We start from the raw sequence: 57,671 nt of genomic DNA, 5'->3' as shown, positions 1-57,671 counted from the left end.
GACGAAGCACTCGCCTTGCCACAGGCTCTGCTCCGCTGGAACCTCCTCAAGGTATTTGAGGATGCCCCCCTTGAGGTGGAACACGTCCTCGAAGCCGAGTGACTTCACATAGGCGGTCGCCTTTTCGCAGCGAATGCCGCCGGTGCAGAACATCGCCACCTTGCGTCCTTCGAGATCCGCCCGATGCGCTTCCACCCAGGCCGGGAATTCGCGAAAGCTCGCCGTCGCCGGGTCGACGGCGCCCTTGAAGCTGCCGATCGAGACCTCATAGGCGTTGCGCGTATCGATGACGATCGTGTCGGCTTGCGAGATCAGCGCATTCCAGTCGCCCGCCTCCACATAGGTGCCCGCACTTGCCGCCGGGTCGATGGTCTCGACGCCCATGGTGACGATCTCGCGCTTCAGCCGCACCTTCATGCGGTGGAAAGGCATGGCCGCGGCACTGCTGTACTTGACCTCGAGACCCGACAGGCCGTCGATCGCTTCGATGTGTTCGATCAGCGCGGCGATCGCTTCGTCGCTGCCGGCGACGGTGCCGTTGATGCCCTCATGCGCCAGGAGCAGCGTGCCCTTGATGCCGCGCCCGCAGCAGAAGGCCGCAAGCGGAGCGCGCAACGCTTCGAAAGCATCGAGCCGGGCAAAACGGTAGAGCGCGGCGACGCGGGCTGGCTGGGATGGCGCGGGCAGTGTTGTCATTGCCAGAGCAACTAGACGCTAGTAGAAGCCGATTCAAGTGAAACGGGTTCGATCCGTCTGTCATGGCCCTGTCGGGAAAGAACCTTTAAGCTGAGCGGCAACGCGTGACATCGCGCCGCGATGGGTTCCGTGGACAGGGCAATACCTGTCTGCTAATCGGTTGAAATTCCCTTCGATACGCCCCCGACAAGGAGAGACCGAATGTCCAGCAAGACCGAGAACCTCCTGTCGCTCCTCAATGGCCAGCCGGTCATTCCGGTGTTGAAGATCGCCAACGTTGCCGATGCGGTGCCGCTGGCCCGTGCCCTGGCGCGTGGCGGTTTGCCGGCGATCGAGATCACGCTGAGGACCGCGGATGCGCTCGAAGCGATCCGTCGCGTGGCGGGCGAAGTCGAGGAAGCCATCGTCGGCGCCGGCACCATTCTGGATGCCAGCCAGTTCGACGAAGCGGCCGCGGCCGGTTCGCGCTTCATCGTCAGCCCCGGCATCACCCGCGAGCTTCTGGCTGCCGCCTCCGACAGCGAGGTTCCGCTGCTGCCCGGCGCCATCACGCCCGGCGAGATCATGGCCGCGCGCGAAGCCGGCCTGCGCTTCCTGAAATTCTTCCCGGCCGAACAGTCCGGCGGCATCGCTTCGCTCAAGGCTTTTGCCTCGCCGCTGGCGGACGTCAAGTTCTGCCCGACCGGCGGCATCACCGGCAAGAACGCGGCCGATTATCTCAGCCTGTCCAATGTCATCTGCGTCGGCGGCTCATGGGTGGCGCCCGACGACATGGTCAAGGCCGGCAAGTGGGACCAGATCGAAGCGCTCGCACGCGCTGCCAGCGAACTCGGGAAATAGCGTCTTTCCGCACGGCATGAAAAACCCGGCCGACGAGCGTCGACCGGGCCTTTTTGACTGGCTAGTCCAGACTGCGATCAGTTGCAGACCTTGACCGTCTCCGTCACCTTGTGATGGTGCCGCCAGTGCGTCACCACCCTGGTGCGGCAGTGCTTCTTCATCATGTGCATATGATTGTCGGTCTTGACGACAACGGTCTCCGCCTGTGATGGCGCGATCGCGGCCGATGCTGCCGCCAGCGCCATAACTGATGCCAGTAGAATCTTTTTCATGAATATCCTCGGGTTGGAGCGTACCCACACTAAACCGGAAATGAGCGGGCCGTTCCCGCTTCACGAGAAGTTCAGCCGCGCGTGATCCTCAGGGGTCGGAGGCCGCATGCATCGCACGCTGGGACAGCAAAAAGCCGCGCGGGTCGCCCGGCGCGGCCTCATACTGCGGCCTGTTCGTTACTTCGTCTGGAAGCGGGCGACAGACAGGAACTTGACGGCGTTGCCGGTAAAGCGATTGGCGTCGGCCACCTGATTGTCCTGCTGGAAGCCGGCCGTATAGACCTCGCTCGGCGGCGTATGCACGATGTTGTAGGCGTAACCCGGCGCGGTCGTCGCACTCGAAACGGTGGCGACGTTCTCGCCGCTGGTCAGTGCCCAGCGGGCGGCCTGCGGCGCTGCGGCAACCACTACGGCCTTGGGGCCAGGCTTCTGATCGCGGGCGGTGGCCCTGGCTTCCTTGCGGGTCGTCTTCACACCGGCGCCGATTGCCGCGGCCGGATCCGAACCGGCCGGCCGGCCGGCAACAGCCTGGCGCGGCGACGCCGCATCGACACCGGACGGATCGTTGAAGGCCGAACGCGGTTCTACGGACAGCGAGGCGAGCTGATATTCGTCGGCGGCGCCGGCCTTGGCATTGGCCTCGTCGAGCACGGCCTTGACGGCATCCGGCTTGGCCGGCTCGGGACGCGCCGTCGGCAGCACGGAGAACGCATCCGTCGCGGTCTTGCCCTGGTCAGCCGTTTCGGCCAGCGCCATCAGCACATCCTTGCTGGGCGGCGGCGCGAGATCCGCCGGCAGCGTGCGTTCGGGACGCCATGTCGGCAAGGGGATATTGTTGACGGCGACCTGCGCCGGATCGGCCGCCGCTGCCGCTGCCAGCGCCGGATCGGCCTTGCCGAAAGGCATGTTCGCCGGCGCCTGCGCGGTCGCCACGGCCTGTTCCGTGGTGGTCGTCGCATCCGCCGTGGCGAAGGGAACGTTTTCAGGCGTCTGTGCGCCAACATCGGCCTTCGGCCGAGGCGCGAAATCGGGCAGTGGGATTTCCTTGGCCGGCAGCGCCGCGATGATTGTCTCCGGCGTGTCCTTCTCCGGTTCCGGAGCCTGCTCGTCGGCAATCTGCGGAATGTCGGCGCGCTGGGCATTCTCGGGGGCCACGATGGCGATGCCAGGCAGGTTGCCGCTCTTGGCTGTCGCGGCCGGCTTCAGATTTCTAGCCTTGGGCGCGGGTGCGGCCGAAGCGGTCTCGACGTCTGCGCTGTCGTCGGCCTCGTCATCGCCACCGCCGCCGAAGAAGGCAGCGAGGAACCCGCCGGATTTCTTGCCGCTGCCGCCGGCGCTGGCCACTTCGATATTCGGTGTGCCCGAACCCTTGCGCGACTTGTAGGAGGCCAGCGCCTGTTCATAGCCGGGCAGCGGCCGGCCATCGCTCGGCACATGCAGCGTCCTGCCATTGGGGAACAGGCTGACCAGTTCCTGGCGGCTGATGCCGGGCCAGTGGCGCACATTGCCAACATCCATGTGGACGAATGGCGAACCGGAGGTCGGGTAATAGCCGACGCCACCGCCCTGCATCTTGAGGCCGATGTTGCGCAGCTTCTTTAGCGGTACGCCGGGAATGTAGAAATCCATCGCCTTGCCAAGCATATGCTGGCTCTTCTCGGCGACACCGCGGCTGCGGCTGCGCAGCATCGAATTGGTGGACGGCGAACGGTAGCCGCAGACGACCTGGATATAATCGGTGGCGCCACTTTCCCGATACGCCTCCCAGACCAGATCCAGCAGACGCGGGTCCATCTTGGTCGGCTCGTTGCGACGCCAGTCGCGCAAAATGATGTTGATCTTCCTCAGGCCTTCGGGAACGTAGCGGCCATTGCGCTTGTAGACGATCTCCGCCTTCTCATGCGTGTGAAGATGGTAGAGCTTCAGCGAACGAACTTCGGCCTGGGCGCCCGTGGCGGCCGCGGCAACAAAACCAAATGCGACAATCACCGCCGCCAACCATCTCGGCCAGACGCTCAAATGATAGTGCCGCCCGTTTGTGAGTCGTTCGATTCTGTTCAAATCAAAAGGCCTTGCAGGCTGCCGTTTGTCCCCGGATTTGCCCAAACGGACGTGTCGTTTTCACATCCGAATATCGATCCTAATGGTTAATCATCGCTTATTGAAGCCAAAATGCGGTAAGACCATGGCGATATCCCGTCAAAAATTGTCCGCAAGGTTTCTTGGTAAACCGCTGGTTTAGATCAGGATTCCGGCTTGGGCCGAACACGATCTGTTACCGCCGGCCTCAATGCGTGAACAATACCCCGTCGAGCGCCGCCATTATCCGGCGACGGCGCTCTGTCGAACCATATAATGACGAGGGAAACTGGTGCCTGCCTTGCGGCTCAGGAAGCAAGCCTGTCGACGCGGCCGGTTTCCGGGTCGATGCCATATTCCTTGAGCTTGCGGTAAAGCGTCGAGCGACCGATGCCGAGCCGGCGGGCGACCTCGCTCATCTGGCCATTGTAGTGATCGATGGCGAGCTTGATCATTTCGAGCTCGACATCGGCCAGCGCACGCACATTGCCGCGCTCGTCGAGCGCCCGCAGCGTGCCGAAGCGGGCCTGGACCCCGGCCGGCAGCACAGCCGCCGGAGCGGTCTCGTCGGGCACAACGTCCTCGTCGCGCGGCTCCAGCGACGGCGGCGGCGCAACGCTGCTTGCTTCCAACGTGTCGTCCGCGTCGAGATTGAGGGTGCCTTCCACCTGCGCGCGGATCTGCGGGAAGTCATCGGCGGTCAACACATCGCCTTCGCACAGCACCGAGGCGCGGAAGACGGCGTTTTCGAGCTGCCGGATGTTGCCGGGCCAGTCATAAGCCTGCAGCACCGCAAGTGCTGCCGCCGAAATGCCTTTCAGCCGATGGCGCGGGTCGGCCGGCGCCACCTTCTCCATGAAATGCGTGACCAGATGGGGAATGTCGTCGCGGCGGTCGCGCAGCGGCGGCACGAAGATTGGGTAGACGTTCAGCCGGTAGAACAGATCCTCGCGGAACTTGCCGTCCTTGACCTGTTGCAGGAGGTTGCGGTGCGTCGCCGAAATCAGCCGGATGTCGACCTTGACGGTCGAGCGGCCGCCGACCGGATCGACCTCGCCTTCCTGGACGGCGCGCAGCAGCTTGACCTGGACGTCGAGCGGCAGGTCGCCGATCTCGTCGAGGAACAGCGTGCCGGAATGCGCCTCGACGAATTTGCCGGTGTGCTTGTCGGTGGCGCCGGTGAACGAGCCTTTCTCATGGCCGAACAGGATGGATTCCACCAGATTGTCGGGAATGGCGCCGCAATTGACGGTGACGAAGGGTTTCGAGCGGCGGTCGCCGCTGCCCTGGATGGCGCGCGCCACCAATTCCTTGCCGACGCCCGACTCGCCCTCGATCAGGATCGGGATGTGAGAGGCCGCCGCTTTCTGGCCGAGACGTATCACCCGGTCCATGGCCGGACTGTGGGTGATCATGTCTCTGAAGGTCAGCAGCCCGCCGCGTTTGCGCGACGTGCGCTTGACCTCGCCCTCCACCGCCTCGACCTTGAGCGCATTGGAGATCGAGGCCTGCAGCCTGTCGGGCGAAGCCGGCTTGACGACGAAATCGAAAGCGCCGTGGCGCATCGCCGAAACCACGGTCTCGATGCCGCCCTGCGCGGTCTGCACGATGACCGGCACGCTGATGTCGCGCTCGCGCATCGCCTTCAGCACGCCGATGCCGTCGAGACCGGGCATGACCAGGTCGAGGATCACGACCGAGACATCGCGGGCGCCAGGCCCGTCGAGAACTTCGAGGCCGGCGGTACCGCCATCCACAACGATCGCGGTATGGCCGAACCGCGTCACCGCGGCCTCGAGCAGCCGGCGCTGCACGGGATCGTCATCGACTATGAGTATGGAACCTGTCATGACTGTCTTGCTTCGCCCGCGCCCGAAAACCCCATGGATCATCTTGGCACAGGGTTCTAAATAAGGTTTCAAAAAACCCGGTGAACGAATTCCTTAGGATTTGACCGGCTTCTCCATTCCCGTTGAGTCCGGCTCCGTGATTGCGGCCACGTGATTCAACCCAGGCCATTTGATTCAAAGAAGGTATCTCGATGCGCATGATGTTTGATCGGCGGATTGCAGCGCCAGCGTCCGGTCAGGGCGCTGCCGGGCTTGGCGATCTGCCGGAATGGAACCTCGCCGACCTTTATGCCGGCATGGACGCGCCGGAACTGAAGCGTGACATTGCCAAGGCGGCGGCCGACGCCGTCGCATTCGAGGCCCGCTGGAAAGGCACGCTCGCCGCCGAGGCCGGGCGCGGCAGTACCGGCAGGCTGGGCGAGGCACTGGCCGCATACGAGGCGCTCGAGGAACTGATCGGCCGTATCGTCTCCTATGCTGGCCTCGTCTATGCCGGCAATACCGCCGATCCGCAGCGCGCCAAGCTCTATGGCGACATCCAGGAGAAGATGACCGACGCCAGCGCGCATCTGTTGTTCTTCGCGCTCGAGCTGAACCTGATCGACGATGCGGCGATCGAGGGCGCGCTGGCCGCCGATCCCGCCTTCGGGCATTACCGCCCGTGGGTGCTCGATCTCAGAATGGACAAGCCCTATCAGCTCGAGGACCGTGTCGAGCAGCTTTTCCACGAGAAATCGATAACCGGGCGCGGCGCCTGGAACCGCCTGTTCGACGAGACGATGACCGATCTTCGCTTCGATATCGACGGCGAGGAACTGACGCTGGAGCCGGCCCTCAATCGCTTGCAGGATGCCGACGGCGAGGTCCGCCGCCGCGCCTCGGAGGCGTTGGCCACGACCTTCCGCAAGAACCTGCGCACCTTTACGCTGATCACCAACACGCTTGCCAAGGACAAGGAAATTTCGGACCGCTGGCGCGGCTTCGAGGACATTGCCGATTCACGCCACCTCGCCAACCGCGTCGAACGCGGCGTGGTCGATGCGCTCGCCACCGCCGTGCGCGAGGCCTATCCGCGCCTGTCGCACCGCTATTATGCGATGAAGGCGCGCTGGCTCGGCATGAAGGTGATGAACCACTGGGACCGCAACGCGCCCTTGCCGGAGACGCCGCAGGCGGTGATCGGCTGGGATGAGGCCAGGAACACGGTCCTGTCGGCCTATCACCGCTTCTCGCCCGAGATGGCCGAGATCGCGCGCACCTTCTTCGACCGCAACTGGATCGACGCGCCGGTGCGTCCGGGCAAGTCGCCGGGCGCCTTCGCACATCCGACCGTACCCTCGGCTCACCCCTATGTGCTGCTCAACTACATGGGCAAGCCGCGCGACGTGATGACGCTGGCGCATGAACTTGGGCACGGCGTGCATCAGGTGCTGGCCGCCGGCCAGGGCGCGCTGATGGCCTCGACGCCGCTGACGCTGGCCGAGACGGCATCCGTCTTCGGCGAGATGCTGACCTTCCGCTCGCTGCTCGAGCGGACCACCGACCGGCGCGAGCGCAAGGCCATGCTCGCCCAGAAGGTCGAGGACATGATCAACACCGTGGTGCGCCAGGTCGCCTTCTATGAATTCGAGCGCAAGGTGCATGCCGAGCGTCGCAACGGCGAATTGACATCCGACAGGCTGGGCGAGTTCTGGCTGGAGGTGCAGGCCGAAAGCCTCGGACCGGCGATCAAGTTGCGCGAGGGCTACGAGGTGTTCTGGACCTACATTCCGCACTTCATCCACTCGCCCTTCTACGTCTATGCCTATGCGTTCGGCGACTGCCTGGTGAACTCGCTCTATGCCGTCTACCAGAATGCCGAACGCGGCTTTCAGGACAAATATTTCGAGATGCTGCGTGCCGGCGGCACCAAGCATCATTCGCAGCTTCTGGCGCCCTTCGGCCTCGACGCCACCGATCCGGCCTTCTGGCAGATCGGGCTCGGCGTCATCGGCGGCCTGATTGACGAACTGGAAACGCTCGACGATTGAGACGCCTCTCGCCCGGCAAGAACAGTTTAGCCGGAATGCATGTTCGGGCCGCACTTTTCTTGCCCTAAATATTTGTTCTTGAAGAACTCTACATCGACGTTTTCCCATAGCTTTCCGCAAGCTCTATGGTAGCTTTCCGTTTAAGCTCAGCCGGAGCGCATGCGGATCGGCGAGGGAAATCTCAGCCGGCCGTGGCGATCAGGCGAACGCGACAACGGCCGTTGGCCATGGGCAGGCAAAGCCGATCGCCGACAGCTTGACCGAAGCCGGCTGTTCCGCGAACCGCGGAACCATCATCGAGTAGTCCTGGGCCGAAGGCCATGACCCACGGCAGACGGATCTGACTGGAGAGAGACAATGGGCACTTTTTTCTACGTGGTCCTGGCGTTGTTGGTAGGCGTGTTGGTCGGCTGGTTCATCTGGGGGCGCCTGCGCAGTGAGCTCGACAGTCTTCGCGGCGACCTCGATCGCACCCGCAGCGAGCGCGACAAGCTGCGCGCCGACAGCGACCGCCTGACCGGCGAACTCAGTGCATGCGGCAAGAGCCGCTCCGACCTCGAGCGTCAGCTGCGCGAGGCCCAGGCCTCGTCGGGCACCGGCGGAGCAAAGGCGTCAAGTCAGCCACCGGCAGCCCTGATGTCGACGCCAGCCGTTGCAAAATCCGGTGCGGCGGCAGCCAAGCCAGCCGCCGCAAAGGCGGCCCCGGCAAAGGCAGCACCGAAGCCCGCGGCCGCCAAACTCGCAACTGCTTCGGCACCGGCAGCCATGGCTTCGCAGAGCAAGGCTCCGACGACCAAGGCTCTGGCGAAGACTTCGACCGTGCCCAAGGCAGCACCCGCTGCAAAGAAGACCGCACCGGCAGCGGCCAAGCCGGCGTCGGGCAAGCCCGACAATCTGCGCCGGTTGATCGGCATCGGCCCAGTCAACGAAAAGCTGCTCAAGGCGCAAGGCGTCACCACATACGCCCAGATCGCCGGCTGGACACCAGCCGACATCAAGCGGATCGAGGAGGTGATGAACTTCGACGGCCGCATCGCGCGCGAACGCTGGATCGAGCAGGCCAAGCTGCTCGCCGCTGGCAACGAGGCCGAATTCGCCAAGCAGTTTCCGACGGCCGGAACCGCCAGCAATACCTGAACGACGGATACAGAGGCCATGCGACCGGCGGCGCCAAGGGCGCCGCCGCTTTCTTTTGTCGGCAAGGTTCGATCCGGCAAAGGTCGGCTTTGAGGGACAGGGTGCCGTTCCCTCGATTGCGCGCGCCCGGCCCCCTATATAGAGCGATCGTCAGCTCCATCGATCCCGGTTCCCATGTCCCTGCCCGCAGCAATTTTCCGCAACGACGAAAGCGCGCGCCAGCTCGTTTTCAAGCGGCCGGCCGATGTCATCGTTGCGCATGAGGCCAAAGACTTCCCGGCGGCGTTGCAAGCGGCGCAGGCCGCGCACGATGCCGGCAAATGGCTGGCCGGCTATTTCTCCTACGAGGCCGGTTACCTGCTCGAACCGAAACTCGTTCCCTTGCTGCCGGGTCGGCGCCGGGCCCCGCTGGTCTGCCTCGGGGTCTTCGATGCTCCTGATGAAGAAGCGGTGCCGCCGCCAGGCACGCCGACCAACGGCCCGATCTTCGACGCAAGGGCAACGTGGTCGTTCGAGGACTACGAGAAGCGGTTCTCGCGGTTGCATCGGCACATCAGGCAAGGCGATTGCTACCAGGGCAACCTGACCTTTCCGGTGCACGCGCAATGGTCCGGCGATCCGCTCGCCGCCTTCGACGCACTGACCGAACGCCAGCCCGTGAAATATGGCGCCCTGATCGCGCTGGGCGACCCGATCGTCCTGTCGCGCTCGCCCGAACTGTTCTTCGAGATCGATGCGGCGGGGATGATCGAGACGCATCCGATGAAGGGTACCGCACCGCGCGGCGCAACCGCGGACGAGGACGAGCGGCAGAAGAATTTCCTGCGCAATGACGAGAAGAACCAGGCCGAGAACCGGATGATCGTCGACCTCCTGCGCAACGACATATCGCTGATCAGCGAGGTCGGCACGCTGGAGGTGCCGGAACTGTTCCGCATCGAGACCTACCCGACCGTGCACCAGATGGTGAGCGACGTCAGGGCCAAGCTGCTGCCCGGCCTCTCGATACGACAGGTGTTCGCGGCGCTGTTTCCCTGCGGCTCGATCACCGGCGCGCCGAAGATTCGCGCCATGGAGATCCTGCACGATCTGGAGGCCACGCCGCGCGATGTCTATTGCGGCGCCATTGGCTGGATCGCGCCCGGCGGCACGATGCGCTTTTCCGTGGCGATCCGCACCATCTCGCTCTTTGCCAGCGGCGAGGCCGTCTACAATGTCGGCGGCGGCATCGTCTTCGATTCGGTCGCGGAAGAGGAGTATCAGGAGTGTTTGCTCAAAGCCCGTTTCGCGACGGGGACACCGCCGGTTTCGAGCTGATCGAGACCATGCGCTGGGAGCCCGCCTCGGGCTTCCTGCGCCTCGATCGCCATCTTGCGCGCCTTTATGGCTCGGCGGCGGAACTGGGCTTCAGCTATGATCCGCAAAGGGTTGGCGAGGCCCTGAGCGACGCGGTCGATCGATCGCCCGTCGCCATGCGCACGCGGCTCGCCCTGTCGCGCAATGGCCAGGCCAACGCCTCGGCGCAGCCCTATGAACCGCTTGCCGCCGACAAGGTGTGGGCACTGCGGCTGGCGCGGACGAGGCTCGATTCGAGCAACATGCTGCTGCGCCACAAGACCAGCCGGCGGCAGCCCTACACCCATGCCCGCTCCGAATACCTCGTCACCCAGGCCGATGAGGTGCTGCTGGCCAATGAGCGCGGCGAGATCTGCGAAGGCACGATCACCAATGTCTTCGCCGATTTCGGCGACGGCGTGCTGGCAACGCCCCGGCTCGATTGCGGCCTGCTGCCTGGCGTACTGCGCGGCGCGCTTCTGGATGAAGGCCGCGCCAGTGAAGCGATCTACAGCTTGAATGACCTGAAATCCGCCAAGGCGCTGTTCGTCGGCAATTCGCTGCGCGGGCTGATCCCGGCCAAACTAATCTGAAGTCAAACTGATCTGAGGCATGACGTCCCTACCCGCCCACACGCCGTATGACGGCTCGTCGAAACTCTTCACCATCGGGCTGAAGCCGCTCGACCCCGCGAACTGGATCGAGGTAGACGGCCATTTGCTGCCCTACCTCGCTAAAAAGCGCCGGCTCTATGCCGAAATCCCTGAACGCGTCTTCGTCGAGCAGGACGGTACGCGTGACGCCCAGCAGGAAGTGCTCGAACTGCTCGGCGCTTACCTGCCGGAAAGATTTCCCGACACCCACCGGCGCAGCGATGCGGGCGTTGCGGTCGTGGGTGCGACGAGCCGTCCCACGATCCCCTCCAGCCTCGCCGGCGCCCCCCTCGTCGTGGCCTCGCTGCTGGTCCAGGAGGACCTGATCCTCATGCGGCGGGGCGAAGATGGCTGGCGGCTCGCGGCGGGTTCGCTGTGCTTTCCCTCGTCCTGGTCGCTTGTCGAAAAATTCGGCAAGCCGCTGCAGCAGATCCACGAGCCGGTGCCGGGCTTCGGCCCAGGCACAAGGCCGGCCGATCTGATCAACCGGATGTTCGATGGCCTGCAGGGCCAGGCCGTCGAACGTTACAATTGGTCGATCCAATCAGGCGATGCACTCTACCATCCGCTGTCCAATATCGAGCGCATCGACCGCGCCACCAGCCGGCCGACGCGTTTCCCCGACGGTGACGTGAAGACGCACGCCTTCATCCGGGTCGAGCGCCAGACGCTGCGCAAACTGCCCGCCTCACGCGACATCCTGTTCACCATCCGCATCCATCTCGACCCGCTCGCCGTGCTAGCGCGGCACCCGGACCGGGCGACGCTGGCAGCGTCCTTTGCCGCGCAGCTCGAAGCGCTCGATGTCGCCCAGCTCGACTACAAGGGCCTGACATCGGATCGCGATCGGCTGATCGCTGTCCTTAACCAAATGGCCAAGGACGCGTAGTCGCTGGTTGGCGCTTTTCGCTGGTTTATGACAATGATCTGTGATGTAGCGCATGGCCGTTGCGCGAAAATGCCGGGCTTTTGCACGCAGTTGCCCAGCTTTTGAACGCAGTTGCCCGGCTTTTGAACGCAGTTGAAGGAGTGCCCGATAAAATGGCGAATGAAAACTGGCCCGTTTACGGTGAGATCACCGGCCCCGTGGTGATGATCGGCTTCGGCTCGATCGGACGCGGAACGCTGCCGCTCATCGAGCGCCATTTCAAGTTCGACAAGTCGCGCATGACAGTCCTCGACCCGCGCGATACCGATCGCAAGCTGCTCGACGAGCGCGGCATCGCCTTCGTCCAGGAAGCGGTGACCGAGAAGAACTACAAGAAGCTTTTGACGCCGCTTCTGACCAATGGCGGTGGCCAGGGCTTCTGCGTCAACCTGTCGGTCGATACCGGCTCGGTGGACCTGATGCGGCTCTGCCGCAAGCTCGGCGTGCTCTATATCGACACCGTCGTCGAGCCTTGGCTTGGCTTCTATTTCGACGCCAAGGCCGACAACGCCAGCCGCACCAACTATGCGTTGCGCGAGGCGCTGATCAAGGAAAAGCACGACAAGCCGGGCGGCGCCACCGCGATATCCACCTGCGGTGCCAATCCCGGCATGGTGTCGTGGTTCGTCAAGCAGGCGCTGGTCAACCTCGCCACCGATCTTGGCATGGAATTCTCCGAGCCATCGCAGGACGACCGCGAGGGCTGGGCCAAGCTGATGAAGAAGGCCGGCGTCAAGGGCATCCACATCGCCGAGCGCGACACCCAGCGGACCAAGAAGCCCAAGCCGATAGATGTGTTCTGGAACACCTGGTCGGTCGAGGGCTTCATCTCCGAGGGGTTGCAGCCAGCCGAGCTCGGCTGGGGCACGCATGAGACCTGGATGCCCAAGAACGGCAAGAAGCACAAGCATGGCTCCAAGGCCGCGATCTACCTGGAGCAGCCCGGCGCCAACACCCGCGTGCGCTCCTGGTGCCCGACGCCGGGACCGCAATATGGCCTGCTGGTAACGCACAACGAGGCGATCTCGATCGCCGATTTCTTCACCGTGCGCTCCAAGAAGGGCAAGGTTCAATACCGCCCGACCTGCCACTACGCCTACCATCCCTGCAACGATGCGATGCTGTCGCTGGACGAGATGTTCGGTGCCGCCGGCAAGCCGCAGCCGGTGCACCACGTGCTCGACGAGAACGAACTGGTCGACGGTGTCGACGAACTCGGCGTCCTGCTCTACGGCCATGACAAGAATGCCTACTGGTATGGTTCGCAGCTGTCACTCGCCGAAGCGCGCAAGCTGGCCCCCTACCAGAACGCCACCGGCATGCAGGTCACCTCGGCTGTCCTGGCCGGCATGGTCTGGGCACTGGAGAATCCCGCCGCCGGCATCGTCGAGGCCGACGAGATGGATTACAAACGCTGCCTGGACGTGCAGTCGCCCTATCTCGGGCCGGTCAAGGGCTATTATACCGACTGGACGCCGCTCGACAGACGCCCGGGTCTCTTCCCGGAGGACCTCGACCGCAGCGACCCGTGGCAATTCCGCAACATCCTCGTCCGATAGCACCACCCGGACTATGCGCCATTGCCTTGCAATCGCCCGGAAATCGGGCGATTGAAGGGAGGCGGCCTGGGGTGGCGATGTGCGTCCGTTGAACGCCTAAAGCATACCCCGGCACTTTGGACGTTCGCGTCAATTCCCAGAAATCGGCCCGATTTCTGGGACGACGCGTTTGGAGAGGATTTCATATGACGATTGCGCGCAAAGTTCTTTCGACGGGCCTGGCGGGCGCCCTTGCCTCGATGCTTGCTGCCTGTGCCACCAGCGGCCCAGATACGCCGCCCATGGCCGCCGCCCCGAAAGGGGTCGAAGGTTCCTGGATCGATGCCAAGGGCACCGGCCTGTCGACCTTCACCGGCGGCACCTTCACGACCGTCGCCACCGACACGGGACAGAAGCTTGCCGATGGCAGCTACACGATGACCGGCGCCACGTCGGTACAGATCAACGGCACCTCGCTGATCCGCCAAACCCCGGTAAGCTTCAATTGCCTGATGGTGTCGACCAGCCAGCTCAACTGCACCAGCTCCGCCGGCCAGAATTTCGTGCTGACACGGCGCACCTGAACTCGGCGAACATTCCAGTCACAAAGAACGACGGCGGCCCCTCGGCCGCCGTTTTTTTGTGCCGGCAAATACCCCAGGTTTCGCGCCTGGAGATACCGCCGCATTTCCGCTTGCGTCGGCCCGAACGCGATGGGAACATGATCGAAAGGCTGGCTGTAATACCCAGTCAAGCAAGGGCGCCAGACGCCTCTGATCAGCCTACCGGGAGACGAAGATGAAGAAGCTTGCCGCCATTGCCGCCCTTTCCGCTTCGACGCTTGGCCTGTCGGCCGGCGCATCCTTTGCCGACTACACACTGAACATCCTGCACATCAATGACTGGCACAGCCGCATCGAAGGCAACAACAAATACGAATCGACCTGCTCGGCCGAGGAGGAGACCAAGGGCGAATGCATCGGCGGCGCCGGCCGGCTGATCACCGCCATTGCCCAGGAACGCAAGAAGCTGGAAGGCCAGAACGTGTTGCTGCTCAGCGCCGGCGACAATTTCCAGGGTTCGCTGTTCTACACGACATACAAGGGCAAGGTCGAAGGCGAGTTCCTCAATGACATGAAGTTCGACGCCATGGCACTCGGCAACCATGAATTCGACGACGGCGAGGCGGCGCTGGCGCCGTTCCTCGACATGATCAAGTTCCCGGTGCTCGGCGCCAACGTCAAGGCCAACGCGCAGTCCAAGCTCGGCGACCGCGTCAAGTCGTCGATCGTCGTCGAGGTCGGCGGCCAAAAGATCGGCATCATCGGCGCCGTCACCAACGACACGCCCGAACTCGCCTCCCCCGGCCCCAACATCAAAATCGAGGACGACGTCAAGTCGATCACGGCCGAGATCGAGAAACTCAAGGGAGAAGGCGTCGACAAGATCATCGCCGTGACCCATATCGGCTACAACAGGGAGCGCGACGTCATCGCCAAGATCCCTGGCATCGACATCGTGGTCGGCGGCCACAGCCACACGCTTCTGTCCAATACCGATCCGAAGGCGGCTGGCCCCTACCCGACCATGGTCGACAACCCCGGCGGCTACAAGGTGCCGGTGGTGCAGGCGGCGTCCTATTCGAAATACCTCGGCGAGTTCAAGGTGGTGTTCGACGACAACGGCGTCGCCAAATCGGCAAGCGGCGACCCGATCTATCTCGACAAATCGATCACGCCGGACCCGGCCGTGCTCGCCCGCATCAAGGAGCTTGGCGCGCCGATCGAGGCCTTGAAGAACAAGGAAGTGGCCGAGACCACCGACGTCATCGACGGCAGCCGCGAAAGCTGCCGCGCCAAGGAATGCGCGATGGGCAATCTCGTGTCCGACGCCATCCTCGACCGCGTCAAGGGACAGGGCGTCGAGATCGTCATTTCCAACGGAGGCGGCCTGCGCGCTTCCATCGATAAAGGCACCGTCACCATGGGCGAGGTGCTGACCGTGCTGCCGTTTCAGAACACGCTGGCGACCTTCCAGATTTCCGGCAAGGACCTGGTCGCAGGCCTCGAAGGCGGGCTTAGCCAGATCGAGGACGGCGCCGGCCGCTTCCCGCAGGTGGCGGGCCTCAAATATTCCTTCGACAGATCGGTCGCACCCAATGCCGGCCGCGTCAAGTCGGTGGAGGTGATGGAAAATGGCGCCTGGACGCCGATAAATCCGACCAAGGACTATTTGGTCGCCACCAACAACTATGTCCGCCAGGGCGGCGACGGCTACAAGGTCTTCGCCGAAAAGGCCAAGAACGCTTATGACTACGGCCCTGGCCTCGAACAGGTCGTGGCCGACTATCTCGGCGCGCACCGACCCTATACGCCGAAGCTCGACGGCCGCATCACCGAGATCGCCGCGACGACAGCGGCAGCTCCCGCCGCCGAACCAGCAAAGCCGGCGGAGACCGCACCGGCAGCGCCGGCACCGGCCGAGGCTGCCAAACCGGCTGCACCGGCAATGCCGGAATTGCCTGCCAACTCAGGCGATATCGCCAACACGCCGCCAGCCATATCGACGGAAAACGCGCCTGCATCACCGGCCCCGCCGGCACCTGCCGAACCGGCGAAGCCTGCCGAGACCACTCCCGCGCCGGCCACTGCGCCGGCGACGCCCGCGCCCGCCGAGCCGGCAAAGCCCGCTGAAGCCACACCAGCCACCGGCAATCATGTCGTCGTGACCGGCGATACCTACTGGGATCTGGCGAAGAAGGCCTATGGCGATGCGACCGAGTGGAAGCTCATCTATGAGGCGAACAAGGGCCAAAGGCCGCATCGGCTTATGCCGGGCGCGACACTGACCATCCCGGCGAAGTAATTTCGTCCAGCTCCGCCACATCGCCCGCCCGGGGAACCGGGCGGGTTTATATCTCCATGGCCTGATGCATGTCGCCCGGAGGTGTCCTCGGTTATCAGAAGCTTACGGCAGGTCGGGCGAATCCTATCCTCCGCGACATGCTGCAAGGTGCGGCCAGACGCGGCATTGAAAGCTCCTGCAGGATGGTTAGGTTCACGTCTCGGAGACCCATATGCCGCTTTCCACTATTGTCGATCCCAAAGCCGCGAAAGCCCCTGGCCCACGACCGGTCGGGCATCCCCCCGTCAAGATCGGCAAGATAGGGGTCATGCTGGTCAACCTTGGAACACCCGACGGCACCGAGTTCAGGCCGATGTGGCGTTATCTCAGGGAGTTCCTGTCTGATCCACGCGTTATCGAACTCAACAAGGCGATCTGGTATCCCATCCTCTATGGACTGGTGCTGACCACGCGACCGAAGAAGTCGGGCGCCAACTACGCCAGGATCTGGAACCGGGAGAAGAACGAGTCGCCTTTGCGAACCTATACCCGCGCACAAGGTGAAAAACTGGCCGAGGCGCTACGCGATCTGCCCAACGTGGTCGTCGACTGGGCGATGCGCTACGGCAACCCTTCGACGTCGAGCGTCGCCGAAAGGCTGGTCGCACAAGGCTGCGATCGCATCCTGAGCTTTCCACTCTATCCGCAATATTCGGCGACGACGACCGCCACCGCAAACGACCAGCTGTTTCGCGCCTTGATGAAGATGCGGGCGGCACCTGCCGTCCGCAGCGTGCCGCCCTATTATGATGAGCCAGTCTACATCGAGGCGCTGGCCAGTTCGATCGAACGGCACCTGGCGACCCTGGATTTCCAGCCCGAGGTGGTCATCGCCTCCTATCACGGCATTCCAAAACCCTATTTTGAGAAGGGCGATCCCTATCATTGCCATTGCCTGAAGACGACGCGGCTGCTGCGCGACAGGCTCGGCTGGGACGAAAGAAAACTGATCACCACCTTCCAATCACGCTTCGGGGCGCAAGAATGGCTGCAGCCCTACACCGACAAGACTGTGGAGAAACTGGCCAAGGACGGCGTCAAGTCGATCGCCATCGTCAATCCGGGGTTTTCAGTCGACTGCATCGAGACGCTGGATGAGATTGGCCGCGAAGCGGCCGAGACCTTCCACCATGCCGGCGGCAAGAACTTCGCCCACATACCATGCCTGAATGACAGCCCTGAAGGCATGGCGGTGATCGAAGCGATGGTACGGCGCGAGCTGTCAGGCTGGGCTTGATGCCGGAACAACACCAGCTCCGGAGCGTTGAGCAGCGCCTCCGGAGAACTCAATGCTCCGCAAACTTGACCTCAGCACTGGCCGGCCCGTCTGGTCCGCCTATCGGGCGCCCGCGGTACCGACTGGCAGTCTGACCCGGGACGTCAAGACCGATGTGCTTATCGTCGGCATGGGCATCAGCGGCGCCATGATGGCCGAGGCGCTGACAGCCGGCGCTCACGCCGTGATCTGCATCGACCGGCGTGGGCCGCTGAAAGGATCGACGGCGGCAACAACCGCGCTTGTGCAATTCGAGATCGACCAGCCGCTTTCAACGCTCTCGAGGATGATCGGCAAGGGCCAGGCACGGCAGGCCTGGCGACGCTCCCGGCTAGCCGTTTCCAACCTTGCCGCCCGCATCGCCGAACTCGGCATCAACTGCAGCATAAGCCGCACCCAATCGCTTTATCTGGCTGGCACCGTGCTCGGCCCATCGGAACTCCGGGACGAAACCGAGGCGCGACAGATGGCCGGCATCGGCGCGACCTATCTTACATCGGCGCCATTGGCCGGAGCATTCGGCATCGATCGGGGTGGCGCCATCCTGAGCCATGGCAACATCGCGCTCGACCCTCGCAAGCTGACGGCAGGGCTGCTGCTCAAGGCGCTGGAGCGCAAGGCACGTTTATACGCTCCCGTCGAAGCGACGGCGATCGAGGACAGCGCCGATGAGGTGGTGGTGGCAACCACGGACGGCCCCACCATCACGGCACGGCATGTTGTCCTGGCCACCGGTTACGAGCTGATCGACATCGTGCCGGCGGCCGCTCACCGGGTCATCTCGACATGGGCGATTGCGACATGTCCGCAACCACGGAAGCTCTGGCCGGGCGCGGCGTTCATCTGGGAGGCGTCGGATCCCTACCTCTATGTCAGGGCAACCGCCGATGGCCGGGTCATCTGCGGCGGCGAGGACGAGGAATTCCTTGACGAGACGCGGCGCGATAAGCTGATAGCCGACAAAAGCGCCCGCATTGCCGCAAAACTCGACCTGATGTTTCCGCACCTCGACACCCGGCCCGACTTTGCCTGGACCGGCTCCTTCGGCACCACGACCACTGGCCTCCCCTACATCGGCGCCATTCCCTGGCACCCGCGCATCCATGCCGTGATGGGTTATGGCGGCAACGGCATTACCTTCTCGCGCATCGCCGCCGAGATCATCTCTGCTTCGATCGGCGGGCTTGAAGACACGGATGCAAGCCTGTTTGCCTTCAACCGCTGAGTGCATACCCACAAACAATCCCTCATCACCTGATTGTAACGTTCCTGAAACACACTTAAGTCTTTGGTGAAGCCGGTTGCGCGGGAATGGCTCGCGCGGCCTGCCCATGAGGGAGGGCCAAATGGATTTCAGTGGTTTCGATATTGCGGTCGTTGTTCTGGTGGCGCTTGTCGTACTGGTGCTGTTCAAGGGCATCAAGACAATCCCACAGGGATACAACTATACCGTCGAACGCTTTGGTCGTTACACCAAGACACTGAGCCCCGGCCTGAACCTCATCTTTCCGTTCGTCGACCGCATCGGCGCCAAGATGAACATGATGGAACAGGTGCTCGACGTTCCGAGCCAGGAGATCATCACCCGCGACAATGCCATCGTCGGTGTCGACGGCATCGCTTTCTACCAGATCCTCAATGCGGCACAGGCCGCCTATCAGGTTGCCGGCCTGCAGAACGCCATCCTCAACCTGACGATGACCAACATCCGTACCGTCATGGGTTCGATGGACCTCGATGAGCTGTTGTCGAACCGCGACGCCATCAACGAGCGCCTGCTGCGCGTCGTCGACGAGGCCGCGCATCCTTGGGGCATCAAGATCACCCGCGTCGAGATCAAGGATATCAACCCGCCCGCCAACCTGATCGAATCGATGGGCCGCCAGATGACCGCCGAGCGCAACAAGCGCGCGCAGATCCTGGCCGCCGAGGGCCTCAAGCAGTCGCAGATCCTCGAAGCGGAGGGCCGCAAGGAAGCCGCCTTCCGCGACGCCGAGGCGCGCGAACGCTCCGCCGAAGCGGAAGCCCGCGCCACCCAGGTGGTGTCGGAAGCGATCTCCAAGGGCGACGTCCAGGCACTGAACTACTTCGTCGCCCAGAAATACACCGAGGCGCTGGGCAAGATCGGCACCGCCACCAACAGCAAGATCGTGCTGATGCCTTTCGAGGCATCGTCGCTGATCGGCTCGCTCGGGGGTATCGGCGAAATCGCCAAGGAAGTCTTTCGCAGCGAAGGCACGACCGGCGCGCAAAGGCAGGCGGCACGTCCGCCTGTCGTCAGGCCCTCCGACAACTGAGATAGGCCACTCTCATGATCGACCGCATCGTTTCTGAACTCGGGCCGTGGAACTGGATGGTTCTGGGCTTCGTGCTGCTGGTGGTAGAGGTCATCGCACCGGGTTTCTTCATGCTTTGGATCGGCATCGCCGCTCTGATCGTCGGCGCGGTGTCGCTGCTGATCTGGGATGTCGCCATCTGGACATGGCAGGTCCAGGTGCTGCTATTCCTCGTGCTGTCGCTGGTTTCAGCCTTTGTCGGCAAGAAACTCATGGGCGGACACGAGCAGCCAACCGATCAGCCGCTGCTCAATCGCCGTGGCGCCCAGATGGTCGGCAGGATGGCGACGCTCGCCGAACCGATCCGCGACGGTCGTGGCCGCATCAAGCTCGGCGACACGCTGTGGCGTGTCTCCGGCCCCGATCTGCCCGCCGGCACTCAGGTTCGTGTGACAAGCGCCGCGGACACGGATCTGGAACTGACGGTGGAGCGGGTCTGAATTCCAGCGAGTGCCAACGCGCTAAAGTATTGAGATTCAGGTCAGGCCAAGTCGTGAACGATTGGTTTCGGGTCGCTCTTGCGACGAGCAGGGCGGACATTAAGTCCGTGCGCTCCGGCCTACGCCGGAAGCGCAGAAATCCTTCGCTCGCAGGCCGGCCTCACCTGAAGATCAATATCTTAGGCGGCGCCGATGCGCAGCAGGTCATGGAAATGCACCACGCCCAGCGGCATGTTGTTCCTGGTCACCACCAGCGCACCGACATTGTGCTCGTTGAGCAGCGCGATCGCAGTGCCTGCAAGCGTCTGCGGGTCGACCGTCTTGGGTGTGCGGGTCATCACCTCGTCGACGATGACGTCGGCCAGGTTGCGGTGCAGGTTGCGCGCGACATCGCCGTCGGTGATGATCCCGGCCAGCTCGCCATTGGCGTCGACGATCAGCACGCAGCCGACCTTCTTCTGCGACAGTGTCATCACCGCTTCCGGCATCTTGGTGCCGAGCGAAGCCAGCGGCATCTGCTCGCCGACCCGCATGATCTCGGAGACCATGGTCAGGTTGGCGCCGAGCTGGCCGCCGGGATGGAAGGTGCGGAAATGGTCCGGCGTGAAGCCGCGCGCCTCGAGCAGCGCGATCGCAAGTGCATCGCCGATGACCAGTTGCAGCAGCGTCGACGTCGTCGGAGCCAGGCCATGCGGGCAGGCTTCCGGGGTGCGCGGCAAAAGCAGCACGACGTCGGCCGCGCGCGCCAGCGCCGAGGTTTCTCCGGAGGTGATGGCGATGAGTGGAATGGAGAAGCGCCTGGAATAGGCGACGATGCCCATCATCTCCTTGCTCTCGCCCGACCACGAGATCGCGATGATGGCGTCGTCCCTGGCGATCATGCCGAGATCGCCATGATTGGCCTCGACGGGATGGACGAAGAAGGCCGGCGTGCCGGTCGAGGCCAGCGTCGCCGCGATCTTCGAACCGATATGGCCGCTTTTGCCGACACCGGTGACGATGAGCCGGCCCTCGATCTTCGAGATCGTCTCGACGGCCTGGGCAAAGGGTGCCGCCAGTCCGTTCTCAAGCGCCTCGGCAAGGGCCGCGATTCCCGCCTGTTCGGTTGTTACCGTTCTCAGCGCCGATTCGATCGACGCTTGCCTGTCCAGAGGCTTCTTATCGAGAGATCTCGCATGCATGGGTGATGCGATTAGCGCTTTGCCGCCCGCCTGTCCAACAGAAATGGCCTCTGCATGACGGCCGGATGTGTGCGGTCGTTGGGGACGACGACAAGGATCAAAATAGAAGGCACGAGGCGGACCCGCATTGGCGCCCGCGGAAATCCGCGTTTGGAGCCAGTCCTGCGCGCGCCCTCAACCCTCCGTTAACCATCCCCATTTACGGTTCGGTAAGTATGGCGCGCGTGCGCCGCGCAAGCAGTGGTGGCGATGTCCGGGGTCCAGCCAGAAAAATTGAGAGGACGACAGGGCAAGGCGATCTGCGCCTTGCTGCTGGCGACCAGCATCCTTGCCTTGCTGCGTTCCACGCCACTCCATGCCCAGGAAACGGAATTGCGCGGAGAAGTGTCGGAATCGGCGATTCTGTCCGACCAGCAGCGCAAGGCGAGAAACCTGGTTCTTGCACAGCAAGCGGCGGCCAACGCGGCCGCGCAGGACAATGCGCCGGCGCGAACCTATCTGCCGGCCAGCGCCGGCGCCGTGCCTGACGACGCGGACGCCGCGAACTCGACCACCAGCGTCTTCGACCCGCCCCAGGCCGGCGACGATGCCTCCGCCGACGCGCCCACGCCGCCCAAGCCACGCCGCGCTTCGACCGCCAGGCAGAATGCGGCCGACAAGGCAAAGGACAAGGTCGCCGACAAAAAGAAGAAGAAAAAGAACACCATGGCGGCTACGGATCCAACCACCACCGCCACGACGGCCGCGACCGACGACACCGCCGATATCGCGGCGGATCAGGAAGCGGCCAATCGCCGTGCACTCACCATCGACAGTGTGGACAGGCAGAAACTCGACCCTGGCGCCGAGCGCACCGCTGCAATCGAGGGCCAGAACAAGAAAGCCGAGGACGATCCGTTCGCCGCCACCGGCGTCAAATGGGGCTCCTTCATCATCCGGCCGACCATCGAACAGGGGCTGACGGCGACGACGAACGGCGATTCGAGCAGTGCCGGCACATCGGCGCTGCTGTCCGAGACGGCGCTGCGCTTTACCGCCGCTTCCGACTGGCGTGAAAACGCCGCGACCATCGACGGCTACGGAATTTTCCGTGAAACCGTGTCGGGCTACCCGGTTCACGATGCGCAGGGGCGCATCGAAGGCCAGCTCAATGTCGACCTCGACAATGACTTGCGTGCCATCGCCAAGCTCGGCTACGAAGCCGTGCCGGAATCCGCGTCCTCGCCCGATGCCATCGCTGGCGTCAGCACCCAGCCGCTGCGGCAGACCGTCGACGGCAGCATCGGCGTCGAAAAGGCCGTCGGCAAGATGCAGTATACGTTGACCGGGGCGGTCTCGCACGACTTCTATGGTGACGCCAAGCTCTCGGACGGCACCTCGCTGTCGCAGAAAGATCAGGACAATACGCTCTACACTGCAACCTTGCGCACCGGCTACGAGATCTCCCCCGCGCTCACGCCCTTCACCGAGATCGAGGTCGGCCGCCGGGCCTACGACCAGCGCATCGACAATGAAGGCTTCGAGCGCTCCTCGACGCGTCTTGGCGCCCGCGCCGGCTTGCAACTCGACATGGGCGAGAAGCTGTCGGGCGAATTCTCGGCCGGTTGGCTCAGAGAGGCGATCGACGACAACAGCCTGGAAGCGATTTCGGGGGCCACCCTCAATGCCGACCTCAAATGGTCGCCGCAGCGCGGCGCCACCATCGGCTTGACCGGCAAGACCACCGTCGAGACCACGACCACATCGGGCGAAAGCGGCGATATCCTCTACTCCGGACGCCTGACGGGCGAGCGCGTGATCCGATCCAATCTTACCGCGAATGCGGCCTTGGGCCTGGATTGGCGCGATTATGTCGGCATTGACGGCCATGACAGGATCTTGAGCGCCGAGGCCGGGCTGACCTGGTGGCTGAACCGCTATGCGGGCCTCACCAGCAGGGTAAGGACCGAAAAGCTGACCAGTAACCTGCCCGGCCGCGACTACACCGCCAACAGCATCTTCGTCGGCGTGAAGGTGCAGCGCTGAAGGCGTGTGCGCCAAGGCATGGCGAGAGTCAGGGTCGGGCCGAGTCGAGAATGGCTGATACCGAGAACCGCAGCGGAGCGTACTTTATGTACGTGAGCACAATTCTACTGCGACGCAGTAGAACTGGGAAGCGTAGGAGCGGCCATTCGCAGGCCGGCATCACCTGAATATCAGGCATACCCTAGAAGGCCGCCCCGCGCCGTTCTGATGGCTTCATCTCGTCGAGCAGCGTGCGGATAACGCCGGCCATGCTCTGGTTCATGTCGTTGCGCCACAGCGCGAAAGCGACATTGGCCTCGACGAAACCTTCCGGCGAGCCGCAATCGAAGGTGCGGCCCTTATAATGGTAGCCGTAGAAGGCCTGCTGCTTCTCCAGCTTCAGCATCGCGTCGGTCAGCTGGATCTCGTTCCCGGCGCCCTTTTCCTGGCCTTCCAGAATCCTAAAGATCTCGGGCTGCAGGATGTAGCGGCCGTTGATGTAGAGGTTGGACGGCGCGGTGCCCGACTTCGGCTTCTCGACCATCTCGGTGATGCGGAAGCCGTGATGCGTGTCTTCGCCGCGCCCGACGATGCCGTATTTATGAGCCTCCGCCGGGTCGCATTCCTGCACCGCGATGATGTTATTGCCGGTCTCCTCGTAGAGCTCGACCATCGCCTTCGTGCAGCTCTTTTCCGACTGCATGATCATGTCGGGCAACAGCAGGGCGAACGGCTCATCGCCGACCAGTTCGCGCGCACACCAGACGGCATGGCCAAGACCCATCGGCACCTGCTGGCGGGTGAAGCTGGTCTGCCCCGGTGCCGGCTGCAGCCGCTGCAGGCGGGCAAGCTGCTCGTCCTTGCCGCGTTGTGCCAGCGTGTCATAGAGTTCGAACTGGATATCGAAATGGTCCTCGATGACCGCCTTGTTGCGGCCCGTGACGAAGATGAAATGCTCGATGCCCGCCTCGCGCGCCTCATCGACGACATACTGGATGACTGGCCTGTCGACGACGGTCAGCATCTCCTTGGGAACAGCCTTGGTGGCCGGGAGAAACCGCGTGCCGAGACCGGCGACCGGGAAAACTGCCTTGCGAACTCTCTTCATAGTTTAAATTATCCGTTTGCTGGCCAGCTCCGCAATCCCCGTCCCACGACATTTTCGCGCCGGAATTGAAGATTAGTGGGGCGGCTGAGGGAAACTCCCGCCGGTTAAAGCATCGAGGTGTCTTTTCGTTCCAGGCGACGCCTATGGTAAACTAATTCCTAACCCGGTTCGGCGAAGAATGGTCTTTCCTGGGACAGAGAAGGAGGAAAAAATGTCCGTTCGCAATGCCGCAAAACGTTTCGCCAGCGTCATGACGGCGGCCAGCCTCTCGCTCGCTTTGCTTGTCCCCACCGGGCCGGCCTTCGCCGACGCCGGTTTCCGGCAATGGGTCGCCGGCTTCCGCGCCACCGCCGTGGCGGGTGGCGTTTCCGGCGCCGTTTACGACCAGGCTTTCCGGGGCATCAACGAGCCCGATCCGGTGGTGCTGGAAAAGGCCCGCACCCAGCCCGAATTCACCGCGCCCGCCTGGGATTATTTCGACAACCGCGTCCATGACCAGTCCGTCGCCGTCGGGCAGCAGATGGCGAAGAAATGGAAGCCTTGGCTGGACAGGATCGAGGCGAGATTCGGCGTCGACCGCTACGTTCTCCTGGCCATCTGGTCGATGGAATCGAACTATGGCGAAATTCTCAAGCGCGACGACATCATGCGCAACGTCATCCGTTCGCTGGCGACTTTGGGTTATGGCGACGCGAAACGGTCGAAATACGCCCGCACCCAGCTGGTAGCGGCGCTGAAGATCCTGCAGACCGGCGATATCGACGAAAGCCACCTGATGGGCTCCTGGGCGGGCGCCATGGGCCAGACCCAGTTCATCCCGACCAGTTACCAGCACTATGCCGTCGACATGGACGGCAATGGCAAGCGCGACATCTGGAATTCCATTCCCGATGCGCTGGCGACATCAGCCAATTTGCTCAAGAAGAATGGCTGGCAGGCCGGCAAGACCTGGGGCTACGAGGTCGCGTTGCCGGCCGGCAAACTTCCCGCCGGGTCGAAGACCCTGGCGCAATGGCAGGCGCTCGGCGTGGGCCGCGCCAGCGGCAAGCCGTTCAAGAACCTCACCGACAAGGCAACGCTGAAAGTGCCGGACGGCCGTGGCGGGCCGGCCTTCCTGATGGTCAGGAATTTTTCGGTCATCAAGGCCTACAACAATGCCGACAAATACGCGCTCGCCGTCGGTCTGCTTGCCGATGAGATCGCGGGTGGCAGCGGCCTGGTCCAGGATTGGAACCGGCCTTTTACCAAGCTCAGCTTCGAGGAACGGCAGGAGTTGCAGAAGCGACTTTCCCAGCACGGCCTTTACGACGGCAAATTCGACGGCAAGATCGGCGACGGCTCGAAGACGGCCATCATGGCTTATCAGGCCAAGGTTGGCTTGACCCAGGATGGCTATCCGAGCTTGGAAGTGCTGAAATGGCTCAGGCAGAAATAGAGCCTGACGAAGTTGAGTAGGGAGGGAGCGATTGGTTTGGCCTACGCGCATCGGGACGTTCGTCCGTCGCATGCCGGTGCTGATCCTGGCCTTCGCCGTGCTCGCCATTGCCGTGGCCGGAGCTGTCCATGCCCCAGCCATGGCGCAGGAACAGCCGCAGCAAAGCCGGGGCTGGTCATTGCGCGACCTTCTGTTTCCGCGCCGCAGCGAGCGGGTCGAGCCGCCGCAGGACATCCAGAAGGCGAGACCTAAGCCGAAGAAGAAACCGCGTGCGCCTCGCCCACCAGAGGAGCCGGCAACGCCCGTGGTCGAAAAAGCGCCGGACGCCCGCACCGTCCTGGTGGTCGGCGACTTCATGGCGGCCGGCCTCGCCGAGGGTCTGGACGAAGCCTTCGCCGAGAATACCGGCGTCAGGATCGTGGTCCGCAGCAATGGCTCGTCAGGCTTCGTGCGCGATGATTTCTACAACTGGCCCGAACAGATCAAATCGCTGATCGACACCGAAAAACCCGCCGCGGTGGTCGTCATGCTCGGGTCGAACGACCGCCAGCAGATGAAGGTCGGCGACGTACGCGAACAGCCCCGCTCCGAAAACTGGACGAAGGAATACGAGCGCCGCACCGATGAGCTCGGCAAGGCAATCGCCACCGCCAAGGTGCCTTTCCTGTGGGTCGGCATGCCTGCCTTCCGGGTGCCGAAGATGACCTCCGACATGCTGGCCTTCAACGACATCTACCACAAGGCCGCCGAAAGCCACGGCGGCGAATTCGTCGATGTCTGGGACGGCTTCGTCGACGAGAACGGCGCCTTCGTCACCTCTGGCCCCGACATGAACGGTCAGCCGGTGCGACTGCGCGCCGATGACGGCATCAACGTGTCCAAAGCCGGCAAGCGCAAGCTCGCCTTCTACACCGAAAAGCCGCTGCTTAAGATCCTTGGACTGGCCGCGCCGGGAAGCGTGGCACCGACGACGGCGCCGGCGGGCGCACCGGTCGAGACCCCCGCTCCGGCGGCCGCGCCTATCGTCATCGATCGCACCCAACCCATGCTGCTCAGCGATCCCGCGCTCGACGGCGGCACAGAATTGCTCGGCGCCGCCCCACCGCCGAAGGCCAATCCGGCTCTTCCTGGCGAAAGGCTGGTGATCGAGGGCAAGGCGCCGGAGGCTTCCCCAGGCCGCGCCGACGACTTTTCCCGGCCGCCGAAGGCAAGTCCGGCGACAGCGGCAGCGTCCGACACCACCACGGCGATCAGCCCTTAACGCGGCAGGACGGTCGTCCCCATCAGCGCCTCGTCGATCGAGCGTGCCGCCTGGCGGCCTTCGCGGATCGCCCAGACGACCAGCGACTGGCCACGGCGTACGTCGCCCGCCGCGTAGAGCCGGTCGACGCTCGTCCTGTAATCGCGGTCATTGGCCTCGACATTCCTGGAACGGCGGCTGTCGGTGGTGATCTTCATCTCCCCCTCGAGTTCCGCCGCAACGCCCGCCATCGCCGGGCCAGCAAAGCCGATGGCGATGAAGGCGAGATCGGCGCGGATGACGAATTCGGTGCCGGCGATCGGCTTGCGCTTGTCGTCGACCTCGCAGCACTTCACGCCTGTAAGCTGGCCTTCCTCGCCGATGAATTCGAGCGTCGCCACCTGGAATTCGCGTTCGGCGCCCTCGGCCTGCGAGGACGAGGTGCGCATCTTGGTCGCCCAGTAGGGCCAGACGGAGAGCTTGTCTTCCTTCTCGGGCGGCTGCGGACGGATGTCGAGCTGGGTGACGCGCACCGCACCCTGGCGGAAGGCGGTGCCGACGCAGTCGGACGCGGTGTCGCCGCCGCCGACGACGACGACGTGCTGGCCACCGGCGATGATTGGATGCGACGGCCATGCCACCGACTGGATCGGTTCGCCGCCGACGCGGCGGTTCTGCTGCACCAGATAGGGCATCGCGTCATGCACGCCGCCGAGATCGTCGCCGGGAATGCCGGCAGCGCGCGGCGTTTCCGAACCACCGCAATAGAGCACGGCGTCATGTTCGGCGAGGAGTTCAGCCACCGGCTTGTCGATGCCGACATTGACGCCGCAATGGAAGGTGACGCCCTCGCCCTGCATCTGTTCGATGCGCCGGTCGATATAATGCTTCTCGATCTTGAAGTCGGGGATGCCGTAGCGCATCAGCCCGCCAGGGCGGCTCTCGCGCTCATAGACATGCACGTCGTGACCGGCGCGGCCAAGCTGCTGGGCGGCCGCCATGCCGGCTGGGCCGGAGCCGATGATGGCGACCCGCTTGCCGGTCTTCTTCTCCGGCGGATAGGGCCTGATGTGGCCGGTCTCGTAAGCCTTGTCCGCGATCGCCTGCTCCACCGTCTTGATGGCGACCGGAATGTCTTCGAGGTTCAGCGTGCAGGCTTCCTCGCAAGGCGCGGGGCAGATGCGGCCGGTGAACTCCGGGAAATTGTTGGTCGAGTGCAGGTTGCGGATCGCGTTGTCCCAGTCTCTGTTGTAGACGAGGTCGTTCCAGTCGGGGATCTGGTTGTGGATCGGACAGCCCGTTGGCCCATGGCAGAACGGAATGCCGCAATCCATGCAGCGCGCGGCCTGTTTCTCGACTTCCTTGTCTGACATCGGCAGCGTGAATTCGCGGAAATGCCGGATGCGGTCGGAGGCCGGCTGGTACTTGTGCACCTGCCGGTCGATTTCGAGAAAGCCTGTTACCTTGCCCATAGTCCAGTTCCTGCTGTCCAGATGGTGCGGTTTCGCCGCACCCGTTAACCTCTTGAGGCAGCCGTGGCAACCTTGAGCCCGAGGTCAAACTGTCGATGAAGGGGCCGGGAAGCCTGGGCCCCCCGGCAATTATCAAATCTATTCGGCCGCGACGCCCATGCGCATGCGTTCCATCTCGATCAGCGCGCGGCGGTATTCGACCGGCATGATCTTGCGGAATTTCGGCCGGAAAATAGCCCAGTCGTCGAGTATCTCGCGGCCGCGCACCGAACCCGTATAGTGCACGTGGTTCGAGATCAGCTGGTAAAGCCGTTCTTCGTCATGACTGGTCATGTCGCCGGACACGTCGACGCGGCCCTTGTGGTCGAGATCGCCGCCATGGTGCAGCAGCTTTTCCATCAGATCGTCTTCTTCCGGCACCGGCTCCAGCTCGACCATGGCCATGTTGCAGCGCTCGGCGAAATCACCTGCTTCGTCCAGCACATAGGCGACACCGCCCGACATGCCGGCGGCAAAGTTGCGGCCGGTTTTGCCGATGACGACGACGACGCCGCCGGTCATGTATTCGCAGCCATGGTCGCCGACGCCCTCGACGACCGCGGCGACGCCCGAATTGCGCACCGCGAAGCGCTCGCCGGCGACGCCGGCGAAATAGGCCTCGCCCTCGGTCGCGCCATAGAGCACCGTATTGCCGACGATGATGGAGTCGGCCGCGACGATCCTTGCCTCTTCCGGTGGCCGGATGACGATGCGCCCGCCCGACAGGCCCTTGCCGACATAGTCATTGGCGGCGCCGACGAGTTCGAACGAGATGCCACGTGCCAGGAAGGCGGCGAAGGACTGGCCGGCCGTGCCGGTGAGTTTTACCTGGATCGTATCCTCGCGCAGGCCCTTGTGCTTGAAGCGCTTGGCGACCTCGCCCGACAGCATGGCGCCCGTCGAACGGTCGACATTGCGGATGTCGACCTCGATCTTGACCGGTTGCTTGGCCTCAAGCGCGGGCTTGGCCAATTCGATCAGCTTGCGGTCGAGCACATCGTCGATCGGATGCTTCTGCCGCTCGGTCCAGTGCACCGCTTCATGCGGCGCGTCGGGCTTGTAGAACATCTTCGAGAAATCGAGCCCGCGCGCCTTCCAGTGCTGGATCACGTCACGCTTTTCCAGAAGGTCGGCGTCACCGATGATCTGGTCGATATGGGTGAAGCCCATTTCGGCGAGCAGCGCCCGCACCTCTTCCGCCACGTAGAAGAAGAAGTTGATGACGTGCTCGGGCGTACCCTTGAAGCGCTTGCGCAGCACCGGATCCTGCGTCGCGACGCCGACCGGGCAGGTGTTGAGATGGCATTTGCGCATCATGATGCAGCCGGCCGCGATCAAAGGCGCGGTCGAGAAGCCGAACTCGTCGGCGCCGAGCAGCGCGCCGATGATGACGTCGCGCCCGGTGCGCAGGCCGCCGTCGACCTGCAGCGCCACGCGCGAGCGCAGGCCGTTCAGCACCAGCGTCTGGTGCGTTTCGGCAAGACCCATTTCCCACGGGCTGCCGGCATGCTTGAGCGAGGTCAGCGGCGACGCACCGGTGCCGCCATCATAGCCAGAGATGGTGATGTGGTCGGCGCGCGCCTTTGCAACGCCGGCCGCGACCGTGCCTACACCAACCTCCGACACCAGCTTGACCGAGACGTCGGCCGCCGGATTGACGTTCTTCAGATCGTAGATCAGCTGCGCCAGATCCTCGATTGAATAGATGTCGTGGTGCGGCGGCGGCGAGATCAGGCCGACGCCCGGCGTCGAATGCCGAACCTTGGCGATGGTTGCGTCGACCTTGTGGCCGGGCAACTGGCCGCCCTCGCCGGGCTTGGCGCCCTGCGCCACCTTGATCTGCATCATGTCGGAGTTGACGAGATATTCCGCCGTCACGCCGAAACGCCCCGACGCGACCTGCTTGATCGCCGAACGTTCGGGGTTCTTGCCGCCACCTGGCAGCGGCAGATAGCGATCGGCCTCTTCGCCACCCTCGCCGGTGTTCGACTTGCCGCCGATCTGGTTCATGGCACGCGCCAGCGTGGTGTGCGCTTCCCTGGAAATCGAGCCGAACGACATCGCCCCGGTCGAGAAGCGCTTGACGATGTCGGCCGCCGGCATGACATCGTCGAGGGCGACCTTCGTGCGGCCGGTCTCATCCGCCAGCTTGATCTTGAACAAGCCGCGTATGGTCTGGGCGCGGGCCGTCTCGCTGTCGATCTGCGCCGAATAGTTCTTGAACGTCTCCCACGATCCCTGGCGCACGGCGTGCTGCAAGGTGGCGACCGCGTCGGGCGACCACATATGCGCCTCGCCGCGCATGCGGAACAGGTATTCGCCACCGACCTCCAGGCTGTTGCGCAGCACCGGATCGCTGCCGAAACCGTCCGTGTGACGGCTGACGGTTTCACCCGCGACCTCATCCAGTCCGACGCCTTCGATCAGTGTCGCGGTACCGGTGAAGTATTGCTGCACGAAATCGGTCTTCAGCCCGATGGCATCGAAGATCTGCGCGCCGCAATAGGACTGATAGGTCGAGATGCCCATTTTGGACATCACCTTGAGGATGCCCTTGCCGATCGACTTGATGTAGCGCGACACCACTTCGTAGGCGTCGACCTCCTCGGGCAGTTCGCCGCGCTTGTGCATGTCGAGCAACGTGTCGAAGGCGAGATAGGGATTGATCGCTTCCGCGCCGTAGCCTGCAAGGCAGCAGAAATGATGCACCTCGCGCGGCTCGCCCGATTCGACGACCAGGCCGACCGCGGTGCGCAGCCCCTTGCGGATCAGATGGTGGTGCACGGCGGCCGTGGCCAGCAACGCCGGAATGGCGATGCGGTCCGGTCCGAGCTGGCGATCGGACAGGATGATGATGTTGTAGCCGCCGGCGACTGCCGCCTCCGCCCGCTCGCACAGCCGGTCGATGGCCCCCTGCATGCCGGCAGCACCCTCGCTCGACCCATAGGTGATGTCGATCGTCTTGGTGTCGAAACGGTCCTCGGTGTGGCCAATCGAGCGGATCTTCTCGAGATCGCCATTGGTCAGGATCGGCTGGCGCACTTCGAGCCGCTTGCGGCGCGAATTGCCGACCAGGTCGAAGATGTTCGGCCGCGGTCCGATGAACGACACCAGGCTCATCACCAGTTCCTCGCGGATCGGGTCGATCGGCGGGTTGGTGACCTGGGCAAAATTCTGCTTGAAGTAGGTGTAAAGCAGCTTCGACTTGTCCGACATCGCCGAGATCGGCGTGTCGGTGCCCATCGAGCCCACGGCTTCCTGGCCGGTGGTCGCCATCGGCGACATCAATAGCTTGGTGTCTTCCTGGGTGTAGCCGAACGCCTGCTGGCGATCGAGCAGGCTGACATCCTTGCGCAGCGCGCGTGGCTCGACCGGCTTTAAATCTTCCAGGATGAGCTGCGTATTGGCAAGCCAGGTCTTGTAGGGGTGTTTGGTCGCGATCTCCGACTTGATTTCCTCGTCGGGGACGATGCGGCCCTTGGCAAGGTCGATCAAAAGCATGCGGCCGGGCTGCAGCCGCCACTTCTGGACGATCTTCTCCTCCGGCACCGGCAGCACGCCGGCCTCGGAAGCCATGATGACGCGGTCGTCGTCGGTGACGATGTAGCGTGCCGGGCGCAAGCCGTTGCGGTCTAGCGTGGCGCCGATCTGGCGTCCGTCGGTGAAGGCGACCGCCGCCGGCCCGTCCCAAGGCTCCATCAACGCGGCGTGGTATTCGTAGAAGGCCTTGCGATCGGCATCCATGAGCTTGTTGCCGGCCCAGGCTTCCGGGATCAGCATCATCATGGCGTGGCTGAGGCTGTAGCCGCCCTGGAACAGAAACTCGAGCGCATTGTCGAAACAGGCGGTATCGGACTGGCCGTCATAGGAGATCGGCCAGAGCTTCGAGATGTTGTTGCCGAACAGTTCGGAATCGACCGACGCCTGGCGCGCCGCCATCCAGTTGTTGTTGCCGCGCACCGTGTTGATCTCGCCATTATGCGCGACCATGCGGTAGGGATGCGCCAGCTTCCACGACGGGAAGGTGTTGGTCGAGAAGCGCTGGTGGACGAGGATCAGCGCGGTCTCAAAACGCGGGTCCTTGAGGTCCTTGTAGTAGGCGCCGACCTGATAAGCCAGGAACATGCCCTTGTAGACGATGGTGCGCGCCGACAGCGACACGCAGTAGGCGCCGATGTCCTTGTTGTCGTTCTCGGCGTAGATGCGGCCCGATATGACCTTGCGCAGCAGGTAGAGCCTGGCCTCGTATTCCTCGTCGTCGGTGATGTCGGCCGTGCGGCCGATGAAGACTTGGCGGTGGAACGGCTCGGACGCGACGATGTCGGGCGCCTTCGATAGTGACGAATTGTCGACCGGCACGTCGCGGAACCCGAGCAGCGGCAGCCCTTCGGACTGCGCAGATTCGGCGATGATCTCCTCGATATGTGCACGAAGGGCAGCATCCTGCGGCATGAACCAGTGTCCGACGCCGTACTGGCCTACTGGTGGCAGTTCGATACCTTGGGCCGCCATCTCCTCGCGGAAGAAAAGATCCGGAAGCTGCACCAGCACTCCGGCGCCATCTCCGACCAGCGGATCGGCGCCGACGGCGCCGCGATGCGTCAGGTTCTCGAGCACGGCAAGCCCGTCCTTGACGACCTGATGCGACTTCACGTCCTTCATGTTGACGATGAAGCCGACGCCGCAGGCGTCATGCTCGTTGCGCGGATCGTAGAGGCCCTGGGCGGTCAAGCCGCCGGCAGTCGCGCGATTTTTGGTGGAGGTATTTTTGACGGCGGCCGCTTTCGTCTGCGCGGCCTGGCCGTTCGTCGCAGAGAGCGTCAATTCCGTCATTGTCCTGTCCTCCATTCCAGCCCTTCAGGCGCTGGTTTGCCTCGGCAAGCGCTTGGCTCACCCTGATCCTTGCGGCACGTCTTGCGAAATCCTTTTTCGAACCATGCGGCTTTTCGCATGCTTCGCATCTGGTATCGTACAGGCCAGCGTCCGGCCGTCCACCTGTCGCTCGCGGCAACAGCCGGAGAGGCCAATATGTTACGCCAATCCGGCCTGTTTTGTGCGACAAAATAAGACAGCACTACTGTCCTAAATTTTTATGGCAGAATTCCTAAACGCGCACAAGACCGATTCACAAAAAACTTGGAGCTTTCGCGACATAAAATTACGCGGGGTTGAGGAAAAACGTAAGCTTAAGTCGTCGACGCTTGCCGCCACGTTGGCTGGCTTCAACGGTTTTCCGGCGCCTGGCCCTTGCGGTCGGCGCGTTAAACCGGTCAACTCCGGCTGATTTCCCCAACACAGGCAGATACATGTTCTTCGCTTCCGACAATTGGGCAGGCGCCCATCCCAATATCGTTGCCGGCCTGTCGGCCGCGGCTGGCGGCTTTGCCACCGCCTATGGTGACAGCGCCCTCGACGAGGCGGTTTATCAGCGTTTCAGTGAAATTTTCGAACGCGAGGTCGCGGTGTTCTTCGTGGCAACCGGCACCGCCGCCAATTCGCTGTCGTTGACCACCTTCAACAAGCCGGGCGGCATTTCCTTCGCTCACCGAGAATCGCATGTCATCGAGGATGAATGTGGCGCGCCGGAGTATTTTTCCGGCGGCTCGCGGCTGCACGCCGTCGACGGTCCCCTAGGCAAGATCGACCCGCCCAATCTGGACAGGGCGATCGGTCGTTTCGCAAGCGAGGTCGTCCATTGGGGCCGGCCGATGGCCGTCTCGATCACCCAGTCGACCGAGGTCGGCACCGTCTATGGTCTCGACGACATTGACGCGATCTCGGCCATCGCCAAACAGCATTCCGTGCCACTGCACATGGATGGCGCCCGCTTTGCCAATGCGCTGGCCGCGCTCGACACCACGCCGGCCGAAATGACCTGGAAACGCGGGGTCGATGTCCTGTCCTTCGGCGGTACCAAGAACGGTTGCTGGTGCGCGGAGGCGATCGTGCTGTTCGACCTCGACCGTGCCAAGGAATTGGCCTTCCTGCGCAAGCGTGCCGCACAGCTGCTTTCGAAGTCGCGTTTCGTCGCGGCGCAGTTCGAAGCCTATTTCAAGGACGGGCTGTGGCTCGACACCGCCAGGCATGCCAATGCCATGGCCGCGCGCCTGGCGGCGGCGATCGAGGATTCGGCCACGGCAAAGCTCGCTTGGCTGCCGCAGGCTAATGAGGTGTTTGCGGTGATCGAGAAAACCGAAGCAGACAGGCTGCAGGCTGCAGGCGCGGCCTTCTATGACTGGCACAGGCCGCATGGTTTTGACGGCCATATCGGCGAGGACGAACTGCTCTATCGCTTCGTCACCAGCTTTGCCACGACGACTGAGGAAGTCGACCGCTTTGGCCAGCTGATCGCCGGATAACAGTCAATCTTCGGACAAAAAAGCGGCGCCTCGCGGCGCCGCTTCCGTCTCGGGAGGAGACTTTAGATTTTATGCGGTCGTCAGGCTGCCGTCTTGGCCTCGATCTGCTTGGCCTTGGCCGGAGCCGAGGTGATCGCGATCTTGCGCGGCTTCAGCTCTTCGGGAATGTTGCGCTTGAGGTCGACGAAGAGCAGGCCGTTCTTCAGCGCGGCGCCGACGACTTCAACATGATCGGCAAGCTGGAAGCGGCGCTCGAAGGCCCTGGAGGCAATGCCGCGATAGAGCAGTTCGGAACCCTCGCCGGTGCCCTCGTCCTTGCGCTCGCCCTTCACGGTCAGCACGTTACGGTGAGCTTCGATCGAGATTTCCTCGTCCGAGAAGCCGGCGACGGCCATCGAAATCCGATAAGAGTCCTCGCCGGTGCGCTCGATGTTATAGGGCGGATAGGTCTGCGCGCCGTCGGGCTGCGCAAGCGAATCCAACATGGTGAAGAGACGGTCGAAGCCGACGGTCGAACGGTAAAGCGGGGAAAAATCAACGTGACGCATGAGGTGTTCTCCTGTTGAGCAACATGGTTTGCGTATGGTCGGTGCGAAACCCGCGAGCGGCGTTTCGGGAGGACCAGCGGCCCCGATTGGCGACCGCAACCCACATCTGGGGAGCGCTCGAAAGCATTTCAAGTTTCGTTTGACGGCAAAAAAGAACGAAGCGGCCAACCTTTGATGAACGGCAGATGAACCAGCGCTTCGGCGCCCGTTCAGACAGCCAGCGCTAAAGTGGCTTTCAAGATCAAGGATTGGCGGCGCCGGATCTGCGAAGGTGCCGCAACGAGGCCGAACCGGGTGTTAACGTCCCTTCCTCCCGGATCGACAGGGGCCGGAAGCGCGCTCAAAGCCGCTTCCGGCCTTACCCGTAGCAGTCCTCCCTGACCCGGATTTGCTTTGCTTTTGATGTGTTGGCGTCTATCACCGTGACGAGGCCAGCCGCGACCGGCTGGCACGCAAGGACGCCGAGTACAAAGCGCCGAATAATGGATCTTTTCCACGACACTCCGCTCTTCCACGAAACCGAGGGCAATCCGCGACCGGAAAACGCCACCGGCGGCTTTTTCACCACGCGTGACGGCAAGAAAATACGTTATGGCCTGTTCGCCGCGGTGGCGCGGCCGATGCGGGGCACCGTGGTGCTGCTTGGCGGCCGCAACGAGTGCATTGAGAAATATTTCGAGACCATCCGTGACCTTGCCGCGCGTGGCTTTGGTGTCGCCATCCTGGACTGGCGCGGTCAGGGCGGTTCGGACAGGCTGATCCGCGATCGCCAGCGTGGCTATGTCAGGTCGTTCCGCGACTATACGGCTGACCTGGAGCAGTTCTTCGAAGAGATCGTGCTGCCGGACTGCCGCGGACCGTACTATATCCTCGCCCATTCGGCCGGCGCTGTGATCGCGCTGCTTGCCGCGCCGTCGATGGTAAACCGCGTGCGGCGCATGGTGCTGATCGCGCCGTTCCTGACATTGCCCGACCTGCCGGTCTCGATAGGGACGGTGCGCCGGATCTGTTCGTTTTTCTGCGCCCTGGGGCTCGGCTGGCTCTATGCCGCCTGGGGTCCAAGGCCGAGACACACGCTGCCCTTCGAAGCCAACAAGGTGACATCGGATCCGCAACGCTATCGCCGTAACACGCGCATTTATGAAGAATATCCGCAAATGGCGCTCGGCGGCCCGACGATCCGCTGGCTGCAGGCGGCGGCGAAGGCGTCGGCAGCCATCAGCGACCCCGACTTCATGGCCCGCATTCAGGTGCCGCTGCTGATCATCGCCGCCGGCGCCGACCAGGTCGTCTCGACCAGGGCGGTGGAGGCATATGCGAGAAATCTACGGCTGGGTTCGCTGTTGATGATCGACGGTGCCAAGCACGAAATCCTGCAGGAAGCCGATCTCTACCGCGAACAATTCCTCGCTGCCTTCGACGCCTTCGTCCCCGGCTCAGATGACCCGACAGCCTGACGGGCCGCGGCTCTTCCGCGAGAGGGTGTAGCTGACACTCCCTTTTTCAGGAAGGAGGCGCTGGCGGCGTTCAGGCAGACCTATGGGCGTACGCTGGCGGCATTCCAGCGGTCGAGAGCCGCCGACCGGAGGCGATGTCAGCCGCGCAGGGCAGCCATGGCGGCGGCATGAAGCTCCGGTGTCGCGGCCGCTAGAACGTCCCCGCCATTCTCCGCCGGCCCGCCGTCGAAAGTGGTGACGACCCCGCCTGCCTTCTCGATGATCGGGATCAGCGCCACGATGTCGTAGGGCTTCAATCCAGGATCGGCGACGATGTCGACGCTCCCCGAGGCGATCATGGCGAAGGCATAGCAATCGGCGCCATAACGGGCGAGCTGGATTTGCCGCTCGAACGCGTCATAGCGCGTGCGTGCCTCGCCTTTGAACAGGGCCGGCGTTGTGGTGAACAACGTGGCCTCGGCCAGCTTCGTCGTCTTGCGGGTCGTTAGCTTGCGGGGCCCTCCCGGCCCCTCATAATGTGATCCGGAGGCGTTGGCGTAGAACAGCTCGCCGGTGAAGGGCTGCGCCATCATGCCGGCGACCGCGTCACCATCGACCGTCAGCCCGACCAGCGTCCCCCACACCGGCAGGCCGGAGATGAAGGCGCGCGTGCCATCGATCGGATCGATCACCCAGACATGCCGGCTGGAGATGTTCTCGCTGCCGTGCTCTTCGCCCAGGATGCCGTGGTCGGGATACTCGGCCGATATCAGCGCCCGGATGGCGCGCTCGGCCTCGCGATCGGCCTCCGTGACCGGATCGAAACTGCCTTTTTCCTTGTTGGCGACCGCGCCCTGGGCGCGAAAGCGCGGCAAGGTCTCCGCCGCCGCCGCTTGCGCGATACGGCGCATGAAATCGATGCTGATGTCCAACTGATTCTCCCGCTTTGCAGCGCGCCCGAGCCGGGCCTGCCGCGACTTCCCCGCCAAGACAAGCTTGTTTATCGATTTATCCGCCGCGACAACTGTTGCCGGAATGTCACTCCAACGTCATCGAAACGCAATTTCCATATCACTCTGAATTAAAAAAGCCTAAACGTCGCTTGACATTTGTGCGCTGCACAATACCCTCAATCTCGGACAGGGTTTCCTGTCCATGCCCTCCTTGGGCGTTTCCTCCCTAGACTTCGACCGTATCGTGCAAACGATGCGGTCTTTTTTTCACGGCCGCTCCTGGAGCGGGCCGTCCAAAGAAGCACACAAAAATCTTGGGCAACGGCACGCACGGGACAAGGCGTGGTCTTCACTCCGCGGCCAGCGGCAGATCGATGAAATGATGGTCCGGCATCGCCATCAGGTCCGCTGAAAACCGCGCCAGATCGTCGGCCAGCGCGTCGAAGCCGGCGGCTTTCTCGAATGTCCGCTCATTCATGTAGAGCCCGCGATTGACCTCGATCTGCAGCGCATGCAAATGACGCGCCGGACGGCCGTAATGCTCGGTGATGAACCCGCCGGCGTAAGGCTTGTTGTGGGCAACCGTATAGCCCATCGCGGTCAACAGGCCGATCGCGGTTTCGGTCAGGGCCGCGGTGGCCGAGATGCCGAAACGGTCGCCGATGATGAAATCCGGCCGCAGCCCGTTGTCCCCGACACGGATGCTCGCCGGCATCGAATGGCAATCGATCAGCACGGCAAAGCCGAACCGGGCGTGGGTCCTGGTCAAAAGCCGCTTCAGCGTTTCGTGATAGGGCTTGTAGACGGCCTCGATGCGGGCAACCGCCTCGGCGAGCGGCAAGCGGCCCGAATAGATGTCGAGCCCCTCGCCCACCAGCTTCGGCACGGTGCCGAGCCCGCCGGCCACGCGCGCGGAGCGGATGTTGCAGAAGGACGGCACCGGCTCGGCGAACATGCGCGGGTCGAGTTCCCAGGGCTCGCGGTTGACGTCGAGATAGGCGCGCGGGAAATTCGCCGCCAGCAGCGGCGCGCCGAGCGCCACGGCGCCGCCGAACAACTCGTCGACATAGCAATCCTCCGAGCGGCGGATGGCATTGCGATCGAGCCTTGCCATGGCAAGAAAGCGTTCGGGATAGTAGCGGCCGCTATGCGGCGAGTTGAAAAGGAAGGGGACGCGCTGCTCGGCGCCCGACCGGATTTCGAAGGGTGGAAAGACCGAAAAATCCTCGGCTGCCGTCTTCAATTTGAACGAACCCGAAAACACCAGTGCATCATGGCATGAAACTGCCACCTTGCTGGCCGCATGTCCAGCATTTCGGCGGTCGTGCCGCTGGGCAAATGTGGGTCAGGCGCGTCCGCGTTCACTTGATGTTTACTCTCACCTCCTCATATACAGGATGGTTAACGGACCTGCCCCACGGCAGTCTCCGGCGGGTGATTCGGACGGGATAACATGGCACGCATTCTTCTGGCGGAAGACGACGACGATATGCGTCGGTTCCTCGTCAAGGCGCTGGAGCGCGCCGGCTATCAGGTCAGCGATTTCGACAACGGCGCCAGCGCCTATGAGCGGCTGCGTGAGGAACCGTTCTCGCTGCTTCTGACCGACATCGTCATGCCGGAGATGGACGGCATCGAACTGGCGCGTCGCGCCACCGAGATCGATCCCGATCTCAAGGTCATGTTCATCACCGGTTTTGCCGCCGTCGCGCTGAACCCGGATTCCAAGGCGCCGAAAGACGCCAAGGTGCTGTCCAAGCCCTTCCACCTGCGCGATCTGGTCAACGAGGTCGAGAAGATGCTGCAGGCGGCCTGAACCGCCTTTCGCAAGCCGCCGGCGTCGGTCCACAGCCGCGGCGGGACGACGTGTTTTTCCTCTTTTCCTGCTATTGACGCGCCTGACCAAAAATGGTGTATGCGCGGCTTCGGATGGGCGTGTAGCTCAGCGGGAGAGCACTGCATTGACATTGCAGGGGTCACAGGTTCAATCCCTGTCACGCCCACCATCCAACCCAGATATTCGGACCTTGCATCAATACGCGAGCGTCTTGGCGCTCACCGGAATGGACGACGGGTGATCCGATCGCGAAACGCGTTTTAGGCCCCCGCGACAGCACACAGGCTTTTCATCCGCGAAATGGCAAGGTCGGGGTCGGCCAGCAATCCTGCCTGGTCGGCGAGGCGAAAGACGTCGGCATAATGGCGGATGCCGCGCGCCGACTGCATGCCGCCGACCATCGAGAAATGGTCCTGGTGGCCGTTGAGCCAGGCCATGAAGACAATGCCGGCCTTGTAATATTCAGTCGGCGCCTCGAAGATTTTTCGTGACAGCGGCACGGTCGGCGCCATCAGCGCGTCGTAGCCGGTACGATCGCCGGCAGCCAGCTTCGCCAGCGCGGCATTGGCGGCCGGTGCGATCGCGTCGAAAATGCCGAGCAGCGCATGCGAGTGCCGCTTGCCGTCTCCGGCGATCAGCTCGGGATAATTGAAGTCGTCGCCGGTGAACATCATGACGCCGTCCGGCAGCCGGTTCCTGAGCGCCACTTCCTTGCCGGCGTCGAGCAGCGATATCTTGATGCCTTCGACCTTGCCGGCATTGCGCTCCATGATGGCGATCACCGTATCGAGCGTGGTCTCGAAATCGTCACTGCCCCAATAGCCTTTCAAGATCGGATCGAACATGTCGCCCAGCCAGTGCAGGATGACCTTGCCGGAGGCCTGGCCCAATATGCGGTCGTAAACCAGGGCGTAATCGTCCGGCCCCTTCGCCACGGCCGCCAGCGCGCGGCTGGCCATCATGATCGCCTTGCCGCCCTGGCCTTCGATGAAAGCGAACTGCTCCTCATAGGCGGCGACCACGTCGTCGACCGTCCGGGCCTTCGACGGCGCCAGATGGTCGGTGCCCGCACCCGAGGCGAGATCGGCGCCAGCGACGGTCCGCGCCTCCGCGATTGAACGGCGGATCAATTCCTGCGCATTCGTCCAATCGAAACCCATGCCGCGCTGCGACGTGTCCATTGCCTCGGCGATGCGGAAGCCGAGCCGCCATAGATGATGACGAAACGCCATCGTCCTGTCCCAATCGACAACGGGCCGCGACCATGGATCTGTCATTCCCAGCGGATCGGCGACGACATGCGCGGCGGCATAGGCGATGCGCGAAAACCGCGCGCCGGTCACCGGCTGGACCGGCTGTCCGACAAGCGCGTAGGGTGTGCTGCGGCCACCCTCGCCAGGCAAGGCAATGTCCATGGATCTCTCCCTTTCGTGTCTCCTAAATGGAACGTTCCAATAAATCAAGAACCTTTAAGGTTTGAGATGGACGGCCAGCGATGCTGCGTTGCAACACAACGACCCCTTGGGTAGCAATCGTTTGACCACATATGACCTGCTGCTCTTGCTAGAGAAAAATCCTGATTGACTCATCCTCGGAGCAAGGATTAGAACGTTCCAATAAATTCGATTGAAAAAACCGGGGAGGATATCTGGATGGCCAGCCGGCCGAAGGCGACGATCTTCGACATCGCCCGCGAAGCAGGCGTGTCCAAATCGACGGTGTCGCTCGTGCTCCAGGGCAGCGGCCTGATCCGCCCCGAAACCGCGGTCAAGGTGCGCAAGGCGATCGAGGATGTCGGCTATGTCTATAACCGCGGCGCCGCCAATCTGCGCAAGGCCCACTCCAACGTCATCGGCATGGTCATCAACGACCTCACCAATCCGTTCTTCGCCGAGATGGCGGTCGGCATGGAGCGGGTCTTCCAGTCGGCCGGCATCGTGCCCTTCATCGCCAACACTGCCGAAAATCCGGTGCGCCAGGAAGAAGTGCTGAAGTCTCTGATGGAACAGGGCGTCGCCGGGCTCATCGTTTCCCCGGCGCGCGGCACGACGCCAGGGGCGTTCCGGCGGCTGGAAATAGCCGGTCTGCCGATTGCCTTCGCCATGCGCCGGCTGCCTGAAAGCCGCATTCCGGTGATTGCTCCCGACAATCATCGGGGCGCCTATCTCGCGACTTCGCATCTCGTCGGCAAGGGGCATCGCCGCCTGGCCTTCTTCGGCGGTTCGTCCGACCTCGTCGTTTATCATGAGCGCCTGGGCGGCTTTCGCGAGGCCTGCGAGACGCTCGGCATCGACGTCCGCGACGCGCTCATCATAGAGGGCGAGACCAATCGCAAGGGCGGCATGGCCTGCCTGGAAACGTCGCTCGCAATGGCCGAGCCGCCAACCGCGGCCCTTTGCTTCAACGATGCCGTTGCCTTTGGCGTCATGCTGGCGCTGCGCAAGCGCGGACTTGAGCCGGGCGCGGATTTCGCTGTCGTCGGCTTCGACGATGTGGTCGAGGCCGAACATTATATGCCGCCGCTGACCAGCGTAGCGGTGGACTCCGCCGGTCTCGGCGAACGCGCGGCCCACGTCATGATCAAGATGATCCAGTCGCGCACCACGCGGGCCGAGGATCATATCGGCGCCGTCAATCTCGTGGTCAGGGAAAGCTGCGGCCCGGATCGCCGCACGCGAAAAAGGCCCGTGGCGGCGGGAACCGCGACATGAGCGTCAACGGGAACCGCGACATGGGCGTCAAATGGGGGCTGATCGGCGCCAGCACGATCGCCCGGCAATTCATGATCGATGCCATTCGCGCTCAACCCGATGGCGAGATCGCGGCTGTAATGAGTTCCAGCGCGGAACGCGCCACGGCCTATGCAAGGGAAAATGGCATTCCAGCCGCCGTATCGAATCTCGACGCCTTGCTCGGATCCGACATCGACGCCGTCTACATCTCCACCACCAATGAACTGCATTTCGAACAGGCGCTGGCCGCTGCCAAGGCGGGAAAGCATGTGCTGTGCGAGAAGCCGCTGGCGCTGACCAGCGACGACGCGCGCAAGATGGTCGCCGCGGCCAAGGCGGCTGGCGTCGTGCTCGGTACCAATCATCATCTGCGCAATGCCGGTGCGCACCGCGCCATGCGCGACGCCGTTGCCGCGGGCCGCATCGGCAACCCCATTGCCGCGCGTGTCTTCCATTCCGTCTACCTGCCCGAAAACCTGCAGGGCTGGCGCATCGCCAGGCCCGAGGCGGGCGGCGGGGTGGTGCTCGACATCACCGTGCACGATGCAGACACGCTGCGCTTCGTGCTTGGCGACGATCCGGTCGAGGTTTCCGCTTTCACGCAATCCGCCGGCATGGCCGGGAGCGGGCTGGAAGATGGCGCCATGTGCGTCTGGCGCTTCAAATCGGGCCTTATCGCGCAATCGCATGAGGGGTTCACCACCAGGTTTGCCGACACCGGCTTCGAGGTGCACGGCTCGCAGGGCTCGCTCATCGCCCGCGATGTGATGACGCAGAAGCCGGCCGGCTCGGTCCTCCTGCGCACCGCCAGCGGCGAAGAACAGTTGAGCTTCGACCGCGAGGATCTATACGCCAGGTCGGTACGCGGGTTCCATGCCGCGGTCCGTGGCGAGCGCCAGCCTTCCGCCACCGGAGAAGACGGCATCTGGTCGCTCGCCGCGGCCGAGGCGGCATTGCAATCGGCGGCTTCCGGCAAGACCGTCAAGATCGACCCGAAACTCGGGAGCATGAATTGAGCAAGGTCGTCTCATCGGCGCAGGCCGCCAGCCTGATCAAGGACGGCATGGTCGTCTCGGTGTCCTCGTCGAGCGGCCTCGGCTGTCCAGACGCCGTGCTCGCCGCGATCGGCGAACGCTTCGATGGCGAGGGCCATCCGAAGGATATCACCACGCTGCACCCGATCGCCGCCGGCGACATGTATGGCATCAAGGGCATCGATCATCTGGCGAAGCCCGGCCTCTTGAAGCGTACGCTGTGCGGCTCCTATCCGTCAGGTCCCTCCTCCGCCGAGCCGCCGCAAATCTGGAAGATGATCGGCGACAATGCGGTTGCCGCCTATAACGTGCCGTCCGGCATCCTGTTCGACATGCACCGAGAGGCCGCCGCCAAGCGACCGGGCGTGCTGACCAAGGTCGGCCTCGACACTTTCGCCGACCCGCGCCACCAGGGCTGCGCCATGAACGCCGCCGCCGCCGAGCCGATCGTGTCGGTGCAGCAATTCGACGGCGAAGAATGGCTCTACTTCCGCGCCATCGTGCCGCAGGTCTCGATCATCCGTGCCACCACGGCTGACGAGCGCGGCAACCTTACCTACGAGCATGAGGGGGCCTATCTCGGCGGGCTGGAGCAGGCGCTCGCCGCCCGCAACAATGGCGGCATCGTCATCGCGCAGGTCAAACGCGTCGTCGAGAACGGCACGTTGAAGCCGCATGATGTGCGCGTGCCGGGCGTGCTGGTCGACCATATCGTCATTGCGCCGGATCAGTTGCAGACGACGCTGACGCCCTACGATCCCGCAATCTCCGGCGAGATCTTCCGGCCGCTGTCGAGCTTCCGCAATGCCGAGATGAATGTCCAAAAGGTGATCGCGCGCCGGGTCGCCATGGAGCTTCGCGACGGCATGGCCGTCAACATCGGCTTCGGCATTTCGGCCAACGTGCCGCGTATTCTTCTGGAAGAAGGCCAGCACGGCAAGGTCACCTGGCTGATCGAACAGGGCGCGGTCGGCGGCGTGCCGTTGCTCGACTTCAAGTTCGGCTGCGCCTCCAACGCCGAGGCGATCATGCCGTCGCCGCACCAGTTCATCTATTTCCAGGCCGGCGGCTTCGACGCTTCGCTGCTTTCCTTCCTGCAGATCGACCGCCACGGCTCGGTCAACGTGTCCAGGCTTTCGGCGCGGCCGCATGTCACCGCCGGTGCCGGCGGCTTCGTCGACATCACCTCGCGGGCGAAGAAGATCGTCTTTTCCGGCTTCTTCAATGCCGGGGCCAAGCTGTCGCTCGCCGATGGCGGCATCCGCATCGACGCGGAAGGCAAGGTCAAGAAAGTCGTCGAGGAGGTTGAGCACATCTCCTTCTCCGGCAAGCGCGCCGTCGCGCAGGGACAAGACATCACCTATGTCACCGAGCGCTGCGTCATGAAGCTGACGCCCGATGGGCTGATGGTGACGGAACTGGCGCCGGGCATCGACCTCGATCGCGATGTGCTGGCGCAGGCCGAGATCCCGCTCAACGTAGCCAACGACCTCAAGCTGACGCCGGCGGCGCTCTACCAGGATCGGCCGATCGGCCTGTCGCTGAATGGCGGCGCCTTGCTCGGAGGCGCGCATGGCTGAGCGTCTCGTCACCTTCGAGCAGGATGGCGCGATCGGCATTGTCACCTTGCGCCGTCCGGAAAAATTCAACGCGCTCGATATCCCGATGCTGCGCGCGCTGGAAGCGGCGCTGGACGAGGCGGAAAGCGCTCAGGAGGTCCGCGTCGTCCTCATATGCGGCCAAGGCAAGGGGTTTTGCGCCGGCGGCGACGTCGAGGCCTGGGGGAGCATGAGCGCCGCCGATTTCCAGGTGCAATGGGTGCGCTACGGCCACCGTGTCTTCGACCGGCTGGCGCGGCTGCGGCAACCGACCATCGCCGTTCTGTCCGGTCATGCGCTCGGCGGCGGGCTGGAACTGGCTGTGGCTTGTGATTTCCGCGTCGCGGAAACGCAGGTGAAGCTCGGCTTCCCCGAGACCTCGATCGGCGTTGTCCCCGGCTGGTCCGGCACGCAGCGCGCGGTGCGTCGCTTCGGCGCCCAGACGGTGCGTCGAATGGCTGTCGGTGGCGAGATTTTCCTGGCGCCGGAAGCGCTTGCGCTGGGTATCGTCGACCGCGTCGTCGAAACCGGCAAGGCGTCGGATGAAGCCAGGATCTGGGCTGAAAAAATCGCCGAACGCGGACCACTGGCCACCGAAGCCGCCAAGCTGATGATTGCGGTGGCGGAAGGCGAGGAAAGTGCCGCTGCGACAGAGGCCTTGGCCAGCGGCTTCATGGCGCTCACCAGCGATCTCAAGGCCGGCGTCGGCTCCTTCAAGACCAAGCAGAAGCCCGTGTTTTCGCGTTCGTAGGACAGAGTGGAAATCACATGAATGCACCTCTGAAGATTCCCATGCCTGCCGAGGCCTCCGTGGCCCCCAAGGCATACAAGCTTCTGATCGACGGCAAGCATGTCGATGCCCGCGATGGCCGCATGCTGGAACGCAAGAGCCCCGGCCACGGCTTCATGGTTTCACACTATGCTCAGGCGGGTGCCGCCGAAGTGGAAGCCGCGGTGCAGGCGGCGCACAGGGCCTTCGAGACCGGCCCCTGGCCGCGCATGCAAGCGTCCGAACGCGCCGCGATCCTGCTTAAGGCCGCCGACCTGATCGAGATCCGGCTGGAAGACATCGCCCGGCTCGATGCGCTGGAATCCGGCAAGCCGATCGCCCAGGCGCGCGGCGAGATCGGCGGCGCCGTCGACATCTGGCGCTATGCCGCCTCGCTCGCCCGCACGTTGCACGGCGAAAGCTACGCCAATCTTGGCGATGCCATGCTGGGCGTCGTGCTGCGCGAGCCGATCGGCGTCGTCTCGATCATCACGCCGTGGAATTTCCCCTTCCTCATCGTCAGCCAGAAACTGCCTTTCGCGCTCGCCGCCGGCTGCACGGCCGTGGTCAAGCCAAGCGAAATGACGTCGGCCTCGACCTTCGTGCTCGGCGATATCCTGTTGGAAGCCGGCGTTCCCGCTGGCGTCGTCAACATCCTCGCCGGCCTCGGCGCCGATGTCGGCGCGCCGATGGTCAGCCACCCGCTGGTCGAGATGGTTTCGTTCACCGGTTCCACCCGCGTCGGCAAGATGACCATGGCCGCGGCCTCGAATTCCCTTAAGAAGGTTTCGATGGAACTCGGCGGCAAGAACGGCCAGATCGTCTTCCCCGATGCCGATCTTAAAGCCGCAGCCGATGCCGCGGTATTCGGCGGCTTCTTCAACGCCGGCGAGTGCTGCAATGCCGGCAGCCGGCTGATCGTGCATGAGGCGATCGCCGACGACTTCCTGGCCGCCGTGAAGGCATTGACCGCCAGGGTAACCGTGGGCGATCCGCTCGACGATCTAACCAAGGTCGGCGCGATGATTTCGTCAGACCATTTGGCCAAGGTGACCGATTACGTCGCGGCCGCCGCGAGCGAGGGCGGCAGCATCTACAGCGGCGGCGGGCAACGCCCTTCCAATGCCGGCCAATATCTCGATCCGACGATCTTACGCAACGTCACCGAAAACATGACGGTCGCGCGCGAGGAAGTGTTCGGGCCGGTGCTCTCGGTGCTGACTTTTGAATCGATTGAAAAGGCGTTGCGCATCGCCAACAACACGCCCTATGGTCTGTCGGCGGGTGTGTGGAGCGCCAGCATCGACACCTGCATGTCGGTGGCGCGGGGCGTGCGTTCGGGGACTGTCTGGGTGAACACGTTCATGGAAGGTTATCCAGAACTGCCGTTCGGCGGCTACAAGCAGTCGGGCTTGGGCCGCGAACTCGGCAAGCGCGCTGTTGAGGACTATACCGAGGAAAAGACAATCCAGTTTCATCGCGGCCAGCGCACCGGTTGGTGGGTCGGCTGAGTTGGGAAGAACCCGGTGGGCTGCCACCGGTCGTGTAATGCAACAAGGGAGGAAGTACATGTTGCGCAAACTGCTTATCGGAACGGCGCTCGCTTCGGGCCTGGCTTTCGCGGCCCATGCCGAGGACGTCAAGGAAGTGCAGATGCTGCATTGGTGGACGTCGGGCGGCGAAGCGGCTGCTCTCAACGTGCTCAAGGGCGATCTGGCCAAGGAAGGCTATGCCTGGAAGGACGTTCCCGTGGCCGGCGGCGGCGGCGATGCCGCCATGACCGCGCTGAAGGCGATGGTCGCGGCCGGCAACTATCCGACCGCCTCGCAGATGCTCGGCTACACCGTGCTCGACTATGCCGCTGCCGGCGTGATGGGCGACCTCACAGAGACGGCGAAGAAGGAAGGCTGGGACAAGTCGGTTCCGGCCGCGCTGCAGAAGTTCTCCGTCTATGACGGCAAGTGGGTTGCCGCTCCGGTCAACGTCCACTCCGTCAACTGGCTGTGGATCAACAAGGCGGTGATGGACAAGATCGGCGGCACCGAGCCTAAGACCTTCGACGATTTCATCGCCCTGCTCGACAAGGCCAAGGCGGCTGGGGTCACCCCGCTCGCGCTTGGTGGCCAGAACTGGCAGGAAGCGACCATGTTCGATTCCGTCGTGCTGTCGACCGGCGGACCTGAGTTCTACAAGAAGGCGATGAACGACCTCGACGACGCGTCGCTCAAGTCCGACACGATGAAGAAGTCGTTCGACAATCTGGCCAAGCTCGTCACCTATGTCGACCCGAACTTCTCTGGCCGCGACTGGAACTTGGCCACCGCGATGGTCATCAAGGGCGATGCGCTGGTGCAGGTCATGGGCGACTGGGCCAAGGGCGAGTTCCACGCCGCCAACAAGACACCGGGTACGGACTTCCTCTGCTATCGCTTCCCGGGCACCGACGGCTCGGTGATCTACAACTCCGACATGTTCGGCATGTTCAACGTTCCGGACGACCGCAAGGCCGCCCAGATCGCTCTGGCCACCGCCACCTTGGCGAAGAGCTTCCAGTCGGCCTTCAACGTCGTCAAGGGTTCGGTTCCGGCCCGCACCGACGTGCCTGACACCGACTTCGACGCTTGCGGCAAGAAGGGTATCGCCGACCTGAAGAAGGCCAATGAAGGCGGCACGCTGTTCGGCTCGCTGGCCCAGGGCTATGGCGCGCCTCCGGCTGTCGCCAATGCCTACAAGGACGTCATCTCGAAGTTTGTCCACGGTCAGATCAAGACCTCGGACGAAGCCGTGACCGAACTGGTCAAGGCGATCGACGACGCCAAGTAAGCGCCGGCCACAAACACCTTCCCCGCTCCGGCGGGGAAGGTTTCCGGTCCGTGAGGCCGATCGGCCGGATGCCGACGGGAGGAACCCCATGAGCAGTGTAGCGACAACCCAGATCAAGCTGACGCCGGAGCGGTCGCGCACCTCGGTGCGCTCGCGCCTGCAGGATGCCTTGCCCAAGATCGTGCTGGCGCCGAGCTTCGCCATCACCATCGTCTTCGTCTACGGCTTCATCCTGTGGACGATCTATCTGTCCTTCACCAACTCCAAGACCTTCCCGTCCTATGCCATAACAGGCGCACGCGCCTATCAGCGATTGTGGGGCTGGACCTTCGACACCGACCCGCCATCGAGCTGGTACACGTCGATCACCAATATGGGCATTTTCGGCTTTCTCTACATCTTGATCTGCCTGGCGCTCGGCCTGTTCCTGGCCATCCTGCTCGATCAGAAGATTCGCGGCGAAGGCGTTTTGCGCCCCATCTACCTCTATCCGATGGCGCTCTCCTTCATCGTCACCGGCGTTGCCTGGAAATGGTTCCTCGACCCCGGCCTAGGTCTCGAACAGACGCTGCATCAATGGGGCTGGACGAGCTTCCATTTCGACTGGATCAAGAACAAGGATTTCGTCATCTACACCGTGGTCATCGCCGGCGTCTGGCAGGCCTCCGGCTTCATCATGGCGATGTTCCTGGCCGGCCTGCGCGGTATTGACGGCGAGATCATGAAGGCGGCGCAGATCGACGGCGCCACCACCTTCCAGCTCTATCGCCGCATCGTCATTCCGCTCTTGCGGCCGATCTTCCTGTCGGCCTTCATCGTGCTCGCGCACCTAGCCATCAAATCCTACGACCTGGTCGTGGCACTGACCAGCGGCGGCCCCGGCGGCTCGGCCTGGTTGCCGTCCAACTTCATGTATGAATACACCTTCAAGCGCAACGAAATGGCCGTCGGCTCGGCCAGCGCCGTGATCATGCTGATGACCATCGTCGCCATCATCGTGCCCTATCTCTATTCGGAACTCAGGGAGAAGTCGCGATGAGCGCCGTGACCACTCCCGCCCGCCAGGCCAGCGGCGGCATGAACGTCAAGATCGTCAACCGCATCGTCATCTACGGGCTTCTGGCGCTGTTCGCGCTGTTCTACCTGATGCCGCTGTTCGTCATGCTGGTGACCTCGTTCAAGACCATGGACGAGATCCAGAACGGCAACATGCTGGCGCTGCCAAAGGCGCCGACCTTCGATCCCTGGCTGAAGGCCTGGGGCGAGACCTGCGTCGGCCTCACCTGCGCCGGCATCAAGGGCTATTTCTGGAACTCCATCAAGATGGTGGTTCCGGCCGTGCTGATCTCAACCATGCTCGGCGCGCTCAATGGCTACGTGCTGACCAAATGGCGTTTTCGCGGCGCGACCCTGGTATTCGGGTTGATGCTGTTTGCCTGCTTCATCCCGTTCCAGTCGGTACTGTTGCCGATGGCGACGATCCTGGGCAGTCTCGGACGGTTCGGCGTGACGCTGCAGAACACGGTCGGAACCAGCTTCGGCCTCGGCAACCCGACGGTGAACCTGGTGTTCGTCCACGTCGTCTACGGCATCGGCTTCACCACGCTGTTCTTCCGCAACTATTACGAGGCGTTCCCGACCGAACTGGTCAAGGCCGCGCAGGTCGACGGCGCCTCTTTCTTCCAGATCTTTCGGCGCATCATGCTGCCGAATTCGATGCCGATCTTCGTCGTCACCGTCATTTACCAGTTCACGAACATCTGGAACGACTTCCTGTTCGCCTCCGCCTATGCCGGCACCGGCGACGCCATGCCAATGACGGTGGCGCTCAACAACGTCGTCAACACCTCGACAGGCGTCGTCGAATACAACGTCAACATGGCGGCCGCGATGATCGCGGCACTGCCCACCCTTCTCGTCTACGTGCTCGCCGGCCGCTACTTCGTGCGTGGCCTGATGGCGGGCGCGGTCAAAGGATAACCCAATGGCTTTTCTGGAAATTGATGGTCTGAGGAAGCGTTTCGGCCAGGTCGAGATCCTGAAGGGGATCAATCTCGAACTGGAAAAGGGCGGCTTCCTGGTGCTGGTCGGTCCTTCCGGCTGCGGCAAGTCCACCTTGCTCAACACCATCGCCGGACTGGAGACGATCACCTCTGGCGATATCCGCGTCGATGGCCGCACCATCACAGATCTGCACCCGTCCAAGCGCGACATCGCCATGGTATTCCAGAGCTACGCGCTCTACCCGAACATGACGGTCGCCGGGAACATCTCCTTCGGCATGGAGATGCGCGGCGTGCCGGCCGACGAACGCCAGAAGGCGATCGACAAGGTGGCCAAGGTGCTGCAGATCGGCCATCTGCTGAACCGCAAGCCGAGCCAGCTTTCGGGCGGCCAGCGCCAGCGCGTCGCCATGGGCCGGGCGCTGGTGCGCGACCCCAAGCTGTTCCTGTTCGACGAGCCGCTGTCCAATCTCGACGCCAAGCTGCGCGTCGACATGCGCATCGAGATCAAGCGCCTGCATGCCACCACCGGCACAACCATCGTCTATGTCACCCACGACCAGATCGAGGCGATGACGCTGGCGACCAAGATCGCCGTCATGCGCGATGGCGAGGTGCAGCAATTCGGCACGCCGGCCGAGATCTACAACAACCCCAGCAATGTCTTCGTCGCCGACTTCATGGGTTCGCCGGCGATGAACCTGATCCCGGCGACCATCGACGGCAATGGCGGCGACCTGGCCGTCGTGCTCGATCGCGAGGCACGCCAGCCGATCACTCTGCCGATGGCCAATGCCCCCGCCGGATTGTCGGCGTTCAAGGGCAAGCCGGTCATCTTCGGCGTTCGTCCGGAGGCGCTCACCGATCCGGAAGGCGCCGAGCGCAACGCCTCGCAAATCGCCACCGCCGATTGCCATATCGAGGTTGTGGAGCCGGCCGGTTCCGATACCTTCGCCGTCACCAACCTCGGCGGTAAAGGCGTGGTGGCGCGGCTGCGCGCAGATGCCAACATCCAGCCCGGCACCAACACGCCGCTCGCCTTCAACCTGACCAAGGCGGTGTTCTTCGATCCGGCGACCGAGAGCCGTATCCGCTGATGTGCGTCGCCCAAAAGTGGGTCCGGTTTTGGGGCAACGACATGCATCAAGACAATAGACCTAAAGCGCGTCGCATGTGTCCATTCAAAAGCGGCGCGCTTTAGGCCATGACAAACCCGGATATCGTCATCATCGGCTCCGGCATCGGCGGCGCCACGATCGCCTCCGGCTTAGCCGGCAGCGGCGCCTCGATCCTGATGCTGGAACGCGGCGAGCCGCTGCCGGCAACGCCGCATGCACGCGACACGCGCTCGATTTTCGTTGATGGCCACTACCGGCCGAAGGAGATGTGGCGTGAGGCCGGTGGCGCCGCATTCAACCCGGGCAATTACTACTATGTAGGCGGCAATTCGAAATTCTTCGGCGCGGTGCTGATCCGCTATCGCAAAGAGGATTTCTCCGCCATGGAGCACTTCGGCGGCGTCTCTCCGGCCTGGCCGTTTTCCTATGACGAATTCGAGCCTTGGTACTCCAAGGCTGAGCAACTGTTCCGCGTCCGCGGCACGCTTGGCGAGGACCCGACCGAGCCGTTCCACTCGATCCCCTACGCCTACAAGCCCGTGCCCGACGAGGCGCCGATCGCCCGTGCCCGCGCCGAACTCAAGGGGCTGGGCCTGCATCCGGCCTCGCTGCCGCTCGGCGTCGATATCGACACCTGGCTCAGGGAAGGCAGGACCGGCTGGGACGCTTTTCCGAACACTGGCCAGGGAAAGATGGACGCCCAGACCGCACCGCTGGCGGCGGCACTGAACGATCCTAACATCAAGCTCGAAACCGGCGCCCATGTCGAATATCTCGAGACTGCTCCGGACGGTAAAACCGTATCAGCGGTTCATTACCGCCAGAACCGCGAGCTGAAAAAGCTGTCGCCAAAACTGGTCATCCTGTCGGCCGGCGCGGTCAATTCAGCGGTCATCCTGCTGCGCTCGCCCTCACCCAGCAATGGCAAGGGGGGCGGCAAGGGCCTGGCCAACCGCTCCGACCAGGTCGGCCGCAACTTCATGAACCACAATTCGAGCGCCATGCTGGCGATCGATCCGCGCCGCCGGAACGATGCCGTCTACCAGAAGACGCTGATGCTCAACGATTATTACCTCTCCGACGGCAAGGGCGGCAAACCGCTCGGCAATGTCCAGCTTCTCGGCAAGATCGACGGCAACATGCTCAAGGCCAATGTGAAACGAGTGCCGAAATTCGCGCTCGATTTCATGGCCGGCCATGCGGTCGACTGGTACCTGATGTGCGAGGACCTGCCAGATCCCGAAAGCCGCATCATGGCCGACGGCAAGGACATCGTCATGCAATGGCGGCGCTCCAACATGCAGTCGCTCGACGGGCTGACCAAGGTGATGCGCGAGAATTTTCGCGCCTGCGGTTATCCCCTGGTGCTGTCGCGCCCTTTCGACAAACGCACGCCCTCGCACCAGTGCGGCACGGTGAAAATCGGAGAGGATCCGGCGACGTCGCCGCTCGATCCGTTGTGCCGCGCCTTCGATCACCGGAACCTGTTCGTCGTCGACGCCGGTTTTCTGCCGAACTCGGCCGCCGTGAACCCGGCGCTGTCGATCGCCGCCCAGGCGCTGCGTGTCGCCGAACACATTCGCAAAACGGACCTCGCCGCATGATCGGTCAGCGCCGCCCCTCATCCGCCTGCCGGCACCTTCTCCCCGTAAACGGGGAGAAGCACGCTGGCCGCAATCTCGGCGCTTTTTCTGCAATGCTGGCGCATGGTGAAGCAGGCGATAACAGCGTCCTTCTCCCCGTCACTATACGGGGAGAAGTGCCCGGCAGGGCGATGAGGGGCGGCGCTGACATAAGGATGAGTATCCGATGACCCGCCCCGCAGCCATCGTCACCGGCGGCGCGCGCGGAATTGGTCTTGCCTGCGCTCAGGCACTCGCTGATGCCGGCTTTGACATCCTTGTCGCCGATGTTGCCGCGAAACCCGCTGACGAGCTTGCGCAAGACGTCGCCAAACGCGGCGCCAAATTCGCCTATGTCAGCTGCGACATCGCCGATCTTTCCAGCCACGCCGCCTTGGTCGAAACCGCCATGCGCGCCTTCGGCCGCATCGATTGCCTGGTCAACAATGCCGGCGTCGGCGCCGTGGTGCGGGGCGACCTGCTCGACCTCAAACCCGACAATTTCGACCGCGCGATCGGCGTCAACCTGCGGGGCACCGTCTTTCTCAGCCAGGCGGTCGCCAAGGCGATGCTCCGCCAGCCCAGCGATGAAGCGAAATCGATCATCACCATCACCTCGGTCAGCGCCGAGATGGCCTCGCCGGAACGCTCCGAATATTGCATATCGAAGGCAGGGCTTTCGATGTGGGTGAAGAATCTGGCGCTCAGGCTCGCCCCGGAAAACATCGGCGTGTTCGAGCTGCGGCCGGGCATTATCCGCACCGACATGACGGCGGGCGTGACCGCCAAATACGACGCTTTGATAGACAGCGGCCTGGTGCCGGCGAAACGCTGGGGCGAAGTTTCCGACATCGGCGCCATGGTGGCCGCGCTCGCTGCCGGGAGACTGGGCTTTTCGACCGGTTCGATCATCAATGTCGACGGCGCGCTTTCCGTGCCTCGGCTGTGAGTGGATGAGACAATGACCGACTACATCATCGTGGGCGCCGGCCCTGCCGGCTGCGTGCTGGCCAACCGGCTGAGCGAGGATCCCTCCAACTCCGTGCTGCTGCTCGAAGCCGGTGGCAATGATTGGCATCCCTATATCCACATGCCGGCGGGCTTTGCCAAGATGACCAAGGGCATTGCGTCCTGGGGCTGGTCGACGGTGCCGCAGAGAAACATGAACGACCGCGTCTTCTGGTACACGCAGGCCAAGGTGGTCGGCGGCGGCTCCTCAATCAACGCCCAGATCTACACGCGCGGTAATGCGCGCGACTACGACGCCTGGGAGAAGGAGGAAGGGCTGGCCGGCTGGGGCTACCGCGACGTGCTGCCCTATTTCAAACGGGCCGAAAACAACCAGCGCTACGCCAACGATTTCCACGGCGACCAGGGCCCGCTCGGCGTTTCGAACCCGATTGCGCCGCTGCCGATCTGCGAAGCCTATTTCCGCGCCGGCCAGGAGATGGGCATTCCCTTCAATCCGGACTTCAACGGCGCTGCCCAAGAAGGCGTCGGCTATTACCAGTTGACCCAGAAGGATGCCCGGCGCTCCTCCGCCTCGGTCGCCTATCTCAGGCCGATCCGCGCTCGCAAGAACCTCACCGTCAGGACAGACGTACTGGTCACCCGCATCGTCGTCGAGAACGGCCGCGCCATCGGCGTCGAGGTGGTCGACAGGCCGGGCGGCGAGACAAAAATCCTGCGCGCCGACCGCGAGGTGATCGTCTCGTCCGGCGCCATCGGTTCGCCTAAGCTTTTGATGCAGTCGGGCATCGGCCCGGCCGACCATCTGAAATCGGTCGGCGTCACGCCCGTGCATGACCTGCCCGGCGTCGGCTCCAACATGCAGGACCATCTCGACCTGTTCGTCATCGCCGAATGCACCGGCGACCACACCTACGACAATTACGCCAAGCTGCACCGCACGGCCTGGGCTGGCCTGCAATATCTGCTGTTGAAGAAGGGGCCGGTGGCGTCCAGCCTGTTCGAGACCGGCGGCTTCTGGTACGCCGACCCGACCGCCGCCTCGCCGGACATCCAGTTCCATCTGGGCCTCGGCTCCGGCATCGAGGCTGGCGTCGAGAAGCTGAAAAACCCGGGCGTCACCTTGAACTCGGCCTTCCTGCGCCCGCGCTCGCGCGGCACGGTGCGGCTGAAAAGCGCTGATCCCGCCGACCACCCGCTGATCGACCCCAACTACTGGTCCGATCCCTATGACCGCGACATGTCGCTGAGAGGGCTGCGGCTGGCGCGCGAGATCATGCGGCAGAAGGCGCTTGCCCCTTACGTGCTGCGCGAGGTGCTGCCCGGCCCGTCGCTCGCCAGCGACGATGAGCTGATCGACTATGCCTGCCGCACCTCCAAGACCGATCACCATCCTGTCGGCACCTGCCGCATGGGCCATGATGAGATGGCGGTGGTGACGCCGGACCTGAGACTGCGCGGCATCGAGGGGCTGCGCGTCTGCGACGCGTCTGTGATGCCGCGCGTGCCTTCCTCCAACACCAATGCGCCGACGATCATGGTCGGCGAAAAGGGTGCCGACCTGATCCTCGGCCGCGAGCCGCTGCCGCCGGCGGTGTTTTCCGGCAATCGTGCTGCTTAGGGAGTGGTAAAATGATCAGGCACTGCGTTTTCGCCAGATTTCGTAGCGATGTGTCGTCGACCGAGCGCACGGCCATCCACGCCGGCCTCGAGGCGTTGCGACAGGTGGTCGAAGGCATGGACACCGTCCAGTTCAGCACCAATGTCAGCCCAGAGCCTTTCGCGCGCGGGTTCACCCATGGCTTCACCATCGATTTCCGCGATGCCGCGGCGCGCGACGCCTATCTCGTGCATGAAGCGCATCAGCGTGCCGGCGCTCGCCTGGTCGCGGCTCTCGAAGGCGGCACGGACGGATTGATGGTCTTCGATCTCGATCTTACGAAAAAGTGACCGCCGGCCTTTCGAAAGCCGGCTGATCGCTGTTCTCTTTTGCCGACAGGGCGACATATCGTTCCTTTGGGGATGCAAAAGGAGGACGCCTTGAACCTCACTACAGAGCAGAAGAAAACCGTCCTGGCCTCATTCCTGGGCTGGACGCTCGATGCTTTCGATTTCTTCCTTCTGACATTCCTGCTCACCGATATTGCGACTGAATTCCAGACGGATGTCCCGGCAGTCTCAAAGGCACTGTTCCTGACCTTGGCCACGCGCTTCATCGGCGCGTTCTTCTTTGGCATGCTAGCCGACAAATACGGGCGCAAGCCCATTCTCATGCTCAATATCGTCAGCTATTCGGTGATCGGGGCGCTCGCCGCCTTCTCGCCCAATCTCGGCATCTTCCTGGCGCTGCGCGCGCTGTTCGGCATCGCCATGGGCGGCGAATGGGGCCTCGGCAGTTCACTCGCCATGGAATCCGTCCCGCCGAGCGCCCGCGGCATCGTCTCGGGCATCCTGCAATGCGGCTATCCGGCCGGCTACCTGCTGGCGGCGGTGGTCTATGGCCTGCTCTACCAGCAGACGATCGGCGGCTACACGATCGGCTGGCGCGCCATGTTCCTGCTCTCCTTCGTCCCGGCGCTGGTCGTCCTGTTCATCCGCTCGCATGTGCCGGAATCTCCTGCCTTCGTCGAGGCACAGAAAACCGCTCGACCGGGGATGCTGGAGACCTTGCAGAAGCACTGGGGCGTCGCGCTCTATGCTGTCGTGCTGATGATGTTCTTCAACTTCTTCAGCCATGGCACGCAGGATCTCTACCCGACCTTTTTGAAGAAGCAGCATGGCTTCGATCCACATACGGTGAGCTGGATCACCATCGTTGCCAACATCGGCGCCATCGTCGGCGGCTTGGCATTCGGCGCGCTGTCCGAGAAGATCGGCCGCGTCAACGCCATCACCCTGGCCTGCATCATCGCCCTGCCGGCGATCCCGCTATGGGCCTACAGTTCAACGCCGTTCATGCTGGCCATCGGCGCCTTCGTCATGCAGGTCGCGGTGCAGGGCGCCTGGGGCGTCATCCCGGTCCATCTCAACGAGCTTTCGCCGGGTGCGGTGCGCGCCACCTTGCCCGGCTTTATCTA

45 protein-coding genes and 1 tRNA gene (2 of these 46 cut by a window edge) are annotated in these 57,671 nt (G+C 63.4%); 34 read left to right on the top strand and 12 right to left on the bottom strand.

Annotated elements, in window-relative coordinates:
- Positions 1-696: the 5' portion of a rhodanese-related sulfurtransferase gene (locus tag FJ527_RS11185; protein ID WP_140823127.1), read on the bottom strand. The gene continues 237 nt to the left of window position 1, outside the view; 696 of the gene's 933 nt are visible here — the first part of the coding sequence; the start codon lies at positions 694-696; the stop codon falls past the left edge of the window.
- A 201-nt stretch (positions 697-897) separates the two neighbouring features.
- Here FJ527_RS11185 and FJ527_RS11180 point away from each other — a divergent pair, with 201 nt between their 5' ends.
- The gene (locus FJ527_RS11180) at positions 898-1,536 is read left to right on the top strand and encodes a 2-dehydro-3-deoxy-phosphogluconate aldolase (protein ID WP_140823126.1); all 639 of its coding nucleotides are present in this window, start codon (positions 898-900) and stop codon (positions 1,534-1,536) included.
- 77 nt (positions 1,537-1,613) lie between these two features.
- Here FJ527_RS11180 and FJ527_RS11175 read toward each other — a convergent pair whose 3' ends face one another.
- From FJ527_RS11175 to FJ527_RS11165, 3 genes are all read right to left on the bottom strand, one after another.
- The gene (locus FJ527_RS11175) at positions 1,614-1,808 is read right to left on the bottom strand and encodes a hypothetical protein (RefSeq protein ID WP_140721389.1); all 195 of its coding nucleotides are present in this window, start codon (positions 1,806-1,808) and stop codon (positions 1,614-1,616) included.
- Positions 1,809-1,985: 177 nt separating this feature from the next.
- On the bottom strand, positions 1,986-3,797 hold the full coding sequence (locus FJ527_RS11170; protein ID WP_246677706.1) for a DUF882 domain-containing protein: 1,812 nt from the start codon (positions 3,795-3,797) through the stop codon (positions 1,986-1,988).
- Between the two features lie 398 nt (positions 3,798-4,195).
- Positions 4,196-5,737: a sigma-54 dependent transcriptional regulator gene (locus FJ527_RS11165; RefSeq protein WP_140823124.1), complete on the bottom strand. Its 1,542-nt coding sequence runs from the start codon at positions 5,735-5,737 to the stop codon at positions 4,196-4,198.
- A gap of 191 nt (positions 5,738-5,928) precedes the next feature.
- Here FJ527_RS11165 and FJ527_RS11160 point away from each other — a divergent pair, with 191 nt between their 5' ends.
- From FJ527_RS11160 to FJ527_RS11105, 12 genes are all read left to right on the top strand, one after another.
- Positions 5,929-7,767 (top strand): M3 family oligoendopeptidase, encoded by a 1,839-nt coding sequence (locus FJ527_RS11160; protein ID WP_181166330.1) that lies wholly within the window; start codon positions 5,929-5,931, stop codon positions 7,765-7,767.
- A gap of 357 nt (positions 7,768-8,124) precedes the next feature.
- A complete protein-coding gene (locus FJ527_RS11155) occupies positions 8,125-8,904 on the top strand; it encodes a proton-conducting membrane transporter (protein ID WP_140823123.1) in 780 nt (259 codons plus the stop codon).
- A 174-nt stretch (positions 8,905-9,078) separates the two neighbouring features.
- Positions 9,079-10,221, top strand: a complete 1,143-nt coding sequence (locus tag FJ527_RS11150; protein ID WP_140823122.1) for an aminodeoxychorismate synthase component I — start codon at positions 9,079-9,081, stop codon at positions 10,219-10,221.
- Positions 10,170-10,832, top strand: coding sequence for an aminotransferase class IV family protein (locus FJ527_RS11145; protein ID WP_140823121.1), 663 nt, complete (start codon positions 10,170-10,172; stop codon positions 10,830-10,832). The genes FJ527_RS11150 and FJ527_RS11145 overlap by 52 nt, the downstream gene beginning before the upstream one ends.
- Positions 10,833-10,851: 19 nt before the next feature.
- A complete protein-coding gene (locus FJ527_RS11140) occupies positions 10,852-11,781 on the top strand; it encodes a DUF3445 domain-containing protein (RefSeq protein ID WP_140823120.1) in 930 nt (309 codons plus the stop codon).
- A 152-nt stretch (positions 11,782-11,933) separates the two neighbouring features.
- Positions 11,934-13,379 (top strand): homospermidine synthase, encoded by a 1,446-nt coding sequence (locus FJ527_RS11135; RefSeq protein WP_140823119.1) that lies wholly within the window; start codon positions 11,934-11,936, stop codon positions 13,377-13,379.
- Between the two features lie 185 nt (positions 13,380-13,564).
- Positions 13,565-13,942 carry a hypothetical protein gene (locus FJ527_RS11130; RefSeq protein WP_023770500.1) on the top strand — a complete coding sequence of 126 codons (378 nt, stop codon included), beginning with the start codon at positions 13,565-13,567 and terminating at the stop codon, positions 13,940-13,942.
- A gap of 214 nt (positions 13,943-14,156) precedes the next feature.
- Positions 14,157-16,223, top strand: coding sequence for a bifunctional UDP-sugar hydrolase/5'-nucleotidase (locus tag FJ527_RS11125; RefSeq protein WP_140823118.1), 2,067 nt, complete (start codon positions 14,157-14,159; stop codon positions 16,221-16,223).
- A gap of 211 nt (positions 16,224-16,434) precedes the next feature.
- On the top strand, positions 16,435-17,499 hold the full coding sequence (hemH, locus tag FJ527_RS11120; protein ID WP_015315845.1) for a ferrochelatase: 1,065 nt from the start codon (positions 16,435-16,437) through the stop codon (positions 17,497-17,499).
- Positions 17,500-17,551: 52 nt separating this feature from the next.
- A complete protein-coding gene (locus FJ527_RS11115) occupies positions 17,552-18,763 on the top strand; it encodes an FAD-binding oxidoreductase (RefSeq protein WP_140823117.1) in 1,212 nt (403 codons plus the stop codon).
- Positions 18,764-18,884: 121 nt separating this feature from the next.
- Positions 18,885-19,835, top strand: coding sequence for an SPFH domain-containing protein (locus FJ527_RS11110; protein ID WP_015315843.1), 951 nt, complete (start codon positions 18,885-18,887; stop codon positions 19,833-19,835).
- A gap of 14 nt (positions 19,836-19,849) precedes the next feature.
- Complete coding sequence (locus FJ527_RS11105) at positions 19,850-20,314, top strand: NfeD family protein (protein WP_140823116.1); 465 nt, start codon at positions 19,850-19,852, stop codon at positions 20,312-20,314.
- Between the two features lie 179 nt (positions 20,315-20,493).
- Here FJ527_RS11105 and FJ527_RS11100 read toward each other — a convergent pair whose 3' ends face one another.
- Positions 20,494-21,495 (bottom strand): KpsF/GutQ family sugar-phosphate isomerase, encoded by a 1,002-nt coding sequence (locus FJ527_RS11100; protein ID WP_140619376.1) that lies wholly within the window; start codon positions 21,493-21,495, stop codon positions 20,494-20,496.
- 249 nt (positions 21,496-21,744) lie between these two features.
- On the opposite strand from FJ527_RS11100, the gene FJ527_RS11095 reads away from it, so the two are divergent.
- Positions 21,745-23,520: an outer membrane beta-barrel protein gene (locus FJ527_RS11095; RefSeq protein WP_181166329.1), complete on the top strand. Its 1,776-nt coding sequence runs from the start codon at positions 21,745-21,747 to the stop codon at positions 23,518-23,520.
- 181 nt (positions 23,521-23,701) lie between these two features.
- Here FJ527_RS11095 and galU read toward each other — a convergent pair whose 3' ends face one another.
- On the bottom strand, positions 23,702-24,607 hold the full coding sequence (gene galU / locus FJ527_RS11090; RefSeq protein WP_015315839.1) for a UTP--glucose-1-phosphate uridylyltransferase GalU: 906 nt from the start codon (positions 24,605-24,607) through the stop codon (positions 23,702-23,704).
- 211 nt (positions 24,608-24,818) lie between these two features.
- On the opposite strand from galU, the gene FJ527_RS11085 reads away from it, so the two are divergent.
- The gene (locus FJ527_RS11085) at positions 24,819-26,042 is read left to right on the top strand and encodes a lytic murein transglycosylase (RefSeq protein WP_015315838.1); all 1,224 of its coding nucleotides are present in this window, start codon (positions 24,819-24,821) and stop codon (positions 26,040-26,042) included.
- 70 nt (positions 26,043-26,112) lie between these two features.
- The gene (locus tag FJ527_RS11080) at positions 26,113-27,303 is read left to right on the top strand and encodes a DUF459 domain-containing protein (RefSeq protein ID WP_083882972.1); all 1,191 of its coding nucleotides are present in this window, start codon (positions 26,113-26,115) and stop codon (positions 27,301-27,303) included.
- On the opposite strand, the gene FJ527_RS11075 is transcribed toward FJ527_RS11080, so the two are convergent.
- Complete coding sequence (locus FJ527_RS11075; RefSeq protein ID WP_015315836.1) at positions 27,300-28,754, bottom strand: glutamate synthase subunit beta; 1,455 nt, start codon at positions 28,752-28,754, stop codon at positions 27,300-27,302. The two genes, FJ527_RS11080 and FJ527_RS11075, sit on opposite strands and share 4 nt — an antisense overlap.
- A gap of 138 nt (positions 28,755-28,892) precedes the next feature.
- Entirely contained in the window at positions 28,893-33,626 is a 4,734-nt protein-coding gene (gene gltB / locus FJ527_RS11070) for a glutamate synthase large subunit (RefSeq protein ID WP_140823115.1), read from the bottom strand.
- Between the two features lie 473 nt (positions 33,627-34,099).
- On the opposite strand from gltB, the gene FJ527_RS11065 reads away from it, so the two are divergent.
- A complete protein-coding gene (locus tag FJ527_RS11065) occupies positions 34,100-35,152 on the top strand; it encodes a low specificity L-threonine aldolase (RefSeq protein ID WP_140789024.1) in 1,053 nt (350 codons plus the stop codon).
- A gap of 80 nt (positions 35,153-35,232) precedes the next feature.
- Here the strand turns inward: FJ527_RS11065 and FJ527_RS11060 are convergent, their stop codons facing one another.
- Positions 35,233-35,700, bottom strand: coding sequence for an Hsp20 family protein (locus tag FJ527_RS11060; protein WP_013893124.1), 468 nt, complete (start codon positions 35,698-35,700; stop codon positions 35,233-35,235).
- Positions 35,701-36,179: 479 nt separating this feature from the next.
- Between FJ527_RS11060 and FJ527_RS11055 the strand changes: the two genes are divergently transcribed.
- Positions 36,180-37,157, top strand: a complete 978-nt coding sequence (locus FJ527_RS11055) for an alpha/beta hydrolase (RefSeq protein WP_140823298.1) — start codon at positions 36,180-36,182, stop codon at positions 37,155-37,157.
- Between the two features lie 137 nt (positions 37,158-37,294).
- Here FJ527_RS11055 and hisN read toward each other — a convergent pair whose 3' ends face one another.
- Positions 37,295-38,068 (bottom strand): histidinol-phosphatase, encoded by a 774-nt coding sequence (gene hisN / locus FJ527_RS11050; RefSeq protein WP_140823114.1) that lies wholly within the window; start codon positions 38,066-38,068, stop codon positions 37,295-37,297.
- 370 nt (positions 38,069-38,438) lie between these two features.
- Positions 38,439-39,380 carry an N-formylglutamate amidohydrolase gene (locus FJ527_RS11045; RefSeq protein ID WP_140823113.1) on the bottom strand — a complete coding sequence of 314 codons (942 nt, stop codon included), beginning with the start codon at positions 39,378-39,380 and terminating at the stop codon, positions 38,439-38,441.
- 162 nt (positions 39,381-39,542) lie between these two features.
- Between FJ527_RS11045 and FJ527_RS11040 the strand changes: the two genes are divergently transcribed.
- Positions 39,543-39,905, top strand: coding sequence for a response regulator (locus FJ527_RS11040; RefSeq protein ID WP_006199474.1), 363 nt, complete (start codon positions 39,543-39,545; stop codon positions 39,903-39,905).
- Positions 39,906-40,020: 115 nt separating this feature from the next.
- Positions 40,021-40,095 (top strand) — tRNA-Val (locus tag FJ527_RS11035).
- 91 nt (positions 40,096-40,186) lie between these two features.
- Here FJ527_RS11035 and FJ527_RS11030 read toward each other — a convergent pair.
- Positions 40,187-41,341 (bottom strand): dihydrodipicolinate synthase family protein, encoded by a 1,155-nt coding sequence (locus FJ527_RS11030; RefSeq protein ID WP_140823112.1) that lies wholly within the window; start codon positions 41,339-41,341, stop codon positions 40,187-40,189.
- Between the two features lie 237 nt (positions 41,342-41,578).
- On the opposite strand from FJ527_RS11030, the gene FJ527_RS11025 reads away from it, so the two are divergent.
- The 14 genes from FJ527_RS11025 to FJ527_RS10960 all read left to right on the top strand — a co-directional run.
- Positions 41,579-42,637, top strand: a complete 1,059-nt coding sequence (locus FJ527_RS11025) for a LacI family DNA-binding transcriptional regulator (protein WP_140823111.1) — start codon at positions 41,579-41,581, stop codon at positions 42,635-42,637.
- Between the two features lie 20 nt (positions 42,638-42,657).
- Positions 42,658-43,674, top strand: a complete 1,017-nt coding sequence (locus tag FJ527_RS11020) for a Gfo/Idh/MocA family oxidoreductase (RefSeq protein ID WP_140823297.1) — start codon at positions 42,658-42,660, stop codon at positions 43,672-43,674.
- On the top strand, positions 43,671-45,272 hold the full coding sequence (locus FJ527_RS11015) for an acyl CoA:acetate/3-ketoacid CoA transferase (RefSeq protein WP_140713387.1): 1,602 nt from the start codon (positions 43,671-43,673) through the stop codon (positions 45,270-45,272). Before FJ527_RS11020 ends, FJ527_RS11015 begins: the two co-directional genes overlap by 4 nt.
- A complete protein-coding gene (locus FJ527_RS11010; protein WP_140713385.1) occupies positions 45,265-46,041 on the top strand; it encodes an enoyl-CoA hydratase/isomerase family protein in 777 nt (258 codons plus the stop codon). Before FJ527_RS11015 ends, FJ527_RS11010 begins: the two co-directional genes overlap by 8 nt.
- Before the next feature lie 17 nt (positions 46,042-46,058).
- Positions 46,059-47,570 (top strand): aldehyde dehydrogenase family protein, encoded by a 1,512-nt coding sequence (locus FJ527_RS11005; RefSeq protein ID WP_140823110.1) that lies wholly within the window; start codon positions 46,059-46,061, stop codon positions 47,568-47,570.
- A gap of 58 nt (positions 47,571-47,628) precedes the next feature.
- The gene (locus FJ527_RS11000; protein ID WP_140823109.1) at positions 47,629-48,882 is read left to right on the top strand and encodes an ABC transporter substrate-binding protein; all 1,254 of its coding nucleotides are present in this window, start codon (positions 47,629-47,631) and stop codon (positions 48,880-48,882) included.
- A gap of 88 nt (positions 48,883-48,970) precedes the next feature.
- Positions 48,971-49,921: a sugar ABC transporter permease gene (locus tag FJ527_RS10995; RefSeq protein ID WP_015315823.1), complete on the top strand. Its 951-nt coding sequence runs from the start codon at positions 48,971-48,973 to the stop codon at positions 49,919-49,921.
- Complete coding sequence (locus FJ527_RS10990) at positions 49,918-50,862, top strand: carbohydrate ABC transporter permease (protein WP_140823108.1); 945 nt, start codon at positions 49,918-49,920, stop codon at positions 50,860-50,862. Before FJ527_RS10995 ends, FJ527_RS10990 begins: the two co-directional genes overlap by 4 nt.
- Before the next feature lie 4 nt (positions 50,863-50,866).
- Complete coding sequence (locus FJ527_RS10985; RefSeq protein WP_023781265.1) at positions 50,867-51,982, top strand: ABC transporter ATP-binding protein; 1,116 nt, start codon at positions 50,867-50,869, stop codon at positions 51,980-51,982.
- Between the two features lie 107 nt (positions 51,983-52,089).
- A complete protein-coding gene (locus FJ527_RS10980; RefSeq protein ID WP_140823107.1) occupies positions 52,090-53,607 on the top strand; it encodes a GMC family oxidoreductase in 1,518 nt (505 codons plus the stop codon).
- Positions 53,608-53,812: 205 nt separating this feature from the next.
- On the top strand, positions 53,813-54,574 hold the full coding sequence (locus FJ527_RS10975) for a 3-ketoacyl-ACP reductase (protein ID WP_015315819.1): 762 nt from the start codon (positions 53,813-53,815) through the stop codon (positions 54,572-54,574).
- A gap of 12 nt (positions 54,575-54,586) precedes the next feature.
- Positions 54,587-56,215 (top strand): choline dehydrogenase, encoded by a 1,629-nt coding sequence (locus FJ527_RS10970; protein ID WP_140823106.1) that lies wholly within the window; start codon positions 54,587-54,589, stop codon positions 56,213-56,215.
- Positions 56,216-56,226: 11 nt separating this feature from the next.
- Positions 56,227-56,544, top strand: a complete 318-nt coding sequence (locus tag FJ527_RS10965; RefSeq protein WP_140793310.1) for a Dabb family protein — start codon at positions 56,227-56,229, stop codon at positions 56,542-56,544.
- A gap of 90 nt (positions 56,545-56,634) precedes the next feature.
- Positions 56,635-57,671, top strand: the 5' portion of a protein-coding gene (locus FJ527_RS10960) for an MFS transporter (protein WP_015315816.1). The gene runs 181 nt beyond the window's last position; the window shows 1,037 of its 1,218 coding nt (coding positions 1-1,037); it begins with the start codon at positions 56,635-56,637; its stop codon lies off the right edge, out of view.

The organism is Mesorhizobium sp. B2-4-18 (assembly GCF_006441385.1).
In the GTDB taxonomy this organism is placed as follows: Bacteria; Pseudomonadota; Alphaproteobacteria; order Rhizobiales; family Rhizobiaceae; genus Mesorhizobium; species Mesorhizobium australicum.
This window is presented reverse-complemented; position numbering and strand designations above follow the sequence as displayed.

Excerpts from the sequence above, each read along its gene's own strand:
- FJ527_RS11130 (WP_023770500.1), top strand. The coding sequence starts at position 13,565 with ATGACGATTGCGCGCAAAGTTCTTTCGACGGGCCTGGCGGGCGCCCTT.
- FJ527_RS11160 (WP_181166330.1), top strand. The coding sequence starts at position 5,929 with ATGCGCATGATGTTTGATCGGCGGATTGCAGCGCCAGCGTCCGGTCAG.
- FJ527_RS11025 (WP_140823111.1), top strand. The coding sequence starts at position 41,579 with ATGGCCAGCCGGCCGAAGGCGACGATCTTCGACATCGCCCGCGAAGCA.
- FJ527_RS10975 (WP_015315819.1), top strand. The coding sequence starts at position 53,813 with ATGACCCGCCCCGCAGCCATCGTCACCGGCGGCGCGCGCGGAATTGGT.
- galU (WP_015315839.1), bottom strand. The coding sequence starts at position 24,607 with ATGAAGAGAGTTCGCAAGGCAGTTTTCCCGGTCGCCGGTCTCGGCACG.
- gltB (WP_140823115.1), bottom strand. The coding sequence starts at position 33,626 with ATGACGGAATTGACGCTCTCTGCGACGAACGGCCAGGCCGCGCAGACG.
- FJ527_RS11075 (WP_015315836.1), bottom strand. The coding sequence starts at position 28,754 with ATGGGCAAGGTAACAGGCTTTCTCGAAATCGACCGGCAGGTGCACAAG.
- FJ527_RS10970 (WP_140823106.1), top strand. The coding sequence starts at position 54,587 with ATGACCGACTACATCATCGTGGGCGCCGGCCCTGCCGGCTGCGTGCTG.
- FJ527_RS11150 (WP_140823122.1), top strand. The coding sequence starts at position 9,079 with ATGTCCCTGCCCGCAGCAATTTTCCGCAACGACGAAAGCGCGCGCCAG.
- FJ527_RS11085 (WP_015315838.1), top strand. The coding sequence starts at position 24,819 with ATGTCCGTTCGCAATGCCGCAAAACGTTTCGCCAGCGTCATGACGGCG.
- FJ527_RS11125 (WP_140823118.1), top strand. The coding sequence starts at position 14,157 with ATGAAGAAGCTTGCCGCCATTGCCGCCCTTTCCGCTTCGACGCTTGGC.
- FJ527_RS10985 (WP_023781265.1), top strand. The coding sequence starts at position 50,867 with ATGGCTTTTCTGGAAATTGATGGTCTGAGGAAGCGTTTCGGCCAGGTC.
- FJ527_RS11100 (WP_140619376.1), bottom strand. The coding sequence starts at position 21,495 with ATGCATGCGAGATCTCTCGATAAGAAGCCTCTGGACAGGCAAGCGTCG.
- FJ527_RS11135 (WP_140823119.1), top strand. The coding sequence starts at position 11,934 with ATGGCGAATGAAAACTGGCCCGTTTACGGTGAGATCACCGGCCCCGTG.
- FJ527_RS11000 (WP_140823109.1), top strand. The coding sequence starts at position 47,629 with ATGTTGCGCAAACTGCTTATCGGAACGGCGCTCGCTTCGGGCCTGGCT.
- FJ527_RS10990 (WP_140823108.1), top strand. The coding sequence starts at position 49,918 with ATGAGCGCCGTGACCACTCCCGCCCGCCAGGCCAGCGGCGGCATGAAC.
- FJ527_RS11175 (WP_140721389.1), bottom strand. The coding sequence starts at position 1,808 with ATGAAAAAGATTCTACTGGCATCAGTTATGGCGCTGGCGGCAGCATCG.
- FJ527_RS11140 (WP_140823120.1), top strand. The coding sequence starts at position 10,852 with ATGACGTCCCTACCCGCCCACACGCCGTATGACGGCTCGTCGAAACTC.
- FJ527_RS11010 (WP_140713385.1), top strand. The coding sequence starts at position 45,265 with ATGGCTGAGCGTCTCGTCACCTTCGAGCAGGATGGCGCGATCGGCATT.
- FJ527_RS11155 (WP_140823123.1), top strand. The coding sequence starts at position 8,125 with ATGGGCACTTTTTTCTACGTGGTCCTGGCGTTGTTGGTAGGCGTGTTG.
- hemH (WP_015315845.1), top strand. The coding sequence starts at position 16,435 with ATGCCGCTTTCCACTATTGTCGATCCCAAAGCCGCGAAAGCCCCTGGC.
- FJ527_RS11065 (WP_140789024.1), top strand. The coding sequence starts at position 34,100 with ATGTTCTTCGCTTCCGACAATTGGGCAGGCGCCCATCCCAATATCGTT.
- FJ527_RS11030 (WP_140823112.1), bottom strand. The coding sequence starts at position 41,341 with ATGGACATTGCCTTGCCTGGCGAGGGTGGCCGCAGCACACCCTACGCG.
- FJ527_RS10980 (WP_140823107.1), top strand. The coding sequence starts at position 52,090 with ATGACAAACCCGGATATCGTCATCATCGGCTCCGGCATCGGCGGCGCC.
- FJ527_RS10995 (WP_015315823.1), top strand. The coding sequence starts at position 48,971 with ATGAGCAGTGTAGCGACAACCCAGATCAAGCTGACGCCGGAGCGGTCG.
- FJ527_RS11095 (WP_181166329.1), top strand. The coding sequence starts at position 21,745 with ATGTCCGGGGTCCAGCCAGAAAAATTGAGAGGACGACAGGGCAAGGCG.
- FJ527_RS11080 (WP_083882972.1), top strand. The coding sequence starts at position 26,113 with ATGCCGGTGCTGATCCTGGCCTTCGCCGTGCTCGCCATTGCCGTGGCC.
- FJ527_RS11105 (WP_140823116.1), top strand. The coding sequence starts at position 19,850 with ATGATCGACCGCATCGTTTCTGAACTCGGGCCGTGGAACTGGATGGTT.
- FJ527_RS11110 (WP_015315843.1), top strand. The coding sequence starts at position 18,885 with ATGGATTTCAGTGGTTTCGATATTGCGGTCGTTGTTCTGGTGGCGCTT.
- FJ527_RS11020 (WP_140823297.1), top strand. The coding sequence starts at position 42,658 with ATGGGCGTCAAATGGGGGCTGATCGGCGCCAGCACGATCGCCCGGCAA.
- FJ527_RS11115 (WP_140823117.1), top strand. The coding sequence starts at position 17,552 with ATGCTCCGCAAACTTGACCTCAGCACTGGCCGGCCCGTCTGGTCCGCC.
- FJ527_RS11165 (WP_140823124.1), bottom strand. The coding sequence starts at position 5,737 with ATGACAGGTTCCATACTCATAGTCGATGACGATCCCGTGCAGCGCCGG.
- FJ527_RS10965 (WP_140793310.1), top strand. The coding sequence starts at position 56,227 with ATGATCAGGCACTGCGTTTTCGCCAGATTTCGTAGCGATGTGTCGTCG.
- FJ527_RS11005 (WP_140823110.1), top strand. The coding sequence starts at position 46,059 with ATGAATGCACCTCTGAAGATTCCCATGCCTGCCGAGGCCTCCGTGGCC.
- FJ527_RS11180 (WP_140823126.1), top strand. The coding sequence starts at position 898 with ATGTCCAGCAAGACCGAGAACCTCCTGTCGCTCCTCAATGGCCAGCCG.
- FJ527_RS11040 (WP_006199474.1), top strand. The coding sequence starts at position 39,543 with ATGGCACGCATTCTTCTGGCGGAAGACGACGACGATATGCGTCGGTTC.
- FJ527_RS11060 (WP_013893124.1), bottom strand. The coding sequence starts at position 35,700 with ATGCGTCACGTTGATTTTTCCCCGCTTTACCGTTCGACCGTCGGCTTC.